Origin of the sequence: Streptomyces sp. NPDC005898, assembly GCF_040629635.1 — a bacterium.
GTDB lineage: Bacteria > Actinomycetota > Actinomycetes > Streptomycetales > Streptomycetaceae > Streptomyces.
Genome location: NZ_JBEXWC010000024.1, coordinates 1 through 56,696 on the forward strand (window position 1 = coordinate 1; position 56,696 = coordinate 56,696).

Annotated in this window: 45 protein-coding genes, 5 tRNA genes, 1 other RNA gene and 3 pseudogenes (1 of these 54 running past the window's edge); 27 read left to right on the top strand and 27 right to left on the bottom strand. The window is 73.0% G+C overall.

The features are described from left to right. Positions 1-90 precede the first annotated feature (90 nt). Positions 91-1,047: pseudogene (locus tag ABZ385_RS26400) on the top strand (AMP-binding protein); the annotation flags it as partial. Positions 1,048-1,119: 72 nt separating this feature from the next. Here the strand turns inward: ABZ385_RS26400 and ABZ385_RS26405 are convergent. Both ABZ385_RS26405 and ABZ385_RS26410 read right to left on the bottom strand, forming a co-directional pair. Further along, entirely contained in the window at positions 1,120-6,288 is a 5,169-nt protein-coding gene (locus ABZ385_RS26405; RefSeq protein WP_358913541.1) for a PAS domain-containing protein, read from the bottom strand. Positions 6,289-6,551: 263 nt separating this feature from the next. Then, the gene (locus tag ABZ385_RS26410) at positions 6,552-6,971 is read right to left on the bottom strand and encodes an SSI family serine proteinase inhibitor (protein WP_358589916.1); all 420 of its coding nucleotides are present in this window, start codon (positions 6,969-6,971) and stop codon (positions 6,552-6,554) included. 235 nt (positions 6,972-7,206) lie between these two features. Between ABZ385_RS26410 and ABZ385_RS26415 the strand changes: the two genes are divergently transcribed. From ABZ385_RS26415 to ABZ385_RS26455, 9 genes and pseudogenes are all read left to right on the top strand, one after another. Next, positions 7,207-7,297: transfer RNA gene (locus ABZ385_RS26415), tRNA-Ser, on the top strand. A 243-nt stretch (positions 7,298-7,540) separates the two neighbouring features. Next, positions 7,541-7,613, top strand: a tRNA-Arg gene (locus tag ABZ385_RS26420). A gap of 78 nt (positions 7,614-7,691) precedes the next feature. After that, the gene (locus ABZ385_RS26425) at positions 7,692-8,582 is read left to right on the top strand and encodes a DUF2797 domain-containing protein (protein ID WP_358913543.1); all 891 of its coding nucleotides are present in this window, start codon (positions 7,692-7,694) and stop codon (positions 8,580-8,582) included. A 158-nt stretch (positions 8,583-8,740) separates the two neighbouring features. Continuing rightward, a pseudogene (locus ABZ385_RS26430) lies at positions 8,741-9,478 on the top strand (response regulator transcription factor); the annotation flags it as partial. A 65-nt stretch (positions 9,479-9,543) separates the two neighbouring features. Then, entirely contained in the window at positions 9,544-11,175 is a 1,632-nt protein-coding gene (locus tag ABZ385_RS26435; RefSeq protein ID WP_358913544.1) for a HAMP domain-containing sensor histidine kinase, read from the top strand. 107 nt (positions 11,176-11,282) lie between these two features. Next, positions 11,283-12,593, top strand: coding sequence for a bifunctional glycosyltransferase family 2/GtrA family protein (locus ABZ385_RS26440; RefSeq protein WP_358913545.1), 1,311 nt, complete (start codon positions 11,283-11,285; stop codon positions 12,591-12,593). Then, on the top strand, positions 12,590-14,788 hold the full coding sequence (locus tag ABZ385_RS26445; RefSeq protein WP_358913546.1) for a glycosyltransferase family 39 protein: 2,199 nt from the start codon (positions 12,590-12,592) through the stop codon (positions 14,786-14,788). Before ABZ385_RS26440 ends, ABZ385_RS26445 begins: the two co-directional genes overlap by 4 nt. A gap of 109 nt (positions 14,789-14,897) precedes the next feature. Next, positions 14,898-16,400 (top strand): DHA2 family efflux MFS transporter permease subunit, encoded by a 1,503-nt coding sequence (locus ABZ385_RS26450; protein ID WP_358913547.1) that lies wholly within the window; start codon positions 14,898-14,900, stop codon positions 16,398-16,400. A gap of 112 nt (positions 16,401-16,512) precedes the next feature. Continuing rightward, a complete protein-coding gene (locus ABZ385_RS26455) occupies positions 16,513-17,364 on the top strand; it encodes a TetR/AcrR family transcriptional regulator (protein WP_358913548.1) in 852 nt (283 codons plus the stop codon). 54 nt (positions 17,365-17,418) lie between these two features. Here ABZ385_RS26455 and ABZ385_RS26460 read toward each other — a convergent pair whose 3' ends face one another. From ABZ385_RS26460 to ABZ385_RS26470, 3 genes are all read right to left on the bottom strand, one after another. Continuing rightward, a complete protein-coding gene (locus ABZ385_RS26460; protein ID WP_358913549.1) occupies positions 17,419-18,234 on the bottom strand; it encodes a YceI family protein in 816 nt (271 codons plus the stop codon). Between the two features lie 106 nt (positions 18,235-18,340). Then, positions 18,341-20,896, bottom strand: a complete 2,556-nt coding sequence (locus tag ABZ385_RS26465) for an MFS transporter (RefSeq protein ID WP_358913550.1) — start codon at positions 20,894-20,896, stop codon at positions 18,341-18,343. A 13-nt stretch (positions 20,897-20,909) separates the two neighbouring features. Further along, positions 20,910-21,380 (bottom strand): MarR family transcriptional regulator, encoded by a 471-nt coding sequence (locus ABZ385_RS26470; RefSeq protein ID WP_358582411.1) that lies wholly within the window; start codon positions 21,378-21,380, stop codon positions 20,910-20,912. A 184-nt stretch (positions 21,381-21,564) separates the two neighbouring features. Here ABZ385_RS26470 and ABZ385_RS26475 point away from each other — a divergent pair, with 184 nt between their 5' ends. Next, entirely contained in the window at positions 21,565-21,774 is a 210-nt protein-coding gene (locus ABZ385_RS26475) for a hypothetical protein (RefSeq protein ID WP_358582413.1), read from the top strand. Between the two features lie 208 nt (positions 21,775-21,982). On the opposite strand, the gene ABZ385_RS26480 is transcribed toward ABZ385_RS26475, so the two are convergent. From ABZ385_RS26480 to ABZ385_RS26495, 4 genes are all read right to left on the bottom strand, one after another. After that, a complete protein-coding gene (locus ABZ385_RS26480; RefSeq protein ID WP_358582415.1) occupies positions 21,983-22,867 on the bottom strand; it encodes an RNA polymerase sigma factor SigF in 885 nt (294 codons plus the stop codon). Positions 22,868-23,111: 244 nt separating this feature from the next. Continuing rightward, positions 23,112-24,041, bottom strand: a complete 930-nt coding sequence (locus ABZ385_RS26485) for an RNA polymerase sigma factor SigF (protein ID WP_358582417.1) — start codon at positions 24,039-24,041, stop codon at positions 23,112-23,114. A 258-nt stretch (positions 24,042-24,299) separates the two neighbouring features. Then, a complete protein-coding gene (locus ABZ385_RS26490; protein WP_358582420.1) occupies positions 24,300-24,593 on the bottom strand; it encodes a Dabb family protein in 294 nt (97 codons plus the stop codon). Between the two features lie 43 nt (positions 24,594-24,636). After that, positions 24,637-24,816 (bottom strand): hypothetical protein, encoded by a 180-nt coding sequence (locus tag ABZ385_RS26495; protein ID WP_358582426.1) that lies wholly within the window; start codon positions 24,814-24,816, stop codon positions 24,637-24,639. 590 nt (positions 24,817-25,406) lie between these two features. Between ABZ385_RS26495 and ABZ385_RS26500 the strand changes: the two genes are divergently transcribed. From ABZ385_RS26500 to ABZ385_RS26510, 3 genes are read left to right on the top strand one after another with little or no spacing between them, the layout of a single operon-like run. Then, positions 25,407-25,544: a hypothetical protein gene (locus ABZ385_RS26500; protein ID WP_358582429.1), complete on the top strand. Its 138-nt coding sequence runs from the start codon at positions 25,407-25,409 to the stop codon at positions 25,542-25,544. Between the two features lie 17 nt (positions 25,545-25,561). After that, on the top strand, positions 25,562-26,995 hold the full coding sequence (locus tag ABZ385_RS26505; RefSeq protein ID WP_358582432.1) for an N-6 DNA methylase: 1,434 nt from the start codon (positions 25,562-25,564) through the stop codon (positions 26,993-26,995). Further along, a complete protein-coding gene (locus ABZ385_RS26510) occupies positions 26,992-28,134 on the top strand; it encodes a hypothetical protein (RefSeq protein WP_358582433.1) in 1,143 nt (380 codons plus the stop codon). Before ABZ385_RS26505 ends, ABZ385_RS26510 begins: the two co-directional genes overlap by 4 nt. A gap of 99 nt (positions 28,135-28,233) precedes the next feature. Here the strand turns inward: ABZ385_RS26510 and ABZ385_RS26515 are convergent. From ABZ385_RS26515 to ABZ385_RS26530, 4 genes are all read right to left on the bottom strand, one after another. Beyond that, positions 28,234-28,318, bottom strand: a tRNA-Ser gene (locus ABZ385_RS26515). Between the two features lie 60 nt (positions 28,319-28,378). After that, a complete protein-coding gene (tadA, locus tag ABZ385_RS26520) occupies positions 28,379-28,810 on the bottom strand; it encodes a tRNA adenosine(34) deaminase TadA (RefSeq protein ID WP_358582517.1) in 432 nt (143 codons plus the stop codon). A gap of 102 nt (positions 28,811-28,912) precedes the next feature. Then, on the bottom strand, positions 28,913-29,467 hold the full coding sequence (locus ABZ385_RS26525) for a hypothetical protein (RefSeq protein ID WP_358582436.1): 555 nt from the start codon (positions 29,465-29,467) through the stop codon (positions 28,913-28,915). A 203-nt stretch (positions 29,468-29,670) separates the two neighbouring features. Then, a complete protein-coding gene (locus ABZ385_RS26530; protein ID WP_358582439.1) occupies positions 29,671-29,841 on the bottom strand; it encodes a hypothetical protein in 171 nt (56 codons plus the stop codon). A gap of 96 nt (positions 29,842-29,937) precedes the next feature. Here ABZ385_RS26530 and upp point away from each other — a divergent pair, with 96 nt between their 5' ends. Next, positions 29,938-30,573, top strand: a complete 636-nt coding sequence (upp, locus tag ABZ385_RS26535) for a uracil phosphoribosyltransferase (RefSeq protein ID WP_358582442.1) — start codon at positions 29,938-29,940, stop codon at positions 30,571-30,573. Between the two features lie 36 nt (positions 30,574-30,609). Here upp and ABZ385_RS26540 read toward each other — a convergent pair whose 3' ends face one another. Next, on the bottom strand, positions 30,610-31,311 hold the full coding sequence (locus tag ABZ385_RS26540) for a LytR C-terminal domain-containing protein (protein ID WP_358913551.1): 702 nt from the start codon (positions 31,309-31,311) through the stop codon (positions 30,610-30,612). 111 nt (positions 31,312-31,422) lie between these two features. After that, positions 31,423-31,719, bottom strand: coding sequence for a type II toxin-antitoxin system VapB family antitoxin (locus tag ABZ385_RS26545; RefSeq protein WP_003955420.1), 297 nt, complete (start codon positions 31,717-31,719; stop codon positions 31,423-31,425). A 414-nt stretch (positions 31,720-32,133) separates the two neighbouring features. Between ABZ385_RS26545 and ABZ385_RS26550 the strand changes: the two genes are divergently transcribed. Next, positions 32,134-33,735, top strand: a complete 1,602-nt coding sequence (locus tag ABZ385_RS26550; protein ID WP_358913552.1) for an ABC-F family ATP-binding cassette domain-containing protein — start codon at positions 32,134-32,136, stop codon at positions 33,733-33,735. 341 nt (positions 33,736-34,076) lie between these two features. Then, positions 34,077-34,535 (top strand): annotated as a pseudogene (locus ABZ385_RS26555) (GNAT family N-acetyltransferase); the annotation flags it as partial. Here ABZ385_RS26555 and ABZ385_RS26560 read toward each other — a convergent pair. Beyond that, on the bottom strand, positions 34,520-35,533 hold the full coding sequence (locus ABZ385_RS26560) for a LysR family transcriptional regulator (RefSeq protein ID WP_358913553.1): 1,014 nt from the start codon (positions 35,531-35,533) through the stop codon (positions 34,520-34,522). The pseudogene ABZ385_RS26555 and the gene ABZ385_RS26560 overlap by 16 nt on opposite strands. Before the next feature lie 449 nt (positions 35,534-35,982). Here ABZ385_RS26560 and ABZ385_RS26565 point away from each other — a divergent pair, with 449 nt between their 5' ends. Further along, entirely contained in the window at positions 35,983-36,960 is a 978-nt protein-coding gene (locus tag ABZ385_RS26565; protein WP_358913554.1) for a DMT family transporter, read from the top strand. A 150-nt stretch (positions 36,961-37,110) separates the two neighbouring features. Here the strand turns inward: ABZ385_RS26565 and ABZ385_RS26570 are convergent, their stop codons facing one another. Together ABZ385_RS26570 and ABZ385_RS26575 are read right to left on the bottom strand one after the other, a co-directional pair. Beyond that, positions 37,111-37,839 carry an ankyrin repeat domain-containing protein gene (locus ABZ385_RS26570; RefSeq protein ID WP_358913555.1) on the bottom strand — a complete coding sequence of 243 codons (729 nt, stop codon included), beginning with the start codon at positions 37,837-37,839 and terminating at the stop codon, positions 37,111-37,113. A gap of 56 nt (positions 37,840-37,895) precedes the next feature. Continuing rightward, entirely contained in the window at positions 37,896-38,609 is a 714-nt protein-coding gene (locus ABZ385_RS26575) for a hypothetical protein (protein ID WP_358913556.1), read from the bottom strand. Between the two features lie 209 nt (positions 38,610-38,818). On the opposite strand from ABZ385_RS26575, the gene ABZ385_RS26580 reads away from it, so the two are divergent. Then, positions 38,819-39,328 carry a DUF5949 family protein gene (locus tag ABZ385_RS26580; RefSeq protein WP_358582462.1) on the top strand — a complete coding sequence of 170 codons (510 nt, stop codon included), beginning with the start codon at positions 38,819-38,821 and terminating at the stop codon, positions 39,326-39,328. A gap of 336 nt (positions 39,329-39,664) precedes the next feature. Here ABZ385_RS26580 and ABZ385_RS26585 read toward each other — a convergent pair whose 3' ends face one another. After that, complete coding sequence (locus ABZ385_RS26585) at positions 39,665-39,949, bottom strand: hypothetical protein (RefSeq protein WP_358582463.1); 285 nt, start codon at positions 39,947-39,949, stop codon at positions 39,665-39,667. A gap of 281 nt (positions 39,950-40,230) precedes the next feature. Here ABZ385_RS26585 and ABZ385_RS26590 point away from each other — a divergent pair, with 281 nt between their 5' ends. Together ABZ385_RS26590 and ABZ385_RS26595 are read left to right on the top strand one after the other, a co-directional pair. After that, complete coding sequence (locus ABZ385_RS26590; protein ID WP_358582466.1) at positions 40,231-40,515, top strand: hypothetical protein; 285 nt, start codon at positions 40,231-40,233, stop codon at positions 40,513-40,515. Between the two features lie 265 nt (positions 40,516-40,780). Beyond that, the gene (locus ABZ385_RS26595) at positions 40,781-41,062 is read left to right on the top strand and encodes a hypothetical protein (protein WP_358582469.1); all 282 of its coding nucleotides are present in this window, start codon (positions 40,781-40,783) and stop codon (positions 41,060-41,062) included. A 161-nt stretch (positions 41,063-41,223) separates the two neighbouring features. Here the strand turns inward: ABZ385_RS26595 and ABZ385_RS26600 are convergent, their stop codons facing one another. The 3 genes from ABZ385_RS26600 to ABZ385_RS26610 all read right to left on the bottom strand — a co-directional run bounded on the left by ABZ385_RS26600 (position 41,224) and on the right by ABZ385_RS26610 (position 43,860). Beyond that, entirely contained in the window at positions 41,224-41,442 is a 219-nt protein-coding gene (locus ABZ385_RS26600; protein ID WP_358582471.1) for a hypothetical protein, read from the bottom strand. Between the two features lie 424 nt (positions 41,443-41,866). Beyond that, positions 41,867-43,342: a hypothetical protein gene (locus tag ABZ385_RS26605; protein WP_358913557.1), complete on the bottom strand. Its 1,476-nt coding sequence runs from the start codon at positions 43,340-43,342 to the stop codon at positions 41,867-41,869. Between the two features lie 433 nt (positions 43,343-43,775). Beyond that, positions 43,776-43,860 (bottom strand) — tRNA-Ser (locus tag ABZ385_RS26610). A 142-nt stretch (positions 43,861-44,002) separates the two neighbouring features. Between ABZ385_RS26610 and ffs the strand changes: the two genes are divergently transcribed. The 6 genes from ffs to ABZ385_RS26640 all read left to right on the top strand — a co-directional run bounded on the left by ffs (position 44,003) and on the right by ABZ385_RS26640 (position 53,603). Next, positions 44,003-44,101, top strand: an RNA gene (ffs, locus tag ABZ385_RS26615) — signal recognition particle sRNA small type. 44 nt (positions 44,102-44,145) lie between these two features. Then, positions 44,146-46,422 carry a DNA polymerase III subunit gamma and tau gene (locus tag ABZ385_RS26620; protein ID WP_358913558.1) on the top strand — a complete coding sequence of 759 codons (2,277 nt, stop codon included), beginning with the start codon at positions 44,146-44,148 and terminating at the stop codon, positions 46,420-46,422. 694 nt (positions 46,423-47,116) lie between these two features. After that, positions 47,117-48,370: a phosphoribosylamine--glycine ligase gene (purD, locus tag ABZ385_RS26625; RefSeq protein ID WP_358700398.1), complete on the top strand. Its 1,254-nt coding sequence runs from the start codon at positions 47,117-47,119 to the stop codon at positions 48,368-48,370. A gap of 315 nt (positions 48,371-48,685) precedes the next feature. Continuing rightward, positions 48,686-50,755: a hypothetical protein gene (locus ABZ385_RS26630; protein WP_358913559.1), complete on the top strand. Its 2,070-nt coding sequence runs from the start codon at positions 48,686-48,688 to the stop codon at positions 50,753-50,755. A 287-nt stretch (positions 50,756-51,042) separates the two neighbouring features. Continuing rightward, on the top strand, positions 51,043-52,527 hold the full coding sequence (locus ABZ385_RS26635; protein ID WP_358699924.1) for a N,N-dimethylformamidase beta subunit family domain-containing protein: 1,485 nt from the start codon (positions 51,043-51,045) through the stop codon (positions 52,525-52,527). Between the two features lie 179 nt (positions 52,528-52,706). Continuing rightward, positions 52,707-53,603, top strand: coding sequence for a phosphoribosylaminoimidazolesuccinocarboxamide synthase (locus ABZ385_RS26640; RefSeq protein WP_358699923.1), 897 nt, complete (start codon positions 52,707-52,709; stop codon positions 53,601-53,603). A gap of 62 nt (positions 53,604-53,665) precedes the next feature. Here the strand turns inward: ABZ385_RS26640 and ABZ385_RS26645 are convergent. The 5 genes from ABZ385_RS26645 to ABZ385_RS26665 form a co-directional block, all read right to left on the bottom strand. Then, positions 53,666-53,738: transfer RNA gene (locus ABZ385_RS26645), tRNA-Gly, on the bottom strand. Between the two features lie 23 nt (positions 53,739-53,761). Then, positions 53,762-54,373 carry a response regulator transcription factor gene (locus tag ABZ385_RS26650; protein ID WP_358913560.1) on the bottom strand — a complete coding sequence of 204 codons (612 nt, stop codon included), beginning with the start codon at positions 54,371-54,373 and terminating at the stop codon, positions 53,762-53,764. Continuing rightward, on the bottom strand, positions 54,370-55,638 hold the full coding sequence (locus ABZ385_RS26655) for a histidine kinase (RefSeq protein ID WP_358913585.1): 1,269 nt from the start codon (positions 55,636-55,638) through the stop codon (positions 54,370-54,372). The genes ABZ385_RS26650 and ABZ385_RS26655 overlap by 4 nt, the downstream gene beginning before the upstream one ends. A 16-nt stretch (positions 55,639-55,654) precedes the next feature. Continuing rightward, entirely contained in the window at positions 55,655-56,428 is a 774-nt protein-coding gene (locus ABZ385_RS26660; RefSeq protein WP_358582491.1) for an ABC transporter permease, read from the bottom strand. After that, positions 56,425-56,696, bottom strand: partial view of an ABC transporter ATP-binding protein gene (locus ABZ385_RS26665; protein WP_358913561.1) — the 3' end only. The gene runs 709 nt beyond the window's last position; 272 of the gene's 981 nt are visible here — the last part of the coding sequence; its start codon lies beyond the right edge, outside the window — the gene reads right to left on this strand; the stop codon is at positions 56,425-56,427. Before ABZ385_RS26665 ends, ABZ385_RS26660 begins: the two co-directional genes overlap by 4 nt.

Below are 56,696 nucleotides of genomic sequence, written 5' to 3' on the forward strand. Positions count from 1 at the left end.
CAAGGACGAGCCGACCGAGGTCAACGACCGCGCCGACGCCGTAACCCTGTTCTGACCAGCAGTTTTTTATTTGCCCCTTTAGGCGCACTGTTCCATGTGAACGCGTGGGGCCTCCCGCACGCCACCCTCATGACCGGCGTCAACATGCTGATGCCGGACCGCTTCCTGCAGCCCGCACCGCTCGCCGAGATGATCGAGACGGTGCGGCCCACCCACGCCGCCGCCGTCCCCACCATCTGGCAGGGGCTGCTCGCCGAGCTGACCGCGAAGCCGCGCGACGTCAGCTCCCTCACGCAGGTCACCATCGGCGGCGCGGCCTGTCCGCCGTCCCTGATGAAGGCGTTCGACGCCCTCGGCATGCGCGTGTGCCACGCCTGGGGCATGACGGAGACGTCCCCGCTCGGCACGATCGCCCGGCCGCCGGCGCACGCGGTCGGCACCGACGAGGAGTTCGGCTACCGGCTGACGCAGGGCCGCTTCCCCGCCTCCGTCGAGGCCCGCCTGGTCGGCCCCGGGGGCGAACACCTGCCCTGGGACGGCGAGTCGGCCGGTGAACTGGAGGTGCGCGGTCCGTGGATCGCGGGCGCCTACTACGGCGGGGTGGGCGGCGAGAGCCACCGGCCCGCGGACAAGTTCAGCGAGGACGGCTGGCTGAAGACCGGTGACGTCGGCGTGATCAGCTCCGACGGCTTCCTGACCCTCACCGACCGGGCGAAGGACGTCATCAAGTCGGGCGGCGAGTGGATCTCCTCGGTCGAGCTGGAGAACGCGCTGATGGCCCACCCCGACGTCGCCGAGGCCGCGGTGGTGGCCGTGCCCGACGAGAAGTGGGGCGAACGCCCGCTCGCCACCGTCGTCTTGAAGGAGGGCGCCACCGCCGACTACGCGGGCCTGCGCGCCTTCCTCGCGGACAGCGTCGCCAAATGGCAGCTCCCCGAGCGCTGGGCGGTCATCCCCGCCGTCCCGAAGACCAGCGTCGGCAAGTTCGACAAGAAGGTCCTGCGCAGGCAGTACGCCGCCGGGGAACTGGACGTCACACGGCTCTGACGCCCCGGGTCCCGCGCGCCAGGGGCCCCGGGGCGCGCCACCGACCGACGTGCGTCGCCTGCGCGGCGTACGTCAGTTGGTGCCGATCTTCGCCAGCAGGTCCACGATGCGGCTCTGCACCTCGGTGCTCGTGGAGCGCTCCGCGAGGAAGAGCACCGTCTCGCCGGCCGCGAGGCGCGGCAGCTCCGTCTTGTCGACGGCGGCGGTGTAGACGACGAGCGGAGTGCGGTTCAGCTGCCCGTTCGCGCGCAGCCAGTCGATGATCCCGGCCCTGCGGCGGCGCACCTGGAGCAGGTCCATCACCACGAGGTTGGGACGCATCCGCGCCGCGAGCGCCACGGCGTCCGCGTCGCTCGCGGCCCGCCCGACCTGCATGCCCCGCCGCTCCAGCGTGGCGGTCAGGGCCAGCGCGATCTCCTCGTGCTCCTCGATGAGCAGGACCCGCGGCGGGTGCTGCTCGCTGTCGCGCGGCGCGAGGGCCTTCAGGAGTACGGCGGGGTCGGCGCCGTACGCCGCCTCGCGCGTCGCCTGTCCGAGTCCCGCCGTGACCAGCACGGGCACCTCGGCGGCCACCGCGGCCTGGCGCAGCGACTGCAACGCCGTGCGCGTGATCGGCCCGGTCAGCGGATCGACGAACAGCGCGGCGGGGAACGCCGCGATCTGGGCGTCGACCTCCTCGCGCGAGTGGACGATCACCGGACGGTATCCGCGGTCGCTGAGCGCCTGCTGCGTGGTGACGTCGGGCGCGGGCCACACCAGGAGGCGGCGCGGGTTGTCCAGCGGCTCGGGCGGCAGTTCGTCGTCCATCGGCCGGGGCTGGGGCCGGTTCGCGACCTCGACCGCGCCGCCGGGGCCGTCCAGCGGCTCCGGACCCTCGTCCGCGTTCCGGTCCGGAGCGCCTATCGCGTACGAGCGTCCGGCGCCCTCCGTCGGCGGGGCGAGCCGGGACTGGGGGTGCCCGGGGGGCGGGGTGTGCGGCTGCGGGTGCGGCCGGGCAGCGTTCTCGGGGCGGTCCTCGCCCGCCGGCTCCGGGGGCGTGGCCAGCCGGCGCCGACGCCCGGAGCCGCCGAGGGTCTGCGACTGCGACGGGGCGGCGGGGCCTTCTTGGGCGGCCAGGGGGCCCGGCGCCTGCGGCATGGCACCTGCGGCGGCCTGATCCGGCTGCGGCGGCTGGGGGTTGCCCGTCGGACGGCCCTGCTGCTGCTCGGGGAGCTGCCGGCCGAACGGCACGCCCTGTCCGAGCGTCCGCACGCTGAAGGCACGCCCCTGCGTCGAGTTGGGGTCGCCGGGTGCGGCCTCGGCGGGCAGCGGCTGGGCCGCCCTCGGCTGCGCGCCGTGCTCGGGCGGCAGCGCGGTGTCCGTGGGGGGTGTCCCAGCGCCCTGGGCGGGGGTGCCGGGGGAGGGCGCGTTGCCCTGCGCGGGCACGCCGGTGGGCGGCGTCGTGCCGTCGGGCCAGGGCTGCGGCGCGGGCAGCGGCCCCGACTCGGCGGCCCGGCGACCGCGCTGGGCGCCGGGGGCGGCGGGGGTGCCGTGGGCGGGCGTGCCGGGGGTGCCCGGAGCGGGGCGGGGCGGGGCGGCCGGGGCCTGCGGTGCCTGCGGGGTCTGTGGTGTTTGGGGTGTCTGTGGTGTTTGGGGTGTCTGGGGTGTTTGCGGGGCCGCCGCGCCGGTGGGGGCCGCGAGGCCCTCCGCAGTCGGCGGCTGCGGGGCGACCGGCCGGCGGGAGCGGCGGCCCGCCGGGGCCTGGAGGGGGTGCGGCTGCGCCGGGGTCTGGTCCTCGCCCGCGCCGACGGGCGCCGCACCGGGCGTGGCGCCGGGCGCGACGGGTGCCTGCGGGGCCGTGCCGTGAGCGGGAGTGCCGTGCGCGAAAGTGCCCTGCGCGGGAGTGCCTTGCGGAACCCGGCCGTGCTGGGCTGCTCCGTGCGGGGCCGCTACGTGCGGAGCCGCACCTCGCGCGTCCGTGCCGTGCGCGGGAGTGCTGTGCGGAAGGGGGCCCTGCGGAACGGGGCCGCCGTGCGGGGCAGGGCTCTGCGGTACGGGGCCGCCGTGCGGGGCAGAACCCTGCGGAACGGGGCCGCCATGAGGTGCCGGACCCTGCGGAGCCGTGCCGCCGTGCTGCCCGGTGCCCGGGACACCCGGAGGAGCCGGAGCAGCCGGGTGCGTCGGTCCCACGGCGCCGCCCGCATCGACGTGGCCCTGAGGCGCGCCCTGGGCCCCGGACGCCTGGCGCGCGGGAGCCTGATTCACCACGGCGTGGCCGACGCCACCGCGCCCCTGAGACTGCCCCGGAACCTGCCCCTGGCCCGGAACGGGGACCCGCCCTGGGCCCTGACCCTGTCCCGGAACGGGAACCTGCCCCTGCCCCGGAACGGGAACCTGCCCCTGTCCCGGAACGGGAACCTGACCCTGCCCCTGACCCGGAACCGAAACCTGTCCCGGAACCGGGGCCGGAACCTGCCCCTCGCCCAGACCCGTGCCCGGGCGGAGCCCGATGAGGTCCTGGTCCACCACACCCTGGGCCGCGGCGACCGCGCCCTGGTTCAGCACGGCGTGGCCCAACGGGCTCACCGCCTCGTGAGCGGCGCGCACCTGCGCGGCATGCTCCTGCACGGCGTGTGCCTGAACGGCATGCTCCTGCACGGCGTGCACCTGCGCGGCATGCTCCTGGGCGGCACTCTCCGCGCCGGAGGGGACGCGATCGGCCGCGGCCGGAGGCAGCGCGAAGACACGCCCGCTGGTCGTCTCCTCGGCGGCGGCCCGCTCCTTGGCGGCGGCCAGCGCGCGACGAGCCCGCCGCCCCGTGGGCCGCGCGGCCTCACCGGGACCGGACTCCACGGCGGCGAGTTCCGCGCCGGGGGCGGCGCCGTACGTCTCGGACGGACCCGAGGCCAGCGCGGGCAGCGCGTGCTGCTCCCCCGCCCGCCGTGCCCGGCGCCCCGTCCCGGCCGCCGGGACCGGAACGCCCTGCGGCGGGACGGTCTGCCCCAACGCCGCCGACCCGGCCGCGTGTTCGGCCGCCGTCATCACGGAGCCCTCGGCGGCACTCGGCCGCCCGCGCCGCCGCCCCGTACCGCCCGAAGGTCCCGCGTCGCCGTCGCGGCCCTCGGGGGCGGAACCCTCGGCAGAACCGGCAGCGGAACCCGAGGCAGGCCCGGGAGCAGGGGCGGAGGCAGCGTCAGAAGTCAGGTCGGAGGCCGCCCCCGGGACAGGAGCCGGACCGGCGGCCGCCTCCGCCGCACGCCGTCCCCTGCGCCGCCCCGTACCGGACGTCGCGGCGGGCATCCCGCTCTCCGTACCGCCGGATCCACCGGAGCCGTCGGTGACCTCGGCGGCACCGGGGGCCGCCGGAACCGGAACACCGCTCTCCAGGAACGAGTCCACCGAGGGACGCCGAGCCCGCCGGCGCCCGCCCCCGGCGCCGGGCGCCGCCTGCTGGGGCACCGCGACCGCCCCGGAACCGGCCCTCTCCGTAGGGCTCGCCCCGGAACCGGCGCTCTCCGTGGAGCCGCCGCTGACCGGTACTTCGAGGACGTACGCGCTGCCGCTCGTGCCCGGCACCTCGTGCGTCTGGAGTACGCCTCCGTGGGCGCGCACGATGCCGCGCACGATCGGCTCGTGCACCGGGTCCCCGCCGGCGTAGGGTCCCCGCACCTCGATGCGGACGACCTCGCCGCGCTGGGCGGCGGCCACCACGATGGTCGAGTCGACGTAACCGCCCGCCGTGACGGCACCGACGTCCGCGCGCGTGTTGCCCGTCGCGTCGATGCCCGCCACGTCCGCGACGAGGTGGGCCAGCGCCGTGGCGAGCCGCTCGGCGTCGACCACGATCTCCATCGGCGGCGCGTGCACGGCGAACTGCGCCCGCCCCGGCCCGATCAGCTCGACCGCGCCCTCCACGCCGGCGGCGACGACCGCGTCGAGCATGGCCGTCGTCAGGGAGAGCCGCTCCTCGCCCGCGTCCAGCCGCTGGAAGCCGAGGACGTTGTCGACGAGCGTCGTCATCCGCGCGTACCCGGCGGACAGGTGGTGCAGGACCTGGTTGGCCTCGGGCCACAGCTGGCCCGCGTCGTCCGAGGCGAGCGCGGCGAGTTCGCGGCGCAGCTCGTCCAAGGGGCCGCGCAGGGAGGAGCCGAGGACGGAGAGCAGCTGCTCGTGCCGGGCGGACAGCGCCTCGTACCGCGCCGTCTCGCGCTCGGCCAGTGCCTCGTACCGCGCCGTCTCCCGCTCGGCCAGCTCCTCGAAGCGGTCCTTCTCGCGCTCGGCGAGCGAGGCGTACCGCTCCTTCTCGGCGGCGAGTTCCTCGGCCCGCTGCTCCTCGGCGGCCTTGATCTCCTCGGCGCGCCGCTCCTGCGCCGCCTTGATCTCCTCGGCGTGCCGTTCGGTGAGCGCGCGCAGTTCCTCCGCGTGCCGGCTGAGGGCGGCCTCGTGCTTCTCGGCCAGCTCGTCGTAGGGCCTGCGGTCGGTGAACGTCATCACCGCGCCGACCAGTTGGTCCCCGTCGCGCACCGGTGACGTCGTCAGGTCGACCGGGACCTTGGCGCCGCTCTTGGACCACAGGACCTGCCCGCGCACGCGGTGCTTGCGGCCGGAGCGGAGGGTGTCGGCGAGCGGGGACTCCTCGTAGGGGAAGGGTTCGCCGTCGGCGCGCGAGTGCAGGACCAGCGGATGCAGTTCCCGCCCGCCGAGGTCGCTCGCCCGGAAGCCCAGTATCTGGGCGGCGGCCGGATTGACGAGGACGACCCGGCCGTCGGTGTCCGTGCCGACGACGCCCTCGGCGGCGGCCCGCAGGATCATCTCCGTCTGCCGCTGGGAGCGCGCGAGTTCGGCCTCGGTGTCCACGGTGCCCGAAAGGTCCCGTACGACGAGCATGAGCAGTTCGTCGCCCGTGTACCCGTGGGCGTCGTACGCGTGCCTGCCGTCCTCCAGCGGGGAGCTGGTCACCTCGACGGGGAACTCGGTGCCGTCCGTGCGCCGGGCGGTCATCCGGGTGGGCTTGGTGCGCCCGCGCTCGTCGATGGTGTCCGGGCGCCGCATGGATCCGGGGATGAGCCGGGAGTCGAACTCCGGGAGCAGATCGAGCAGACCGCGTCCCACGAGGGCGGTGCCCGGCGTCTCGAAGGCCTCCAGCGCGATGGCGTTGGCGTTCACGACGGTGCCGTTGGCGTTGACGAGCACCAGGGCGTCCGGGAGCGCGTCGAGTATGGCTGCGAGGCGAGCAGCGCCTCGGGATGGCCTGCTGCTCACGACGACGCTTCCTCCCTGGTTACCGCTGCTTGCCGACCCGCTCAGGCCATCTTGCCCCTCGGCCCGTGGCGTGTCACGGGAGGGAGTCTACGGGGCGCGGTCGCCGGCGCGGCGCCGGATGAGAGGGAGGTCGCACGCAGACCTTGTGAGTTTTCGGTACCGCCCAGGTCACGGGAGGACGCGTCGCTCCCCCTCTTCTCATGTCCTCGCTCCCCTTGTTCCCGCGCGGTGGGGCGGCGTTCGTCCTCGCGCGGCGGGGGTGTTCAGGAGGTGCGGGGCAGCACGGGGGCCATGCGGTCCCAGCGCGAGATCTCGCAGCCGTCGGCACGGGAGTACGTCGCGTCGACGGGGCGGCCCTGCCACGTGCCCTTGATGTGCGCGGTGGCGGGACCGCCGTACTGCATGGTGCACATCGCGTCGGGCGCCACCGGCGCGAACGGGTCGGTGCCGTAGACGGTGACCTCGTCCAGCCGGGCGCACGCCTGGGCGGCGGCCGGATGCGTGCCGCCCGTGGGGTGGCACTTCAGTTCGTACGTTCCCTCGCCGTCGCCCCCCGAGTCGGAGACGGTGATCGTCAGCCGGTCCACCGGCGTCTCGGCGTGGTCGGTGGCGTGCGCGGTGACGGGCGTGACGGAGAGCGCGGCGGCGGAGGCGGCGGCGGTGAGAACGAGGCGGCGCAGCATGAGGGCTCCACGGGTTCGTCGGTCGGCGGTACGGCGGGCCGAGGGGTCGGTCCACCGCCTTTAACGCCGCTCGCCGCCTTACGTTGCGGGGTGGCGCCGCCGGGCCGCCGGGCCGGGCGGCGGCTTTGCCCTGCGGGCCGCGCGGCTAGTACCGTGGAGGACGCGATTGGTGACACGCCGCCTGGCTGTGTCATCATCTGCACGCACCCCCGCGCTCGCGCAGGACGTGCAAGCTGGAGGCGTCGCCTAGTCCGGTCTATGGCGCCGCACTGCTAATGCGGTTTGGGCCTTAAAGCCCATCGAGGGTTCAAATCCCTCCGCCTCCGCGCTGTGAACCCGAAGCCCCGGTCGTCCGCGACCGGGGCTTCGGTCGTTTCCGACGGGACTTCGATCGTTTCCGGACGCGGCCCGGCCGCGTCCGGACGGCCCACGGCGGGCCGGCCCCGGCGCCCGGAAGGCTGTTTCCCCAGCTCAGAGGCGGTTTGGGAAACGGATTTCGCCTCACGGCGCAGGTCATGTAATGTTGTTCTCGCAACGCCGACGGGGCAGAAAAAACCCCGGAAGCACAAGCACTCGTAGCTTAACGGATAGAGCATCTGACTACGGATCAGAAGGTTGCAGGTTCGAATCCTGCCGAGTGCACAGCAGGCCAGAGGCCCCGACGGGAAACCGTCGGGGCCTCTGGTCGTTTCTGCGTGGTCGGGACCGAGGAGTACGGCGATGGAGTGGCGTTGCGCGGGGCTCGGGTGGTCGGGGGGCGGGCCCGTGCTGCGGTGGGCGGGTGGGCGGAGCAGTGCGCTCGCGTACGGGCGGGCCATCGGGTTCCGGGCCGTGGGGGAGCGGTGGTGCGTGGGGGCGCGGGGGAATCCATGTCCTGTGCGGGCCGTCGTGCCGGCGCGGGCCACGCAGGCGCGGTGCCCCGAGTGCGCGCGGCTCGACCGGGCGTTCTCCGTGGCGGCGGATGGGGTGCCGGACGATCCGCGCACGTACCGGGTGTATCTCGCGTGGTTCGGGCCCGGGCTGGTCAAGGTCGGGATCACCGCGCAGGAGCGGGGCGCGGTGCGGCTCCTCGAACAGGGGGCCGTGGCGTTCTGCTGGCTGGGGCGCGGCCCGTTGATGGCGGCCCGCCGCACGGAGGAGTTGCTGCGGTCCGCGCTCGGGGTGCCGGACCGGGTGCCGTACGCGCGTAAACGGGAGGTCCGGGGGGCGCTGCCCGGGTGGGCCGAACGGGTGGGGGAGTTGGCGGGGCTGTACGAGCGGGCCGCCGCGCTCGCGGGGTGGGCCGAGACGTTGGAGCGGGTGGCGTTCGAGGCCGTCGATCACGCGGAGGCCTTCGGGCTCGGGGCGCCGGGGAGCGGGGCCGCCGAGGGCGTCGTGGGGGAGGTGGCCGACGGCGGGATCGTCGCCGGGCGGCTGGTCGCGGCGGCCGGGCCCGATCTGCATCTGGAGGTCGCGGGCGGGGGCGTACTCGTCCTCGACACGCGGGTGCTCGTGGGGTGGCAGCTGACGGGGGCCGACGCGGGGGCGTCCGTGACGGTGCCGGTCCAGCCGCTGGGCGGCCGGGGGCCGGGGCCGACGGACGGCACCGCCGAGCAGGAGGGGCTCTTCTGAGACGCCTCGCCTCGCTGTTTCGCGCCGCGCCGCGCCTCGCCGGGTCGTGTCGTGTGTCGCCATGCCTCGCTGTGCCGGGCCGAGCGCCCGTGCCGTTTCTCAGGTGATTCACAGGTTCGCGCAAGAGTGCTCTCAGGGGCGTGGCCCACCCTCGGGGCATGACCACGACCTCGCCCCAGGCGCGCACCGAACTGCTCCGGCCGGACGGGAGCCCCGTCCGCGTACTCGTGGTGGACGACGAGGCGTCTCTCACCGAGCTGATGTCCATGGCCCTGCGCTACGAGGGCTGGCAGATCCGCAGCGCGGCGGACGGCGCCGGCGCGGTGCGGGCCGCGCGCGCGTTCCGGCCCGACGCCGTGGTGCTGGACATGATGCTGCCCGACATGGACGGCCTCTCCCTGCTCGGCAGGCTGCGCCGGGAACTGCCGGACGTGCCGGTGCTGTTCCTCACCGCGAAGGACGCGGTGGAGGACCGCATCGCCGGGCTCACCGCCGGCGGCGACGACTACGTCACCAAGCCCTTCAGCCTGGAGGAGGTGGTGGCGCGGCTGCGCGGGCTCATCCGGCGGGCCGGGGCCGCGGACAAGCGCGGCGCGTCCGTGCTCGCGGTGGGGGACCTCACCCTGGACGAGGACAGCCACGAGGTGACGCGCGGCGGGGAGTCCATCCATCTGACCGCCACCGAGTTCGAGCTGCTGCGCTATCTCATGCGCAATCCGCGGCGCGTGCTGAGCAAGGCGCAGATCCTCGACCGCGTGTGGAACTACGACTTCGGCGGCCAGGCCAACGTCGTCGAGCTCTACATCTCGTATCTCCGCAGGAAGATCGACGCCGGGCGGGAGCCGATGATCCATACGCGGCGCGGGGCCGGGTACCTGATCAAACCGGCCGCGTCCGCCCCCGCCCCCGCGACCCCGGTGTCGACCGCGCCCACGAGGCCCGCGCCCTCGCCCCTGCCTTCGTGAGAGGCGGGCCCTGGCGCCGGCGGCCCCGGGCGCGCACGCTGCGCACCCGGCTCGTCCTCTCCGCCGTCGCGCTCATCGCCGTCGTCTGCGCGGTGATCGGGACCGTCACCACCATCGCCCTGCGCTCCCACCTGTACGAGCAGCTGGACGGCGCGCTCGGCGCGGTCGCGAAGCGGGCGGCCGGGCCGCCGGGCGGGCCCGGGGCCGAGCGGCCCGCGGGGTTCGGCGGCGGGCCGCGGAGCGATCCGCTGGAGTTCGTCACGCGCGGCCCGCAGGAGATCGGCACCATCGGCGCCGAGGTGGCCGGCGGTTCGGTGGGACGCGCCCTGGTCAGTACCGAGGCGGACAGCGCCGGCGACAGTACGCTGCCGGTCGCGACGGGCCTGGACGCGGGCCAGAAGGAGGCGCTCGCCGCCGTGCCCCGGGACCAGCGACCGCACTCCGTCGACGTCCCGGGCCTCGGCGAGTACCGCGTGACGTACACGACTGGGGGCAACGGCTCCTTCCTGGTCGGCATCCCCACCGCCAAGGTGCGCACCACCCTGAACACCCTGGTCGTCGTCGAGGTCAGCGTCACCGCGGCGGGCCTGGCCGCCGCCTCGCTCGCCGGCGCCGCCCTGGTCGGCGTCGCGCTGCGCCCGTTGCGCCGCATCGCGGGCACCGCGACCCGGGTCGCCCAACTCCCTCTCCACAGCGGCGAGGTGGCCCTCCACGAACGTGTCCCCGACGCCGACCCGCACACCGAGGTGGGCCAGGTGGGCGCCGCGCTCAACCGCCTGCTGGACCACGTGCACTCCGCGCTCGACGCCCGCCAGCGCAGCGAGACACGCGTACGGCAGTTCGTCGCGGACGCCGGCCACGAGCTGCGGACACCGCTCGCCTCCATCCGCGGGTACGCCGAACTGACGCGCCGGGGGCCGGAGTCCACCGGGCCCGACACGCGGCACGCGCTCGGCCGCATCGAGTCCGAGGCCGAGCGGATGACCGGGCTCGTCGAGGACCTGCTGCTCCTCGCGCGGCTCGACGCCGAGCAGCAGGAGAGCGCGGGGCTCGCGGGCGGCGGGGGCGTGCGCCCGCTGTCGTGCCGCACCGGCGACCTGGCGGCGCTCGTCGTCGACGCCGTCGGTGACGCCCGTGCCGCCGGGCCCGGCCACCACTGGCGCCTCGAACTGCCCGGCCCCGAGGCACCCGCCCTGGTCCGCGCCGACACCGACCGGCTCCACCAGGTCGTCGTCAACCTCCTGGCCAACGCCCGCGTCCACACCCCGCCCGGTACGACGGTCACCGCCCGGGTGCGCCGGGAGGGGCCGCGCGTGCGCCTGGAGGTCCAGGACGACGGGCCCGGCATCCCGCCCACCCTCGTGCCCCGCGTCTTCGAACGCTTCTCCCGGGGCGACGCCTCGCGCTCGCGCCGGGCGGGCTCGACGGGCCTCGGCCTGGCCCTCGTACGCGCCCTCGTGAACGCGCACGGCGGTGAGGTCGGCGTGGAGAGCGCGCCGGGGCGCACGGTGTTCACCGTCTCCCTGCCCGCCGCACCCGCACCGGAGGCGGTCTCCGCGCCGGCTTCCCCGCCGGTCACCCGCTCGGCCTCCCCGCCGGTCACACGCTCGGTCGCCCCGCCGGCCTGATCGTCGGCCCCCGGCCGCCTCACCCGGCCGCCTCACCCGCCCGTCTCACAGTCGGGCCACAGCCTCGCCACACAGCCCTGACAGGACGGCTCGCGAGGGTCGTCCGTATGCGAACCGACTCTCTCCCGGGGGCCCTGCCGGCGCGGGAGCACCTTCCCGCCGGCCTGCGCGACACGCCGGTCCTGGACGTCGTGATCCCCGTCCACAACGAGGAGAAGGACCTGCGGCGGTGCGTGCTGCGGCTGCGCGAGCACCTCGTCCGCACCTTCCCCTACCCCTTCCGCGTCACCATCGCCGACAACGCCTCCACGGACGCCACCCCGCGCATCGCCGCCGAACTGAGCGCCGAGGTGCGCCAGGTGCGGCACGTCCGGCTCGAGCGCAAGGGGCGCGGCCGGGCGCTGCGCGCCGTCTGGTCCGCCTCCGACGCGCCGGTCCTCGCGTACATGGACGTGGACCTCTCCACCGACCTCAACGCGCTGCTGCCGCTGGTCGCCCCGCTGATCTCCGGTCACTCGGACCTGGCGATCGGCTCGCGGCTCGCGGGCGGTTCGCGGGTGGTGCGCGGGCCCAAGCGGGAGTTCATCTCCCGGGCGTACAACCTCATCCTGCGCGGCTCCCTGCACGCCCGCTTCTCCGACGCCCAGTGCGGGTTCAAGGCGATCCGCGGCGAGGTGGCCCGGGTGCTGCTGCCGCTGGTGGAGGACACCGGGTGGTTCTTCGACACCGAGCTGCTGGTGCTGGCCGAGCGGGCCGGGCTGCGCATCCACGAGGTGCCGGTCGACTGGGTCGACGATCCCCGCTCGACCGTGCGCCTGGTGCGGACGGCCGTGGACGACCTCAAGGGGGTGTGGCGGGTCGGCCGGGCGCTCGCGGTCGGCGCGCTGCCGCTCGACCGGCTCGCGCGCCCCTTCGGGGACGACCCCCGGGACCGGCGGCTGAGCGGCGTGCCCGGCGGCCTCGCCCGTCAGCTGGTCGGTTTCTGCGTGGTCGGCGCGCTGTCGACCCTCTTCTACCTGCTGCTCTACAGCGGCTTCCGTACGTTCACGGGGGCGCAGGCCGCCAACGCGCTCGCCCTGCTGGTGTCGGCGGTCGCCAACACGGCGGCGAACCGGAGGCTCACCTTCGGGGTGCGCGGCCGGGCGCGGGCGGTCCGCCACCAGGCGCAGGGCCTCGTCGTGCTCGGCATCGGCCTCGCCCTGACCAGCGGCTCCCTGGCGGCGCTCGGCGCGGCCACGGGCGACCCGGCGCACTCCACGGAACTGGCGGTCCTGATCGCGGCGAACCTCGCGGCGACCGTCCTGCGGTTCCTCCTGCTGCGCGCCTGGGTGTTCCCGGCCTCGTACGACACCCACACCGCCGCCCCCAGGGACGACATGAACCCCGCCTCCGCGGACGAATCGAGGAACGGCCGATGAGCGCGACCACGCCCCTGTCCACGACCACGGCTACCGGCGTGCGGCCGTCCCGCCGGGCCGCGCTGTGGCGGGGGCGGCCCGACGATCCCCGCTGGGCGCGTCCGGCGCTGCTCGCTCTGCTGCTCGCGACGGCACTCCTCTACCTCTGGAACCTCAGCGCGTCCGGCTACGCCAACTCCTTCTACTCCGCCGCCGTCCAGGCCGGCAGCCAGAGCGGGAAGGCCCTCTTCTTCGGCTCGCTCGACGCGGGCAACGCCATCACCGTCGACAAGCCCCCGGCCGCGCTGTGGCCGATGGCGCTCTCCGTGCGCCTCTTCGGCCTCGGCCCGTGGGCCGTCCTGGTGCCGCAGGTCCTGATGGGGGTCGCGACGGTCGGCGTGCTGTACGCGGCCGTGCGGCGGCGGTTCGGTCCGGCGGCCGGGCTGATCGCGGGCGCGGTGCTCGCGCTGACGCCGGTCGCCGCGCTGATGTTCCGCTTCAACAACCCGGACGCGCTGCTCGCCCTGCTCATGACCGTCACGGTGTACTGCGTCCTGCGCGCGCTGGCGCGGGGACGTACGAAGTGGCTGGTGTGGGCGGGTGTCGCGGTGGGCCTCGGCTTCCTGACGAAGACGCTCCAGGCGTTCGTGATCCTGCCGCCGCTTGCCCTCGTGTACGCGGTGTGCGCGCCGGTGCGGCTGCGCAGGCGCCTCGGACAACTCGCCCTGGCGGCGCTGGCGGTGGTCGTCACGGGCGGCTGGTGGGTCGCCGTCGTCGAGCTGTGGCCGGCGGACTCGCGGCCCTACATCGGCGGCTCGCAGCACAACTCCTTCCTGGAACTGACCTTCGGCTACAACGGCCTCGGCCGGCTCAACGGCGAGGAGACCGGCAGCGTCGGCGGCGGCGGGGGCAGCGGCCGGTGGGGCGAGACCGGCATCGGTCGGATGTTCGCCACCGAGACCGGCGGGCAGATCGCGTGGCTGCTGCCCGCCGCGCTCGTCCTGCTCGTGGCGGGGCTCGTCCTCACGCGGGGGGCGCGCCGCACGGACACCGCGCGGGCCGCGTTCGCCGTGTGGGGCGGCGCGCTGCTCGTGACCGCCGGGGTCTTCAGCTTCATGGCCGGGATCTTCCACCAGTACTACACGGTGGCGCTCGCGCCGTACCTCGCGGCGCTCGTCGGCATGGGGGCGACGGTCCTGTGGGAGGAGCGGGGCTCATGGTGGGCGCGCGGGGTGCTCGGCGCGACGGTCGCCGGGACCGCCGGCTGGGCGTACGTCCTGCTGGGCCGGACCCCGGAGTACGTGCCGTGGCTGCGGTGGGCGGTGTCGGCGGCCGGGATCGCCGGGGCGGTGGGTCTGCTGTGCGCCGCACGGCTCGACCGCCGGCTCACCCTCGCAACGTCGGGCCTCGCCCTCGCGGCGTCCCTGGCGGGCCCGGTCGCGTACACGCTGTCCACCGTGGGCCGCGCGCACACGGGCTCGATCGTGACGGCGGGCCCGGCATCGGCGGGCCGGGGCGGTCCGGGCGGCGGGCCCGGCGGAGGCCGGGGCGGCGAGGGCCTCGCGGGCGGCGCGATGCCCCGGCCGGGACAGGTCGGGAACGGCCCGGGGGGTGACGGCAAGGCCGGCCGGGGTGCCCTGCGCCACCCCGACGGCGGGGCGCAGGCCCCCGGAGGGGTGGGCGGTGGCGCCGCGCCGGGACAGACCGGCCCGCCGACCGGCTTTCCCGGAGCGGGAGCCGGAGCCGGAGCCGGGGCCGCTTTCGGCGCGGGCCGGGGCGGTGGCGGGGCCGGTGCCATGGGCGGTCTGCTGAACGGCGCCCACGTCTCCGCCCGGGCGAAGAAGCTCCTGGCAGTGGACGCGGACGCCTACACCTGGGTCGCCGCGGCCGTCGGCTCCCAGAACGCGGCCGGCCACCAACTGGCCACGGGCGACCCGGTGATGGCGATCGGCGGATTCAACGGCAGCGACCCGTCCCCGACCCTCGCGCGGTTCAAGCGGTACGTGGCGGACGGCGAGATCCACTACTTCATCGCAAGCGGCACGGGCGGCACAGGCGGTACGGGCGGCACAGGCGGTACGGGCGGCACCGGCCGCACGGGAGGCCCCGGCGGCGCCGGCACCTCCGCCGCGATCACCTCGTGGGTCAAGGCGACCTTCACGAAGGTGACGGCGGGCGACGCGACCTTCTACGACCTGACGCGGCCGAGGAAATAGCGCCGGGCGCGGCAGGTCCCGCCTATTGCCTTGTACGACGTATGGGAACTGCTCTACGGTGTACGGGAACGACGTCCCGTACACCGTAGAGCCCACCCAGGAGCCCCGCATGACGGCGACGACCGCCGAGTCCTCGGCCGCCCCACCCCGGCACCCGCAGCGCTGGCTGATCCTCGGCGTCGTCTGCCTCGCCCAGCTGGTGGTGCTGCTCGACAACACCGTCCTGAGCGTCGCGATCCCCTCCCTCACCCGGGAGCTGGACGCGTCCACCTCCGACATCCAGTGGATGATCAACGCGTACTCGCTCGTGCAGTCCGGGCTGCTGCTCACCGCGGGCAGCTCCGCCGACCGCTACGGCCGCAAGAAGTTGCTCCTGGCGGGCCTCGCGCTCTTCGGCGCCGGCTCCTTCGTCGCCGCCTTCGCGCAGTCCTCCGGGCAGCTCATCGCCGCCCGCGCGGGCATGGGCGTCGGCGGTGCGCTCCTGATGACCACCACGCTCGCGGTCGTCGTACAGATATTCGACGACACCGAGCGCGTCAAGGCGATCGGCGTCTGGTCGACCATCAGCTCCCTCGGCTTCGCGGTCGGACCGCTGCTCGGCGGCTTCATGCTGAACCACTTCTGGTGGGGCTCGATCTTCCTGATCAACGTCCCCGTGGCGGTGCTCGGCCTGCTCGCGGTCGCCAAGATGGTGCCCGAGTCCAAGAACCCCCGGGGCGACCGGCCCGACCTGCTCGGCGCGCTGCTGTCGACGATCGGCATGGCCTCGGTGGTCTACGCGATCATCTCCGGGCCCGAGCACGGCTGGACGTCGTCGCACGTGCTGGTCGCCGCGGCCGTCGGCGTGCTGGTCCTCGGCGCGTTCGTGCTCTGGGAGCTGCGCATCCCGTACCCGATGCTGGACATGCACTTCTTCCAGAACCAGCGGTTCATCGGCGCGGTGGCGGGCTCGGTCCTCGTCGCGTTCGGGCTCAGCGGATCGCTCTTCCTCCTCACCCAGCACCTCCAGTTCGTCCTCGGGTACGAGCCGTTGGAGGCGGGCGTGCGGACGGCGCCGCTCGCGGTGACCATCGTGGCCCTGAACCTGTCCGGCCTCGGCGCGAAACTGCACACCAAGCTGGGCACGCCCACCACGATCCTGGCCGGCATGAGCGCCATCGCCGCCGGTCTCCTGGCGATAGCGCTGCTCGGCGGCGACAACTACGGAGGCATGCTGGCCGGGCTCATCCTCATGGGCGCGGGCATCGGCTTCGCCATGCCCGCCATGGCCAACGCCATCATGAGCGCCATCCCGCTGGAGAAGGCGGGCGTGGGCGCGGGCGTCAACGGCACGCTCGCGGAGTTCGGCAACGGCCTCGGCGTCGCCGTCCTCGGCGCGGTCCTCAACTCCCGTTTCGCCTCGCTGGTGGCGGTCTCCGCGGCGTCCTTCCCCGCGGCGATGGCGGCGGCGAAGTCGGCGGGCGAGCGGGAGCGGATCGCCGACGCGTTCGCCTCGGGGCTGGAGACGAGCCAGCTGGTGGGCGCCGCCGCGGTGTTCCTCGGCGGGGTCGTGGCCGCCGCGTTGCTGCGCAGGGTGGAGCGGGCGGACTCGCGGGGGACGGCGTCGGCATAGCATCGGGGGGAGGGGCGGACCACTGGGTTCCGGTTCGTGCCCTCCCCGGCCCCGCCCCCGGAGAACACCGGTCCGGGCCACAGATTCCAGGACCCGACGAGGAAGGTGCGCCATGGCCAAGGCTGCCGCCCGCACGAAGAACCCGGCGCGGACGAGTGTCTGGCTGCAGGGCAAGGCCGCTCGCGGCGGCGCCCGCAAGGGCGACCAGCCCAGCGGCCTGGACCGGGAGCGCGTCACCGAGGCCTCGGTCCGGCTCCTGGACGCGGAGGGCCTCGCCAAGTTCTCCATGCGCAGGCTCGCCGCGGAGCTGAACGTCACGGCGATGTCCGTCTACTGGTACGTGGACACCAAGGACGACCTCCTGGAGCTCGCCCTCGACGCGGTCTGCGGCGAGATGCGGCTGCCCCAATGGGAGACGCCCGAGGGGCCCGAGACGCCCGAGGGGCCCCAGGGGCCCGAGGGGAAGGCATCCGCAGCGGCGGCGACCGGGGAGGCCTGGCGCGACCATCTGCGCGCCCTGGCCCACGAGTACCGCTCGCTGCTGATCCGCCACCCCTGGATCTCGCCGCTGGTCGGCCGGTACCTCAACATCGGCCCGAACTGGCTTGCGTTCGCCGTCGCGATCCAGCAGACGGTACGGCGCACCGGGCTCCCCGCGCACACGCAGAACGGCGCGATCTCGGCGGTCTTCCAGTTCGTGTACGGCTTCGGGACCATCGAGGGCCACTACATGGCGCGGTGCGCGGAGGCCGGGATGACGCAGGAGGAGTACTACCGGGAGTCGGTCGGCACGGTCGAGGACGAACTGTCCGCGCCCGGGGTGCCCGACAGCGCCAAGGAGCTGCTGGCGGCGCGGGACGGGACCACGGTCGAGGAGATGTGGGAACGGGACTTCACCATCGCCCTCGACCTGATGATCGCGGGCATCGAGGCGCTCCTCACCCGCCCGGCGCCGCCGGGTTAGCCGGCCGGGCGCCGCGCGGAAGGAGCCGCCCGGCGCCGGACCGGTGACGTCCGCTCAGCCCGGCAGTGACTCCCCCTGCACGGCCTGGATGTCCAGCTCCACCCGCAGGGTCGTGCCGATCGCCGAGATCCCCGCCTGCACCACCTGGTTGTAGTTCATGGCGAAGTCCTCGCGCCGCAGCTCGGTCGTGGCGCGGAAGGCCGCGCGGGTCCCGCCCCAGGGGTCGGCGCCGGTGCCGAGGTAGCTCAGCTCCAGGTCGACGGGGCGTACGACGCCGTGCATCCCCAGCTCGCCGTGGACCGTCCAGCGGTCGGTGCCCGCGGGCGTCAGGCCGCTCGACCGGTAGGTGATCTCCGGGTACTGCTCGACGTCCAGGAAGTCCGGCGACTTCAGGTGCCCGTCGCGCATGCCGTTGCCCGTGTCGATCGACGCCGACCGGATGACCGCCTCGACCCGCGACTTCTCGACGTCCTCGGCGATCTCCACCCGCCCGCCGAACTCCAGGAACCGCCCGTGCACGCTGGTGATCCCCAGGTGCTGGGCGACGGCGCCCACGGTGGAGTGCGCGGGGTCGATGGTCCACGGCCCCGGCGGCGGCAGCTCGGTGCCGCCCTGGCGGGCCAGGACGACGTTGCCGACCTCGGCCCGGCCGCTGGCCGTGACGAGCGCGGTGGAGGCGACGGGCGCGTAGCCGACCGCGGTGACGATGACGGTGTACGGCCCGGCCGCGAGCACCGACGCGTCCCGCACGACGCCTTCCTGGTCCGCGGCGGCGCGCAGCACCTGCGTACCGGTCATGTCCGTCACCGTGACGACGGCGTGGGGCACGGCCCACCCGTCACGCGTGCGGATCCGAGCGTTGAGTCCCATCCCGTTTTACTCCTTGCCAAGCCTCGGAAGCGCGCAAGAGAAGCGCGTGAAAAGCGTCGGCCGGTGGCCGCGCCCCGTCAGGGTGCGCGGCCACCGGCCGGGGTCGTCACTCGCCGGGGTGGGCGAGTTCGATGTCGTGGCCGTCGACGCCGTCGCCGGTCACCGTCAGACCGGTGGCCACCGGCGGGTAGCCGGTCGCGATCACCGTGTACTCGCCGCTGTCCAGGTCGGTGAAGGCGTACGCCCCGTCGGCCCCGGTGGTCGCGGTGGCGACGACGTTGCCGGCGGCGTCCACCAGCGTGACGCGGGCGTCGTTCAGGGCCGAGCCGCCCGCGCGGACGGTGCCGAGCACCTGCGCGCCGGAGTTCAGCTCGACCTCGACCCGGGTGACCCCGGCGCCGCCGACCTCGACCGGCAGGGCGACGGGCCGGTGGCCGGCCGCGTTGACCGCGATGGTCACGGTGCCGGGGACCAGCTCGGCGAAGGTGAACTCGCCCTGCTCACCGGAGAGCCCGGTGGCCAGGACGTCGCCGCGCACGTCGGTCACGATGACCATCGCGCCGCCGACGGGCAGCTTGCTGTCGGCGTCCCGCACCAGACCGCTCAGCCCGCTGGTGCCGCTGAGCAGGATGTCGTACGCCAGGGCGTCCTCGCCCACCACGACGGTGGAGGCCTGCGGCTGGAAGCCGTCGGCGGAGGCGATGAGCACGTACGAACCGGCGCCGGGGGCGTCCAGGGCGTAGGCCCCGTCCCCCTGGGCGACCGCGCGGCCCAGCTGGCGTCCCGCGAGGGAGATCAGCGTGACGGCGGCCTGCGGGACGGGCGCGCCCTCGGCACCGCGGACGTGGCCGTGGACCGGGATGCCGTCGGTGACCGGCGGCAGACCACCGGAGGCGGCCTCGGCGGCGGACGCCGACGCGGCGAGGCGCTGGGTGCCCTCGGGGCCGGTCTCGGTGCGCGAGGCGACGGAGGCGAGGACGGCCTCGTCGGCGGCGGGGGCGCCGGCGACGGCCGGGGCGGCGGCGGTGGCCGGAGCGGTGGCGTCGGCCGTCTCACCGGCGGCCTGCGCGAGACCGCCCGAGGTCCGCAGCGGGACCTCCTTGATGAACAGCGTGATCAGGAAGGCGATCAGCGCCATCGGCGCGGCGATCAGGAAGACGTCGGCGATGCCGTGCCCGTACGCGCTCTCCATCACCGTGCGGAACGGCTCGGGGATCTTGTCCAGGTCGGGGATGCCGCCGCCACCGGTGCCGCCGTGGCCGAACTGCGCGGCGGCCTTCGGGCCGAGGTCGGTGATGCCGTCCTTGACGTAGTCGGTGATGCGCGTGGCCATGATGGCGCCGAGCGCCGAGACACCCATCGCACCGCCCAGGGAGCGGAAGAACGTGACGGTGGAGCTGGCGGCGCCCAGGTCCTCGGGGGCGACCTGGTTCTGCGTGCACAGGACCAGGTTCTGCATCATCATGCCGATGCCGAGACCCATCAGGGCCATGAAGATCGCGATGTGCCAGTACTCGGTGTCGTAGCGGATGGTGCCCAGCAGACCGAGGCCCGCCGTCACCAGCACGCCACCGCTGACCAGCCACGCCTTCCACTTGCCGGTCTTGGTGATGACCTGGCCCGAGACGGTCGAGGAGACGAACAGGCCGCCGATCATCGGGATCGTCATGACACCGGACATCGTCGGGGACTCGCCCCGCGCCAGCTGGAAGTACTGGCTGAAGAAGACCGTGCCCGCGAACATCGCGACACCCACGAAGAGCGAGGCGAGCGAGGCGAGCGTGATGGTGTGGTTGCGGAAGAGCCGCAGCGGGATGATCGGCTCGCTGGCCTTCGACTCGACGAGTACGAAGAGCAGGCCGAGGACGATCGAGCCGCCGACCATGGCGCCGGTCTGCCAGGACATCCAGTCGTACTTGTCACCGGCGAAGGTGACCCAGACGAGCAGCAGGCAGACGGCGGCGCTGATGAAGAAGGCGCCGGCCCAGTCGACCTTCACGTCGCGCTTGACGACGGGGAGCTTCAGGGTCTTCTGCAGGACGATCAGCGCGATGATCGCGAAGGGCACGCCGACGTAGAAGCACCAGCGCCAGCCGAGCCACGAGGTGTCGGTGATGACACCGCCGAGCAGCGGTCCGCCGACGGTGGCGACGGCGAAGGTGGCGCCGAGGTAGCCGGAGTAACGCCCGCGCTCACGCGGGGAGATCATCGCGGCCATGACGATCTGGGCGAGGGCGGACAGGCCGCCCACGCCGACGCCCTGCACGACGCGGCAGGCGATCAGCATCCCGGCGCTCTGCGAGAGACCGGCGACGACCGAACCGCCGACGTAGATGATCAGGGCTATCTGGACCAGGGCCTTCTTGCTGAAGAGGTCCGAGAGCTTGCCCCACAGCGGGGTGGTCGCCGTCATCGCGAGCAGCGAGGCGGTGACGACCCAGGTGTAGGCGGACTGGCCGCCGCCGAGGTCGCCGATGATTTCGGGCAGGGCGTTGGAGACGATCGTCGACGACAGGATCGCCACGAACATGCCGAGCAGCAGACCCGACAGCGCTTCCATGATCTGCCGGTGCGTCATCGGAGCGTTCTCGCCGGGGTGACCGTGGTGCGCTCCGTGCTTGGCATGGCTGCCCCGCACACCGGCTGGTGTGGTTGTTGCCATGGACTTCCTCTTCTTACGCGGGTGTACGGGTGGTCTCGGGTCGGGCCGCCGCGGCGCGGCAGTCCCCGAAGCTGTCGCGCAGGCGCGCGAGCAGTGTGCTGAGCCGGACGACCTCTTCGTCGGTCCAGTCGTGCAAGTAGTGGGTGAGCGTCCGGATGGAGAGGTCGGACAGCTCCTCGACCTTGGCCTTGCCCTCGGGCGTCAGGCGCAGGATCCGGGAGCGCTTGTCGGCGGGATCGGGATCACGGACGATCCACTCCTTCTCCACCACATGGGCGACGTGCCGGCTGGTCACCGACATGTCGACGGCGAGCAGCTCGGCCAGCCTGCTCATCCGCATCGCGCCGTGGCGCTCCAGCAGGACGAGTACGGCGGCGGAGCCGGCCGGGCAGTCCGGGGGCAGGGCCCGTCCGAGACCGCGTTTCACGGCGCCGATGGCGCTGAGCTGTCGGGCCAGCTCCTCGTACTGACGCTGCGCGGCCACGGCACCTCCGTTTTTGTTGCTTAGGGCAACCATAGAAGCAGTTGGTTGCTGCAGGCAAACTAAAATCGGACCTACGCCCTAAAGAGTCGGCAAAGCTCCGGGGCGCCGCGCGTAAAGTCCCTGGGCGGGCAGGGGGTGGGCGGGGGTTGGGCGGGGGGCGAGGGATTCGCTAGTGTCCTGCTCCATGGCACACAACCCCCAGGGTCCCCAGGGCAACCCCGACCCCGCCGGCAGCACGCAGATGTTCCGCGCCTTCGTCGACGAGGCACCGCAGGGCGGCGGCGGTCGCCGGCAGGCGGCGCCTTCCTCCTCCGGCCCACGGGTCGGCCTGATCCTCGGCGTGGTCCTCGCGGTCGTGATCGTGGCGGCCGTGGCGTGGCTCGCGCTCAAGTAGTCAGGGACGCCGCGAAGTAGCGCCCCGTCAGGGGCGCGGGCAACTGCGCGCCCAGCCACCACGCACCCGCGCACAGCGAACGGGTCCCGGCGGTCCGGAGGTCTCCTCACCGAACCCGGCCGGGCCTGAACGGTGAGGGGCGTGAAACCGTCGAGGCAGAGGTGGCCTCCCCTCCGTGCCACCCTCCCCGCGAAGCGCAACGCGTACGTCAGTCCGAGATGAGCCCGTCCCGCAGCTGCGCCAGCGTGCGCGTGAGCAGCCGCGAGACGTGCATCTGGGAGATGCCGACCTCCTCGCCGATCTGTGACTGCGTCATGTTGGCGAAGAAGCGCAGCATGATGATGCGGCGCTCGCGCGGCGGCAGCTTGGCCAGGAGCGGCTTGAGGGACTCGCGGTACTCGACGCCCTCCAGGGCCGTGTCCTCGTACCCGAGCCGGTCCGCGAGGGAGCCCTCGCCGCCGTCGTCCTCGGGGGCCGGCGAGTCCAGCGAGGAGGCGGTGTAGGCGTTGCCCACCGCGAGGCCGTCGACCACGTCCTCCTCGGACACCCCGAGCGCGGCGGCGAGTTCGGGCACGGTGGGCGAGCGGTCCAGGCGCTGGGCCAGCTCGTCGCTGGTCTTCGTCAGCGCGAGGCGCAGCTCCTGGAGGCGGCGCGGGACGCGCACCGACCAACTGGTGTCGCGGAAGAAGCGCTTGATCTCACCGACGACCGTCGGCATCGCGAACGTCGGGAATTCCACGCCCCGTTCGCAGTCGAAGCGGTCGATCGCCTTGATCAGGCCGATGGTCCCGACCTGGACGATGTCCTCCATCGGTTCGTTGCGGCTGCGGAAGCGGGCGGCCGCGTAGCGCACGAGGGGGAGGTTGAGCTCGATGAGCGTGTCGCGCACGTAGACACGCTCGGGGCTGTCCTGGTCGAGCGCGGCGAGCCGCAGGAACAGGGAGCGGGACAGGGTCCTGGTGTCGATGGCTTCCGGGGCCGTGGAGCTCTGGAGAGCTTCGGGTGTGCTCGGAAGCGCGTCGGGCGCGGATTCGCTCGGGCTCTTGACGAGCGTGAGCGTGAGCACCTTCGAGCTGCCCTGGTCTGCGGACATGCCACCCCCTTGAGGTCGCGGACGGTCGCGGCGGGCGCTCCCGTCGAAGGAACGCAGCCTCCACCTGAATACCGGAGGTGGGGCTACGGCAAACGCGGTTCCAGCAGAATGTCACATGTCGGCAACGCGCTGTAGTTACTTGTCGACAAACAAGGGTGACATCCGTGCAGGAAAGAGGGGGTCTGAGGCTTTTGTGCGGGCGGTGGCGTCGGCAAGAGCCGGGACGGCACTCCACTCGATCCGGTTACGCCTCGATCCGATTTGCGGATCGGAGCCGGGCGAAGCTTCTGGCGAGCAATCGCGACACATGCATCTGGGATACGCCCAGTTCGGCGCTGATCTGTGACTGCGTCAGGTTGCTGTAGTAGCGGAGCAGCAGGATCCGCTGTTCGCGCTCGGGCAGTTGGACCAGGAGGTGGCGCACGAGATCGCGGTGCTCGACGCCGTCGAGCGCGGGGTCCTCGTAGCCGAGCCGGTCGAGCAGGCCGGGCAGCCCGTCGCCCTCCTGGGCGGCCTCGAGCGAGGTCGCGTGGTACGAGCGTCCCGCCTCGATGCACGCGAGTACTTCCTCCTCGGTGATGCGCAGCCGCTCGGCGATCTCGGCGGTGGTCGGGGAGCGCCCGAAGGCGGTGGTGAGGTCCTCGGTCGCCCCGGTCACCTGCACCCACAGCTCGTGCAGCCGCCGCGGTACGTGGACCGTGCGGACGTTGTCGCGGAAGTACCGCTTGATCTCGCCGACGACGGTCGGCATCGCGAAGGTCGGGAACTGCACCCCGCGGTCCGGGTCGAACCGGTCGATGGCGTTGATGAGCCCGATGGTCCCGACCTGGACGACGTCCTCCATCGGCTCGTTGCGGCTGCGGAAGCGGGCGGCCGCGTACCGCACGAGCGGCAGATTGGCCTCGATGAGCGCGCCGCGCACCCGGCCGTGCTCGGGGCTGCCCGGCTCCAGCTCCTTGAGCTGGCCGAAGAGGACCTGGGTGAGGGCCCGGGTGTCGGCGCCGCGGGTGCTGCCGGTGCTCGGGGTGGTCGCGGGGGGCGCGGTCGTGGCGGGCGGCGTCGTGAGGGAGGGGGCGCCGGGGGTGAGGGTGCCGGGGGAGGGGGTCGTGGTGGGCGGGGTCGGATTCGCGGGTGGAGCCTCAGGCGCAGTACTGGCCGGCACGGTCAACGCCACCCCTTCTCAGTCAAGCCCAATCAAATCCGGTCAAGCTCGATCGACCTCGGCCCTAGTGTCGATCGACCTCGGTCAACTCATCCGTCAAAAGCGGTCATAGCATCACAAGACATGTGCACTGTGTGCAAGCACCTGATCACTACGTGTTGAGGGCACGTTGGGCCCGGGGACGCCGAACGGCCCCGCACCGTCGTGGTGCGGGGCCGTTCGGGAAGCGGTCGTCCGGCGGGCGACGGCGCCCGGGGCCTTCGGGCCGGCTCAGAACTCGTAGTCGGCGATCACCCAAGTGGCGAACTCCCGCCACAGGGCGACGCCGGCCTGGTGGGCCGGGTGTTCGAGGTACCGCTTGAGGGCGTCGGTGTCCTCGACCGCCGAGTTGATCGCGAAGTCGTACGCGATGGGGCGGTCGGTGATGTTCCAGTCGCACTCCCAGAACGTCAGCTCCGGGATCTGCCCGCCGAGCGCGCGGAAGGCCTCGACGCCCTCGATCACGCGCGGCTCGTCGCGCCGTACACCGTCGTTGAGCTTGAAGAGGACCAGATGGCGGATCACGGGCACTCCTTGGGGAGGGTGGGGACGAGGGCTCGGCGGCCGCTCAGTCCTTGCCTCCGTTGGCGACCCACGTCATGAAGTCGCCGATGCTCCGAGCGGCGCTCGAAATGCCTTCGAACCCTATCTGGACGTAGTCGGCGGCCTTGGCGGGGTCAGTGATGATCACGTAGAGCGCGAAGACGACCACCACGAAGAGGCCGACCCTCTTCCACTGCACTGCCACGATCTGGCCTCCCCTTGCCGCGCCCCGTGTGACCCCTGTGACGGCGGTGAGTCTAACCCGGTCCACGCGCACCGGGTCTTTCCCGCCCGCGCCCCGCCCCGACCGCCCTCACCGGACTTTTAGGGACCAACGGCCCGGCGGCGGAGGCCCTTTGCCTGTCCGCTCCGGGGGGCGCGGGGCGCAGGATGGACGGTGAGCCCGAGGGGTCTGGCAGGAATCCACGGGCGAGGGACCGGCTCCACTGCGGGGTCCGCGCCGCCTGCTTCCCCCCGACGGCGGCGTCGACTTGAGAGCCGGTCCGCACCGGGGGAAGCGGCTTGTCCCCCCCGACGCCGCTTCCCCCGACACCGCTTCCCCCCACGCCACTTCCCCCGCCCCGCCGAACCCCGACGCCCTGACGGCGCCGGGGCTTTTCGTATGTCCACGACCCTTATGTCCCCACCCAAAGACAGCGACTCCCGCAATGTCTGCTGCAAAAACCCAAAACGCATGCTGCTCCTGCTACGGTGGCGAGGAGACGCAATCGAAGGACTGGAGGGGTGGGCGAAGTGAGCAGGTCGTGGCCGTGGTGGCTTGCGGCGTCAATGACAATGAACGTCGCTCTGGCGGCGGGCATCATCGAGTACGCGCGCCACAAAGATGTGCTCGGCTCGGTGCAGCAGGGGGGAAGCGCGTTCGCGGGGGTCGCCGCGATCGCCGTCGTGATCGTCATCGCCTTCCGGCGTTGACCGGCAAGGTGGGTGCGGTGAAAGAGACCAAGGCGCAGGCCGATTGGCTGTGGCGGGCCATGGACGCCCTCCGCGGCGTCATGCCCCTGGAGGCCATGCAGCAGTTCATCCTGAACATGATCTTCCTGCGCCGGGTCTCGGACGTGCCGCCGGAGGACGCCCAGGGGCGTCCGACCTGGGCCGAACTGGTCGGCCGCGCCCCCGAGCCGGACGGCCTCGACCAGGCTGTCCGGCAGGCCCTGCACGCCTGGAGCGGACGCTACGGGGAACTGCACCTGGACCTCGACGAGGAGGGGACCTGGGCGCGGCCGCACTCCGGCGATCGGCGGGGCCTGGACCGGGCCCTGCGGGAACTGCTCCTCGTCCTGGACCGGGCGGGTCGGGCGAGCGCGCCGGGGGAGCTGTACGAGCAGTGCCTCGCGTGGCTCTCGGAGGACCGGGTGGGCGGCGAGTACTACACGCCGCGCGATGTCGTACGGACGATGGTCCGGCTCATGACGCCGGAGCCGGGGGACGAGGTCTACGACCCGGCGTGCGGTTCGGCTGGGATGCTCGTCGAGGCCGCGCATTACGTGCGGGCCCACGAGGGGCGGTCCGCGGATCAGGCCGGGTCCGGGCTCCGGCTGGCCGGCCGGGACGTCAACAGCCGTACGCGGTCGATCGCGGCGATGAACCTGGTTCTCCACGGGCTGGAGGGAGACATGCTCGCTGATCTCGGCTCCGACAACAGTCTCCTGCGGGGGTCGGAGTCCGAGGAGAAGTACGGCATCGTGCTCGCCAACCCGCCGTTCGGCATGCGGCTGGCGCGGTGGGAGGACCAGCACCACGGGTTCACGCACTGGCGCTATGGCCCGCCGCCCAAGAGCAACGCCGACTTCGCCTGGGTCCAGCATGTGCTCGGATCGCTGAGGCCCGGCGGCCGCGCCGCCATCCTGCTGGCGAACGGGGCCGCGTTCCGCGGGGGGGCCGAGCGGCGCATCCGTGCTCACCTGGTGCAGGACGACGTCTTGTCCGCGGTCGTTCAGTTGCCTCCGGGGCTCTTCCCGCACACGCGCATTCCCGCGTGCCTCTGGCTCTTCGACACGGCCAAGCGCCCGCACGCGCAGAACCGCGTCCTCTTCATCGACGCGCAGTCCTCGGGCGTCCAGGTGAGCCGCGGCCGCCGCCACCTGACCGACGCGGACGTGTCGCGGATCGCCGGCTCGTTCAGCGCCTGGTCGCGGGCGGGCACGGAGGACGAGCCGGGGTGGTGCCGAGTTCTCACGCGGGAGGAGATCGAGGCAGCGGACCACGACCTCCAGCCGACGCGCCATGTGACGCCGCCGGCGACGGAGGCCGACCCCGGCGACCCCGAGCGAAGGGTGCGTGAACTGACCGAAGAACTCTCCGGGTACTTCGCGGAAGCCGCGCGCATCGAGCAGGAACTCCGCGACGTGTTGGGGATGCGATGACCGCGTGTCCGCAGTGGATGGCGCTCGACGACCTGCCCGGCGTCGAAGTGGTCGGGTACGGCGTCAACCGCCCCGGTCCCGTCGATGCCGAGGGCGTCCCGATGCTCCGGGCGGGAGACATCGTCGACGGTCGCGTCCAGGCGTCGGAAGCGGTCCGCGTGGGGCACGCGGTGGCCGATGCCCATCCGAGGACACGGCTGCGCACCGGTGATCTGCTCGTCGTGCTCGTGGGAAGGATCGGCGAGGCCGCCATCACCGGGCCGGCGCAGGAGGGTTGGCAGGTCGCCCGCTCGGTCGCCCTGGTGCGCTGCGACGACCTCGACCTCGCTCGCTGGCTGCGGGCCTGGCTCGCCGTGCCGGCCGCCCGCGCATGGTGCGAGGCACGGGCCGCGGGCAGCGTGCAGCGCACCCTCGGGCTGAAGTGGCTGCGCCAGCTCCCCGTCGCGCTGCCGTCCGTGGCCGAACGCGATCGGGCCCTGCGTGTGATCACCGCTGTCGAGAGCCGTATCGATGTCAACGACCGGATCGCCCGGACGTCGGTCGAGTTGGCGGACGCGCACTTCGATGTCCTCACCCGGGACAGGTCGAGCTGGCCGGTCAGGACTTTCGGCGACATCGTCCGCAAGTCCTGGACGTCCACGGCGGCACGGTCGCCCGTGCCCCGCGAGGAGGAGACGTGGGTCGCCGCCGCGGACGTACTGCACAACTCCCTGCCCCACGTGTGCCTCGATGCCGAGGAGCAGTCGTGCGAGGCGGCCGGCTCGGTGCTCCTGGTCCCCAAGGACGGGCAGGTGCACGCCGCGGTCGGCCCGGGCTCCGTGGCGGTGAGCCGTGGCGTGCTCGTGCTGCAACCGGAGCAGGCGGCCGACACGTGGTGGCTGCTGCACGAGATCCGTTCCAGAAGCAGTGAGCTGGCCCGGCTCGCACAGGGCACCGCGGGCCGCGAGCTGAGTGTGCGGGCCATCGGGAACACCGAGGTGGCCAAGCCGCCCCAGGAGGAGTTGGCGCACTTCGTGGAACGCGCGAGCACCCTGCACGCGCGTGCGCTCACCGCCACCCGGGAGAGCCACACCTTGCGTGCTCTGCTCACCGGTTTCCTGCGCACCCTGGAGCCGGCCGACTCCTCGGCTCTCGGCTGACCGGTCCACGAGAGGACGGGCCGGCCGCCCCACCGCGCACCGGTCGCGACAGAAGCAAGAACGCCCCCTGACCGGCACGGTCAGGGGGCGTTCTGAGAGCGGTAGCGGAGGGATTTGAACCCTCGGTGACTTGCGCCACACTCGCTTTCGAGGCGAGCTCCTTCGGCCGCTCGGACACGCTACCGAGAGGAACTCTAGCCCAAGGTGGCCCGTGTTCTGAAATCGATTGGCCGGGCCCCCTGTATCACCGTTTCCGGAAGAAGTCCGTCAGCCGGGCGGCGCACTCGTCGGCGAGGACGCCCTCGATGACCTCGGGGCGGTGGTTGAGCCTGCGGTCGCGGACGACGTCCCAGAGGGAGCCCGCGGCGCCGGCCTTCTCGTCGCGCGCCCCGTAGACGACCCGGTCGACGCGTGACTGCACGAGGGCGCCCGCGCACATCGTGCACGGCTCCAGCGTCACGACGAGCGTGCAGCCGGTCAGCCGCCACTGACCGAGCCCGGCGGCCGCCCTGCGGAGGGCGAGCACCTCCGCGTGCGCGGTGGGATCGCCGGTCAGCTCCCGTTCGTTGTGCCCGGCCGCGAGCACCGTCGTGCCGTCCGGGGACAGCACGACGGCGCCGACGGGCACGTCGCCGCCCCGGCCGGCCAGCTCGGCCTCGGCCAGGGCGAGCCGCATGGGCGCCCGCCAGCGGTCGCGTACGGGGTCGTGTAGTTGGGGGTCGTGGGGTTCAGGGCCGTGGTCGGGGCCCTGTTCGGTGAGGTGGTCCACACGGGGAACCTAACGGACGGTCTCCAGCACCTCCGCCGCGCCGAGGATGTCGGCGATCTCGTTGAGGGCGTCGCCGGCCTCCAGACCGAGCAGGTCCTTCTGGGGCACGCCGAGGTCGGTGAGCAGCTGCGCGTCGCCGAGCGGCCCCGCGGGCACCGCCTCGCCGGTCGCGACCGGCACGTCCTCCTCCTCGTCGGCCATCTCCTGCGGTTCTCCGTCCTCCGTACCGTCGAGGTCGAGCGCGTCCAGGTCGGCGACGGTGTCGCCGGCTCCCGGATCGCGGCCGAGCATTTCGTCGGTGAGGAGGATCTCCCCGTACGCGCTCTTGGCGGCCGCGGCCGCGTCCGAGACGAAGATACGAGGGTCCTCCTCGCCGTCCACACGGACGACGCCGAACCACGCGTCGTCCTGTTCGATGAAGACGAGGACTGTGTCGTCGGCGTGGTCGGCGGTGGCTTCACGGGCCAGGTCGGCCAGATCCGCCAGGGTCTCCACGTCGTCGAGGTCCGTGTCGCTCGCTTCCCACCCGTCTTCGGTGCGCGCGAGCAGTGCGGCGAAGTACACCGTGACTCTCCCACTGGTGATAGGCAGTGCCGGTTGGCGGTTTGGGGTCCCCCCGGCGAGGTCGGGGGGCGGGGAGTGCTGTGCCGAGCCCCGCCCATTCGGAATCGTGGCAGAAACCGCGCCGTCTGGAGAGGTCTTCGGGCCGCTGTGTCCGCGTCGCGTTCCTCACGGCCCCCCGCCGGGCCCGCCGCGCGCCGGGGCGGTCACCAGCGGAACGTGCGCATGCGCATCTGCTGACGCATCCGTGCCGCCCGGGCGCGGCGCGGCTTGACCCGGTCGCGGAGCTCGATGGCCTCGGCGCGTTCCCGCAGGAACTGTGCGCGCCGTCGGCGTCGCTCGGCGTCGGTCTCGTCTTCCCGTTTGCGATCCGCCATGGGCCACCACCTCAGTTCGTACGTCCCCACCTTCCCCCGGTCGGCGGTGTTGATGCCAGCACGGAGCGGGGTCGGGGCCCGGTTACTGTTGATGCCATGCGGATCCACGTCGTCGACCACCCGCTGGTGGCGCACAAACTCACCACGCTGCGCGACAAGCGCACCGACTCACCGACCTTCCGGCGCCTCGCCGACGAGCTGGTCACCCTGCTCGCGTACGAGGCCACCCGGGACGTGCGCACCGAGCAGGTCGACATCCAGACCCCCGTGACGCGGACGACGGGCGTCAAGCTGTCGCACCCGCGGCCGCTGGTCGTGCCGATCCTGCGCGCGGGTCTCGGCATGCTCGACGGCATGGTGCGGCTGCTCCCGACCGCCGAGGTCGGCTTCCTGGGCATGATCCGCAACGAGGAGACCCTGGAGGCCTCCACGTACGCGACGCGCATGCCGGAGGACCTCTCGGGCCGCCAGGTCTACGTCCTGGACCCGATGCTCGCCACGGGCGGCACGCTGGTCGCGGCGATCCAGGAGCTGATCCGGCGCGGCGCCGACGACGTGACCGCCGTGGTGCTGCTCGCCGCCCCCGAGGGCGTCGAGGTCATGGAGCGCGAGCTGGCCGGCACGCCGGTGACGGTCGTGACGGCCTCCGTCGACGAGCGGCTCAACGAGCAGGGGTACATCGTCCCCGGCCTCGGTGACGCGGGCGACCGGATGTACGGGACGGCGGAGTAGCCGCGGTCAGCGTTTCTGACCGCGGGGTGGCCGCGGTCAGCAGTTCTTTTCGCCGTTGGACGGCTGGGGCGTCGGCTCGGGCCTGGTGAGTGTCGCCAGGGCCTTGTCGGCGTCCTCCTTTTTGACCAGGTCCTTGAACTTCTCCCCGATGATCAGGTCGACCTCGTCGCCGTCGCGGCCGTCGGTCCTCAGCTCGGCGCCCGCGAGCTGGGTGCCGAGCACGGGCAGCGCGGCGGTGGCGGCCGTTTTGGCGCCGAGCAGTATCCCGGTGCCCTTGACCTTCTTGTCGAACTCCTTCGTCGCGTTGCCGACCTCGCCGATGGCGAAGCCGCGCTTCTTCAGCTCGTCCGCGGTGCCCTTGGCGAGGCCGCCGCGGGGCGTGGCGTTGAAGACGTTGACGGTGATCTGGCCCGGCTTCGGCAGCGGCGCCGGCCTGCCCTCACGGCCCGCCTCGCGCGCGGCGCCGGGGTCCGTGCCCCGGGCGGGCCGGTGGGGGCCGCCCGGCTCGCGGTCGCAGTCCGAGGCGGCCCGGCCGGCCACCGCCGACGACGTATCGCCGCCGCCGGAGAAGACGTGGATGAGCTGCAGCGTGCCCCAGCCGATCAGGCCCAGGGCCGCGGCGGACGCGATGACCGCGAGCACGATCCTGCGGCGGCCGCCGGTGCGGCGCATTCGCGGATATTTGTCCCCCGTGATGCGGTATTTGCCGCCCATGCCGGGGGGAGTGAGCATGCTCATGGGCGCAGCGTAGTGCGGCGTGGCGGCGATGCCTACTAAATGATCATTGGCCGGGGGGCAGTCCAACCCGAAAGGGCCAACGAGGGGCCGAAAGGGCCCGTGCCCCGGGGGTCAGCCCAGTTCGAGGACGCGCGCGTGGAGCACCTGGCGCTGCTGGAGCGCGGCGCGGACGGCGCGGTGCAGGCCGTCTTCCAGGTAGAGGTCGCCCTGCCACTTCACGACGTGCGCGAAGAGGTCGCCGTAGAACGTGGAGTCCTCGGCGAGGAGCGTCTCCAGGTCGAGCTGGCCCTTGGTCGTCACGAGCTGATCGAGGCGGACCGGGCGCGGCGCGACGTCCGCCCACTGCCGGGTGCTTTCCCGGCCGTGGTCGGGGTACGGCCGGCCGTTTCCGATGCGCTTGAAGATCACACGGAAAGCCTACCGGTCAAGACTCTCCGGGCGCAGCCATGCCGACGGGGTGCGCCCCTGGGAAATGCCGCCGCATATGCGGTCATACCGGAAATGGGCGGGCCGGGAGCGGGGGCCCAGAGGGACGGGAGTCGACCATCGCCGTCCACATCGGGCGCCGAGAATCGCTCGGACGGGCTACGGGTGCGGCGCCGGGGCCGGCGGGTGTGCCTCGCGGGGGCGGGCGGGGGCGCCGAAGTGTGGCGGGCGGACCTCACGGAGATGGGGGCGGGGGCAAGGGCGCCGGAAAAGGGTGTGCGGGGGTGGCGGCGGGGTCGGTAGCCTCGGGGGTATGTCTACGCCCCGCATCTCCTAGCCAGGACACACGCTTCCACGCCACCCGTGTGTCCATTCGCTATTGCGGAGCGTTACCCCATGATCACCGTACGAGGCATCGACGTACGCGTCGGCGCCCGGCTTCTGCTGTCCGGCGTCGACTTCCACATCGCCCCCGGCGACCGCATCGGCCTGGTCGGCCGCAACGGCGCCGGCAAGACCACCCTGCTGAAGATCCTCGCGGGCGCCGCGGCCCCCGCCGCCGGCACCGTCACCCGTACCGGCTCCGTCGGCCACCTCGCCCAGGACCCGCGTGCCGCCGACCCCGCGGCCACCGTCATCGCCCGCGTCCTGTCCGCCCGCGGCCTGGACGAGGCCGTCGCCGCACTGCGTACCGCCGAGGCCGCCATGGCCGCCGCCACGAACCCCGCCGCCCAGGAACGGGCCATGGCCGCGTACGCCCGCGCCGACGACCGTTTCCAGGCGCGCGGCGGTTACGCCGCCGAGGCGGAGGCCGCCCGCGTCGCCGCCGGGCTCGGGCTGCCCGAACGGGCGCTGCACCGGCCCGTCGGCGAACTGTCGGGCGGCCAGCGGCGCCGCGTGGAGCTGGCCAGGATCCTGTTCTCGCGGCACGACACGCTGCTCCTCGACGAGCCGACCAACCACCTCGACGCCGACTCGGTCGGCTGGCTGCGCGGCTACCTGGCGTCGTATCCCGGCGGCCTCGTGCTCATCAGCCATGACACCGGGCTGCTCGCCGACACCGTCAACCGCGTCTTCCACCTCGACCCGGCGCGCGCCGCCCTCGACGTGCACAACACCGGCTGGCACACCTACCTCGCCCAGCGCGCGGCCGACGACCGGCGCCGCGCCCGCGAACGCGCGAACGCCGAGCGGAAGGCGGCCTCGCTGCGCGCCCAGGCCGACAAGATGCGCTCCCACGTCGCCACCGCCACCGCCGCGAAGAACATGGAACGGCGCGCCGAGCGCATGCTCGCCGGGACGGAGCGGGCGCGGCGCGGCGAGAAGGTCGCACGGATCAGGCTCCCCGAACCCGCGCCGTGCGGCCGCATGCCGCTCGGCGCGATCAGCCTCACCAAGGCGTACGGCACCCACCGGGTGCTCACGGGGGTCGACCTGGCCGTCGACCGGGGCAGCCGCTTGGTCGTCCTCGGGCTCAACGGCGCCGGGAAGACCACGCTGCTGCGGCTGCTCGCCGGCCGCGAACGCCCCGACGAGGGCCGGGTCGTGGCGGGCCCGGGCCTGCGCCTCGGCTACTTCGCGCAGGAGCACGACACCCTGGAGGACGCGAAGACCGTACGGGAGAACCTCGCGGTCGCGGCTCCGCAGCTGACGGATGGTGAGGTGCGCCGCGTACTGGGGTCGTTCCTGTTCGGCGGGGACGACGCGGACAAGCCCGCCGCCGTGCTCTCCGGGGGCGAGAAGACGCGGCTGGCGCTGGCCGGACTCGTCCACTCCGGTGCGAACGTCCTGCTGCTCGACGAGCCCACGAACAACCTCGACCCGGCCTCCCGGGACGAGGTCCTCGCCGCCGTCGGCACGTACCCCGGGGCGATCGTCATGGTCACGCACGACGAGGACGCGATCGACGCGCTACGGCCGGACCGCGTCCTGCTGCTCCCCGACGGGGCGGAGGACCTGTGGAGCCCCGAGTACCGGGGGTTGGTCGCCCTGGCCTGAACGACCGCCGGGCGAAGGCGGTCTCGGGGCGGTCTCGGGGGTCGGGGAGGTCGGTCTCGGGGGTGGTCCCGGGGGTCGGGGAGGTCGGTCTCGGGGGTGGTCCCGGGGGTCGGGGAGGTCGGCCCCGGGGGCGGTCTCGGGGGTCGGGGAGGTCGGTCTCGGGGTCGGTCCCGGGGGTCGGGGAGGTCGGCCTCGGGGTCGGGTGGGGGGAGAAGGCGGCTCCGACCCCTCGGCTGTGCTTCCATGCTCCGATGAGACGAGTCCGTGCCGCCGACGCGGCCGAAGGCCATCCTGTCCTGCGGGTGCGCGAGCGCGCCGGCGCGCCCGATCTGGCGGCGTGCGTGGAGGTGCTCGCGCAGGTGCACAAGAGGGACGGCTACCCCGTCAACTGGCCCGACCGGCCCGCCGACTGGCTGTCCGGCACCGCCGCCCTCGGCGCCTGGGTGGCCGAGCTGGACGGGCGGGTCGTCGGGCACGTGGGCCTGTTCCGGAGCGGCGAGGGCGACGCGGCGCCCGCCCTGTGGAGCGAGCGCTCCGGCGGGGACGTCGGGGCGACGGCGGTGGTCGGCCGCCTCTTCGTCGCGCCGGACGCGCGCGGCCACGGCATCGGCGCGCTGCTGATGGGGCGGGCCGCGCGGGAGGCGCGGGCGCGCGGCCTGCACCCGGTCCTGGACGTGGTCTCCTCCGACGCGTCGGCGGCCGCCCTGTACGAACGGCTGGGCTGGGAGCTGCTGGCCGTCGTCGAACAGGAGTGGGAGCCGGGGCAGCGGGTCGCCCTGCGTTGTTACGCGGCGCCTTCCGAGGGCGGGGCGTCCGCTTCGGGGGCCGTGCCGGGCACCCCCATCGCCCCTTCCGGTGCCGCCACCTCTTCCGGGGCCACCGCTCCTTCCGAGGCCGCCGCTCCTTCCGAGGCCGTCGCCCGGAGCGCCGTCAGCAAGCCCTTCAGCGCCGGCTGAACAGGTGCCCCGGCCCGCACGGCGGCGTGGATCGACCTGACCGGCTCGGGGCTCCTGAGTTCTCGTACGACCACGTCGGGACGGTGTCCGGCGGCCAGGCCCAGTTCCGGCACCAGGCTGACGCCGAGCCCGGCGGCGACGAGCCCCTGCGCGGTAACGTAGTCCCCGCTCTCCACCGTGAAGTCGGGGGTGAAGCCGGCCGCCGCGCAGGCGTCGAGCACCGGGTCCAGGCAAGGGCCCGGCGTCTCACCCGCGATCCAGGGGTCCTCGGCGAGGTCGGCGAGATCGAGTACCGGCCGATCGGCGAGCCGGTGGCCGCGGGGGAGCACCGCGCGATAACGATCGTCCAGCAGATGCACGAACCGGACCCCGTCCACCGGCGCCTGCTCGCGCGGGCCGACCACCAGCGCCAGGTCGGCCCGCCGCTCCTTCACCTCCAGAGCCGGGTCGCCCGGCTCGAAGAGCTTCAACTCGACTTGTACGCCGGGCTGGTCGCGGCGCAGCGCGGCGAGCGCGGGAGCGACGAGGGGTGCCCCGGCCGTGGCGAAGTACCGCATCGAGACACGGCCCGTCCGGCCCGCCCGCAACTCGGCCAGCGCGGTCTCGGCCTCGGCGGCGTGCCGTCCGATGACCGTCGCGTACTCGGCTACCAGGCGACCCGCGTCGGTGGGCCGCACCCCGCGACCGGTCCGCTCCAGGAGCGCGATGCCGGCCTCCTTCTCCAGGGCCGCCATCTGCTGGCTGACCGCCGAGGGTGTGTACCCCAGGTTCCGGGCCGCCGCGGTGACCGACCCACTGGCGACCACCGCCCGCAAAATCTGCATGCGCCGCATGTCGAGCATGGCTCCAGTGTGCGGCAGGACCTGCGGCCTGCGTGCAGCAGGGCTTAACTCTGGGTCCAGATCTTTTCGCTTGTCTTATGGGTGGGGGGGAGGGACGGTAGGGGGGCAGGTACGGGGGCTCCGGCGGGGCCTCCGACGGGGGCCTCCGACGGGGGTGCGTACGGGAGTTGCACGTACGCGGTCCGGCGTACGTACGGAGGTCTGGCCAACCGGCGTACGTATGCGCCCGGAGCCCGTAGGGGAGCCGGGGCGAACCGGCGTACGTACGCGGGGGGTGTGGGCGCGTACGCGGAGGGGGTGGGCGGACCACCTGGCCCGCACTGTGGCCCCTCTGGCACACCCGCACATCCCCCCATCCCCCCCTCCCCCCCATCCGCACATCCCGCCGCCCCGGGCCACGCCCGTCGGCGTGCCCGCCCGCAGGACACTCGCCCCTACAGGAGGCCCCGATGCTCAGCGGCACCCGTGCCACCCCCGTCCGCATGGGGCTGCTCGCCCTGCTCTGGGGTTCCGGATTCCTCTGGATCAAGATCGCCCTCGGCGGCGGCCTCACGCCGCTGCACATCACGATCATCCGATGCGCGCTCGGCGCCACCGTGCTGCTCGTCCTGGCCCGCACGGCCGGGCAGCGGATGCCGCGCGACCGCCGAGTGTGGGGCCACCTCCTCGTGGCCGCCTTCTTCTGCAACGCACTGCCGTTCTTCCTCTTCAGCCTCGGCGAGCAGACCGTCGACTCGGGCGTGGCCGGCGTGCTGAACGCCACGACCCCCCTGTGGTCCCTCGCCCTCGGCCTGATGCTGCGCACCGAACGCCGGCTCGGCCCGCTCCGCCTCGCCGGCCTGCTGCTCGGCTTCGCGGGCACGCTGCTGATCTTCGCGCCCTGGCAACAGACGGGGCTGGCCAGTTGGGGCGCGCTCGCCCTGCTCGCCGCGGCGGCCAGTTACGCCGTCGCCTTCGCCTACATGGCCCGCCACCTCATCACCCGTGACGCCGCCCCGCTCGCCCTCTCCGCCGCCCAACTGCTGACCGCCACGGGGCTGACGACGCTCGCCCTGCCCGCCGCGCCCACCGGCCCGTCCTTCCCGACGTTCACCGCGATCACCGCGGTCGTCGTCCTGGGCACGCTCGGCACGGGCGTCACCTTCCACCTCAACTCCCGCCTGATCGCGGCCGAGGGCCCCACCGCTGCCGCGACCGTCGGCTATCTGCTGCCGGTGGTCTCGGTCGCGCTGGGCGCGCTCGTACTCGGCGAGGAGATCGGCCCGCGAGTCGTGGCGGGGATGGCGGTGGTACTCGTGGGGGTGGGGCTCACGCGTCACCAGAGCCGCAGCGACAGGCTCCCGCTCCTTGGGAGCGCCCCCGACACACTCCGCAGCGATAACCCCAGCGCGGCCCTCAGCGGCAGCCGGCCCGGTCCTCGCCAGTAACGCCGTACCGGCGACGCGATCCCCTGACAGCAGGCCGCAGCCGGCTCCTCGCCAGAAATTCCAGCCTGGCCCTAGGCGAGGAGCGAGCCGAGCGGCATCCCGGCAGCAGCCGCCACCCATCGAAGCACCTCACAAGTCACACCTCACACCTCACAACTCACCCCTCGATCTCGCGCCCCGCTCCCGCAGCCACGCGACGAGGTCGCTCGCTCCCGCCGAGACCGCGATGTCGAGAGGGGTCATCTCGTCGTACCCGACCCTGTCGAGCGCGGCGCCCTGCTCCAGCAGATAGGTGGCTGACGCCAGTTGGCCCCCGTGGCAGGCACCCCAGAAGGCGCTGTCGAGATCGTCGGCGTCCAGCGGACCCGCCGCGACACGGGCCCGGAGCCGGCCGAGAAGCCCCAGCGTCGCCTCGTCCCGCAAGGTCGTCCGCGCCCCGTGCTCCAGCAGCCGCCGCGCGGCCCGCCACTGCCCGAACCCACACGCGTCGGCCAACGGCGTGCCGCCCCCTATGACCGCACCCCTCGCCTCGATGTCCGCCCCGGCGGCGACCAGGGCGTCCAAGGCCGCCACGTCGTCACTGCTGGCCGCCCAGTGCAGAGGCGTCTCGGAGTGCCCTCCGACGAAACGGGCGTCGGGGTCGGCGCCTGCCGCGACCAGGACCCCGATGACTTCGGGCGCCGCGGGGAAATGCCCCGGCCAGTCCGTGGCGATGTGCAGCAGAGTGCGCGTCCCGGCGGCGTCACCGTCCTGCCGGATCGAAGAAGCGGCAAGGCCGGCATGCGTACCGAGCAACGCGCGGAGCGCGGCCACGTCACCCGCGCGAATCACCCCGGTCGCCGCGACGGCCAACGGATCCCGCCAGTCAAGAACTGCCACGCCCCACCCCCAAATCCAACCGGTGACCAGCCCCCCAACCAACTCCTCCGATGCTCTCAGCGACCACTGACAACGGAAGGCGCCACTACCCGCCGGACGGCCCACTCGCGGTACGGCACGACACCGAGAAGCGCGGCGACAACGACGGCGACCAGATGCTCGCGGCCGGCGAGACCGGGGTCGGCGAAGGAACCCATCACCGTGGGAATGACGGCGACGACGAAGAGAACAGGGGCCCGCAGCACCACCGCCGTCCAGGCGAACAGTCCCACGATGGCGGCAGAGGCCCCGGTGTCCACGGCGTGCGCCGCACTGCCGGGTAGGCCGAGACGATCGGGACCGAGCGCGATCATCACCCGCGCCCCGAGCGTCCCGGCGAGCGTCACGGCGTACGCCACCACGAGCGTGCGGGCCCGCCCGAAGAGCAGCTCGGCGAGCGCGAAGGCGAGGAACAACCGGGGCAGCCCGCCCCACACAGACAGATCCACGGCGGGCACGAACAGCGATACGGGCGTACGCAGCAGGGTCAGCCAGAGCGGCTGGTCGGCCCGCACCTCACTGACCACCCGCAGTACGTCGGCACCCACCGCCGTCTGCTGGAACGCGTGCAGGCCGGTCACGGCGAGCACGGCGCACAGGGCCAGTGACACCCCGAGGGGCCCGCGCGAGCGAAGCCCGCGCCACGGCACGACGACGACGTCCCGCACCTCGCGGACCAGGGCTTCCCGCCCCCGGCCCAGCAGGGACAAGACCACCGATATCCGCGACACCCTCTGTCCATCCTCTTCAGGCCGCCACTCGGACGGGCGAATGGGGAGAATACGTGACACGGGGCTGCGGAACCACACCCGCCCGGCTGTCGAGGAAACCGACGCGCGGGAGCCGGTTACCCGGCCGGGGGAATCCACCCCGCGGCAATGGGCCGAACGGGTGTAAACGCACCCGAAGGGCCGGGAGGGCGCCACTAGCATCCGCGGGCATGACCCCTTCCACTGCCGTGACCCCGGAAAAGCAGCGCTCCCTCCTGGGCACCCTCATCATCATCCCGTGGGCCAACGAACCCGCGCCCGACTCCGAGGGCCCCGTGAGGCCCTTCCTGCTGGTGTGCTCCCGCGGGGACGGCCGCGAGGGCCCCGAGGCCGGCACGAAGGCGTTGCGTGCCGAGCTGGAGAAGGCCGGCCTCCCGATCGGTGGGAACGTGACGGACCTGACGCGGGAGACGCGGAGTTCGGTCTCACTGCTGGTGGAGGCCGAGCAGGTGGTGCTCAGCCTGCCCTTCCTGCACGTTCAGTGCCCGGTCTCTTCGCAGTGGCAGCAGGCGGCCTATGAGAACGGCTCGGCCTACCTGCTGTGCGCGCTGCGGCCGTGGCCCGAAGCCGTGCAGGGAAAGCCGGTCGGCGCGGAGCAACTGCGCGCGTTCGTCTCGGACGAGCAGATGGTGCCGACCAGCGCCCGCTGCCTCGTGCCGGTACGCAGGATCCGCCCCTGACCGAGGTGGGTCACCGGCGCACGACCACGACGTACTCAGCCGAAACTGCCATGCCCCCGGAGACTCTCTCCGGGGGCACGGCATTTGTCCTTCTCACAGACGCGTTTCGTTTCGTTTCGTTCGGGCCCGGCTCCGGGCACAGCTTTGCCCCGGGAGACGACGGATATCCGTCACCTGCCGGGGCAATCGCTGTCCCGCCGCTCAGAGATCCGTACCGGCTCACCGGGCAGTGGTCACCCTCACAGTGCCGCTGGCATACATGTGTGACCCGGTGAATTCCGGTGCTTCACCTCGCGGAGCGCGGGGCGGAAACCGAGACGTGGAGGAGAGTCCCAGTTAGTGGACGGTGCCCAGGATCGGCAGCGCGGGCGCGGCCGAGTCGTCGACGTAGTGCGACTTCTGGCGGATCTCGTTGCACTGGAAGGTGCGAGCCTGGTCGAGCACCTCGATGGTCAGGACGTCGATGTCCTGGACCGTCGGGCAGATGTCCCGGATGACCTCGATGCTCTGCGAGTAGTTGCCGTGGACTTCCTCGTCGGCCGAGGCCGGCGTAACCGCCATGCCCGTGGCCGCCAGGGTCAGCATCGTCCCCGCCAGAACCTTCTTGTTCTTCGCGTTCATATTTCGAGCGCTCCTTCCCGGATGACATAGCACCCGGTCCGGGTGCCGACGCGGGACATAACGGGAAACGGCGCCAGAGGTTGCGCACCTGGGGCCTCGTTCACCCAATTGCCTGCTCATGCTGCCTATAAGTGTGATGAGGCTATGTTCATTAGGCGTATGGATGCGGTAACCGGGTGATTGTGGGCCGCCCGGAGAAACGTGAGGGCGGTGACCGGCGTTATCGGTGGTGCTGGCGCACTCACTGGGAGACGCCCACTAAAGCTAGGAAGGTACACACCATGAGTGTGAAGAAGATTGTCGCCGGCTCGATGCTGACGCTGACCGCCACCGGTATGGCTGTTTCTCCGGCCATGGCCGACGAGGAGGTTCACGGGCACTACTCGCAGAACATCGAGATCATCCGCGACATCTGCCCGACCATCCAGGACATCGACGTTCTCACCATCGAGGTGCTGGACGAGGCCCGTGCCTTCCAGTGCAACGAGGTCCGTCAGGGCTCCGCGGTCCACGACAGCTCGTCCGCTCCCGCGCTGCCGCTCCTCGGCCAGGTGGTCAACAAATAGCTTGGGCTCCCCTGTGGCGCTCCTGTAGTAACCCTTTTCGAAGGGAAATGGGCCCCGGGCCCGCGGTCATACCGCGAGCCCGGGGCCCATTGTTCGTGAGCGGGCGGTCGTGCTGTCGAAACCATCAACCGCCGATTTTCCATTGCTGCAAAAGAGTGAATGAGTTTAAAGGTACGGAACCCCGGCTGCTGCGGGACAGTTAGTGGATCTGTCGGCGCCTACCAAAGGCGCCGCAGCTACCCGGACGCAAGGAAGGCACATCACAATGAATGCCAAGAAGATTCTCGCCGGCTCGATGCTGACGCTGACCGCCACCGGTATGGCCGTCTCCCCGGCCATGGCCGACGAGGAGGTTCACGGGCACTACTCGCAGAACATCGAGATCATCCGCGACGTCTGCCCGACGATCCAGGACATCGACATCCTGACCATCGAGCTGCTGGACGAGGCCCGCGCCTTCCAGTGCAACGAGATCCGTCAGCACTCGAAGGTCGTGGATGACTCGTCCGCTCCCGCGCTGCCCATCCTTGGTGCCGTCATCGACTGACGCCCGCACAGTCCGGCGGTAGGCGAGACCCTACTACGGACCCCGGGGCCGCTGTTTTTCAACAGCGGCCCCGGCGTTTGTTTTTGTGCTATTTATTTGTCCGCCGGCTCTTCACAGTTGATGCAAACGTCCTGCGAAGAGCCGACGGGTACGGCGACTGCTCAGCGGTGGTTGCCGTGGACTTCGCCGTGGTAGCCCGAGCCGCTGAAGATTCCGGTGTCGGACGAGGTCTTCAGGAACTCGAAGTTACCGCCACCCCACTCGACGGTGTACGGGTGGTTGCGGTGGTCACCGTCACGGTCGCAAGCAGCGGCCGTGCTCGTGCCGACTGCCATGGCGGCTGCGACAATGGTTGCGCAGGTAATAGCCTTCTTGATCATGTCTACCTTCGGGTCGAATGTCCGTGCCTCCCCAAATATGGGGAAGCATTTGTGGCGATTCTTTCCCCCGTTTCCGCCTGCGCAGACCCGAAGACGCTCGGGCCACTCTTTCGGACATGGGCATTGCGCTATTCGGTCGCAGCAGAAGAGCTATCCCCCGCCGGATGGTGCAATCGCTCACCGAGCCGCCCACGGCACCGCCCCCGGGACTTGTGCGGGCATGACGCCCTGGATGCCGTGGGCTGCGGGGTCGAGGCCTTGGCCAGAGACGTGCCGTCGGGCAGGGGTCCGACCGGAACTGCAACCAAGGAAACGCGGCTGATCGGGGCATCCAAGCTTCGCGCTGAGAGAGTCGTTCGAGTCGATGGCCAGTCCGCGCCGGACCACTGCTGGAGGTCGGCCCAGCAACGCTGGCCGGCCATCGCTACTCGACGTCGGTATCCAGGTCGAGTGCCTCCTCCTCGACCGCGAGGTAGGTGTCCGAGGTCGCTGCCTCCAGGAAACCCTCCTCGCTGGGGAGCGCGAGACGCGGAGCCAGATCGATGAGGTGCATCCAGGAGCCGCTGGCTCCCCTCGTGAAACCTTCACGTACGGAGCGGAGCTGATCGTCTCGCTGTTCCACTCGAACTCTGCGCGCGTACTCCTGAGCAGCAGCGGCTCTTTCCTCGCGCGCGCGATCGCTCATCTGCCCTTCGAGCCGCCGCGCTACCGCGTTCTCCGGGCGCTGAACCGCACGGGGCAGCTCGTCCATGTACATGGGTCGTTCTTCCCGGACCCGCGCGATGACGCGACGCTCTGCGTGGGCCAGTTCGCGGCACGCGCCGTACAGACGTCGGGACATCCCCAGCATCAGATCGGTGCCCGGAATCCGTCCCGTCAGCATGTCCAGGCCGTGCTGTTGCCTGATGTCGGCGTCCCCGGAATCCGGTGCGACGTGACGACGCAGCTCGGCTGTGGGCTCGTCGTTCTCCAACAGTCGGATCGGGGCCCTTCGCGTTGCTGCTGCCTCCGCCTCGGGCCTGCCAACTGCCGTGACGCGCAACCCGCCCCGGGGCAACGACGAAAGTGCCAGATACGTCAGCATGCGCGACCGAGCGAGTTCCAGGAGGGCCTCGTCGTCCTGCTGCAGCGTTTCCTCGTCGGAGGTGTTGCTGGGGTCCCCGGCCGGTGGGTCACCCTCGACGTCGATCATCATGAACAGGCGCCGCTCCAGGCTGGTCCCGCACAGCACCTTCTGATGTGCAACGGGGATGAGAGCGCCGACGTCCAATTGCTGCGCCCCCTTGGTCCTGGGCCCCATGCCGAGCCGACGGCTCCCCTTTGCCTCGATCAGCCACAGCTCGGACGTGGCCGGGTGCGTGCCGAACAGGTCCGGCAGACTGCGCGTCTTGTCCCAGCCGGGCGCCGCGCCTTGTGGAATCGCGCTCTCAGCGTGTGTGGTGGGGCCGAGCCCCATCGTCTGACAGGCCCACTGGGCCATCGTCATGCCCACGTGGTAGCCGAAGGCGGTACGGGTCGAGCTCTCCGTTCCGTGGGTGTAGACGACGCTGGGTACGACCTCGCGCCCGGCCCGTACCAGGTAGGCGGAGAGGGGGTACCGGCGTGCCTTGATCTCGTGGCGTGCGAGACGGGGCGTAGCGGTGATCCAGGAGCTGATGTCCCGTCCCACCGCGATCGTGGCATCCAGGAGCGCACGCCACGTCGTGCCGACCAGATACGCGCCGTCCGCAGGTATGCCGGCGCCCTGGGGCAATGGTTGGTGGGCCAAGGCCACCATCACAGGAGTGGGCCGCGGCGCGGGGGCCAGCGGTGAGCTACGGCGGAGGAACACGGGGACGTCGAAGGCGTCGGGCGCGGACAGCGGGGTATCCACGTTCCCCGCCCAAGCAGGCGGCTGCATGCGCTCACTGTGCCACTGGCGCCCTCGGCCAAGGGCGGTGGGGAGGGTGTGACTCCATTGGCCTCCGCACGGTGTGAACCACCGACGACGCGCCCATGGGCGGGGCATGGAGGCTGACTTGGAGATCTCGCTGTCCGCAAGGCCTGCTTGTCCTGCAGCGCCCTACCGAAGGACCACCCCCGAACCCACGGAGGCGCCCCTGCACCCGGACCACCCCATCGAGCCCCCCTGCCCCGACGCAGCTGACCGCCCGTTCACATGCCGACTCCGTGATCATGGAGTGGAACGGGTACTTCACCGCTGGCGTCCCGTACGAGGCGACGGTGGGGGACCCGGCCGCTGACCCAGCGGCTGGCCAAAACTGCAACCACGGAACGACGAAGGACCCGACCGCTGAACGGTCGGGTCCTTCGGCTGCCCTGGCGGGCGAGTGCGGAGGATACGAGATTCGAACTCGTGAGGGGTTGCCCCCAACACGCTTTCCAAGCGTGCGCCCTAGGCCACTAGGCGAATCCTCCGCCGCAAACAATACAAGACGTTGGGGAGTGCTCGCGAACACGGTCCGGGGGCGGGCCCGGGATCGGTCTCGTCGTGATCGTTCTGGGGTGGTCCGGTCCGGGGGCGCGTCGCTTCCGGGGGTGGGGATCCGCTACTGTGGGGGGCAGCCCCTCACGTGGCGCTATCTGACTGAACTCCCCCAGGGCCGGAAGGCAGCAAGGGTAGGTCGGCTCTGGCGGGTGCGTGGGGGGCGCTTTGCGTTGGGGCGGTCCGGGTTGTCAGTGGGCGCCTATAACCTCGTATGCGTGTCGTCTCTCGCGTTGTACCGCCGTTATCGCCCGGAGTCGTTCGCCGAGGTCATCGGGCAGGAGCATGTGACCGACCCGCTGCAGCAGGCGCTGCGGAACAACCGGGTCAATCACGCGTACCTGTTCAGTGGCCCGCGCGGCTGCGGCAAGACGACGAGCGCGCGCATCCTGGCCCGCTGCCTCAACTGTGAGCAAGGTCCCACTCCCACGCCCTGCGGCGAGTGCCAGTCCTGCCGCGACCTCGCGAGGAACGGCCCGGGTTCGATCGACGTCATCGAGATCGACGCCGCGTCCCACGGTGGCGTGGACGACGCCCGTGACCTGCGCGAGAAGGCCTTCTTCGGCCCGGCGTCGAGCCGGTACAAGATCTACATCATCGACGAGGCCCACATGGTCACCTCCGCGGGGTTCAACGCCCTGCTGAAGGTGGTCGAGGAGCCCCCGGAGCACCTGAAGTTCATCTTCGCGACGACCGAGCCCGAGAAGGTCATCGGCACGATCCGCTCGCGTACGCACCACTATCCGTTCCGGCTCGTGCCGCCCGGCACGCTCCGGGAGTACCTCGCCCAGGTCTGCGGCCAGGAGGACATGGCCGTCGAGGAGGGCGTGTTCCCGCTCGTCGTGCGGGCCGGCGCCGGGTCCGTGCGTGACTCGATGTCCGTCATGGACCAGCTCCTCGCCGGCGCGGGCGACGACGGTGTGACGTACGCCATGGCCACCTCGCTCCTCGGGTACACCGACGGCTCGCTGCTCGACTCCGTGGTCGAGGCCTTCGCCTCCGGGGACGGCGCGGCCGCCTTCGAGGTCGTGGACCGCATCATCGAGGGCGGCAACGACCCGCGCCGCTTCGTCGCCGACCTCCTGGAGCGGCTGCGGGACCTGGTGATCCTCGCCGCCGTGCCGGACGCCGCCGAGAAGGGGCTCATCGACGCCCCCTCCGACGTCGTGGAGCGGATGCAGGCCCAGGCCGGCGTCTTCGGGGGCGCCGAGCTGAGCCGCGCCGCCGACATCGTCAACGAGGGCCTGACCGAAATGCGCGGCGCCACCTCGCCGCGCCTCCAGCTCGAGCTGATCTGCGCGCGCGTGCTGCTCCCCGCCGCGTACGACGACGAGCGCTCCGTCATGGCCCGCCTCGACCGCCTGGAGCGCGGGGGGAACTTCGTCCCGGGCGGGCAGGGCCCCGGCCCCGCCATGGCGTACGTCCCCGGGCCGGAGGCCCACGCGGGCGCCCACCCGGGCGGCCCCGCGCCCGTCCCGCAGGGCCCGCCGGTGCCTCCGGTGCCTCCGGGGGGCGGCCCGGCCGCCGCGCGTGCGGCTGTACGAGGTTCAGGGGCGCCGCAGGGCGGCCCGGCCCCGGAAGCGACCGCCCCGCAGACCCCGGCGCCCCCCTCCCCGGCCCCGACACCGGCGCCCCAGGCGCCGACGCCGCCGCCCGCCGCGCCGGCTCCCGCACCGCAGGCCGCGCCCCCCGCCGCCCCGTCCGGCGAGCGGCGACCGGGCGGTTGGCCCACGGCCTCGGCCCCGGGCGGCGGCCCCGCGGCTGCCGCCCCCGCCGCTCCCGGCGCCTCCGCGGCCCCCTCGGCCCCGCGTCCGGGTGGCTGGCCCACCGCCGCCTCCACCGGAGGGAGCGGGCCCGCCACGGCACCGCCCCCGGCCCAGCAGGCCCCCTCCCCGGCCGCCGCCCCCGCCCCCATGGCTGCCCAGGCGGCCCCTGCGGGCGGCCCCGACCCGCGTTCCCTGTGGCCGAACATCCTGGAGGCGGTGAAGAACCGCCGCCGCTTCACCTGGATCCTGCTCAGCCAGAACGCCCAGGTGGCGGGCTTCGACGGCACGACGCTCCAGCTCGGTTTCGTCAACGCCGGGGCCCGGGACAACTTCGCCAGCAGCGGCAGCGAGGACGTGCTGCGCCAGGCGTTGTCCGAGCAGTTCGGCGTGCAGTGGAAGGTCGAGGCGATCGTCGACCCGTCGGGCGGCTCCGCGCCGCCGCCGGCCGCGGGCAACTTCGGTGGCGGTGCTCCCGCCCCGTCCCGCCCGGCGGCCCCGCCGCAACACCGCACGCCGTCCTCGGCCGCTCCGTCCGCCCCGGCCGCGCCGTCACCCGCCCCGGAGCCCACACCGCCGCCCCGGCCCAACCCCGCCCGGGAACACGTGTCCCCCGAGGACGACATCCCGGCGGACGACGACCCCGACCTCGTCGAATCGGCCCTGTCCGGCCACGACCTGATCGTCCGCGAGCTGGGCGCCACGGTGGTGGACGAGTACCCGAACGAATAGCTCCGGTCCGGGTCACCCGCCCCCGGGGGAGGCGGCCGCCACGGGTGGCCTGGTCCCGGTGGTCAGGATCAGGCGTGGCCAAGGGGGGGCCTGGTCCCGGTGCTCAGGCTTAGGCGTACGCCTGGCCAGGCCCGGGATGCCGCTGCGGGTGATCCCAGTCCCGGTGGTCGGGCCCGGGCGGCCGCCAGGAGTGGCCTGGTCCCGGTGCTCAGGCCCCGGTGCGCGCCAGGGTGGCCCAGTCCCGGTGGCCGGGCCCTGGTGCTCGCCAGAGGTGGCCTGGCCTCGATGGCCAGGCTCAGGCGTAGGCCGAGTGGGCCCGGCCCCGGTGGTCCCCCCCCAGGCATACGCCACGGGGGCCCGGTCTCGGTGCTCGGGTCCAGACGTACGCCAGGGGGGCCCAGTTCCGGTGCTCAGGCCCAGGCGCCCGCCAGAGGGCCCGGTGCCCCGGTGGTCAGGCTCCGGAACCGGCCGCCCCGCCCCGCCCGGTCCCGGTGGTCAGGCTCCGGAACCGGCCGCCCCGCCCCGCCCGGTCCCGGTGGTCTGGACCAGGCGGCCGCCCCGCCCCGTTCCGGCGGTCAGTCCGGCGGACGCCAACGGGGACGCGCCGGGAACTGTAGGAACGTACGACAGGCTCCGGAGCCAGAGCTGGCAGGCCGTACAAAGCCGTCCCGGGTCGCGGGCTAGGCTGACCACCGTGAAGGTCCTCGTCATCGGCAGTGGTGCCCGCGAACACGCCCTGTGCCGCTCTCTGTCCCTCGACTCCGCCGTCTCCGAGCTGCACTGCGCCCCCGGCAACGCCGGCATCGCAGAGGTGGCCGAGACCCATCAGGTCGACGCCCTCGACGGCGCCGCCGTGACCGCTCTCGCCCGGCGACTGGACGCCGGCCTGGTGATCGTGGGCCCGGAGGCCCCGCTCGTCGCCGGTGTCGCCGACGCCGTGCGCGCCGCCGGCATCCCCTGCTTCGGCCCCTCCAAGGAGGCGGCACGCCTGGAGGGCTCCAAGGCGTTCGCCAAGGACGTGATGGCGGGCGCGAGCGTGCCGACCGCCCGGTCGTACGTATGTACGAACGCGGAGGAGATCGACCGGGCCCTGGACGCCTTCGGGGCCCCGTACGTCGTCAAGGACGACGGGCTCGCCGCGGGCAAGGGAGTCGTCGTCACCGACGACATCGAGGCGGCCCGCGCGCACGCCCTCGCGTGCGACCGGGTGGTCATCGAGGAGTTCCTCGACGGCCCCGAGGTCTCCCTCTTCGCGGTCACCGACGGCGAGACGGTCGTCCCCCTCCAGCCCGCCCAGGACTTCAAGCGCGCCCTGGACGGCGACGAGGGGCCGAACACCGGCGGCATGGGCGCGTACTCGCCCCTCCCGTGGGCCGACCCGAAGCTGGTCGACGAGGTCATGGACAGCGTGCTCCAGCCGACCGTCGACGAGTTGCGCCGCCGCGGCACCCCGTTCGCGGGCCTGCTCTACGCGGGCCTGGCGATCACGAGCCGCGGGGTGCGGGTCATCGAGTTCAACGCCCGGTTCGGCGACCCCGAGACCCAGGTCGTGCTGGCCCGTCTGAAGACCCCGCTCGCCGGACTCCTGCTGGCCGCGGCGACCGGCAACCTCGCGGACCTGCCCCCGCTGCGCTGGAGCGACGAGGCCGCGGTGACCGTGGTCGTCGCCTCGCACAACTACCCCGGCACGCCTCGCACGGGTGACCCCATCGAGGGGCTCGACGAGGTGGCGGCCCAGGATGCCCCGCACGCGTACGTCCTGCACGCCGGAACCAGGCGGGACGGCGACGCCGTCGTCAGCGCGGGCGGCCGCGTGCTCTCCGTGACCGCGACCGGCGACGGCCTCGACCAGGCCCGCGAGCGGGCGTACGCCGCGCTGTCCCGTATCCGCCTCGACGGCTCGCAGCACCGCACGGACATCGCGGCGAAGGCGGCGGCCGAGGCGTGACCGGCCTCGCCCACGGGTGACTCCCCGCTGACCCCAGGCCCCGGATCCGACACGGATCCGGGGCCTGTTCGGCATCCACCTTTACCCAAAGCCATTCCATCGAGTGACCGCTGGCCCATCCGGCTGACGACGACCGGGACCCCAACTAGGGTGCGGCGCAAGCGTTCAGGGCGCCCAGAGCCAAACAGACCACCGGCATTGCGATGTCAGTGGCGGGTGCCACAGTGGGGGAATGAGCAGAAGGAACGCCAGCCATGTGCGCCACCGGCTTGTGCCGGTGGCCGAGCAGTAGGCAAGCAGGGGGTGCCATCGGTCGTGTCGGTTACGGGTGTGGAGGTCGGCGCGCAGGCCGCGCGCTCCCGGGCGCTCGCCGTGCTGCGGTTGCGCAGCAGGGCGCTGGCCGTCGCCCTGCTGCCCGCGGCCGCCGCCGTCGTGCTGCTCGCGGGCAGGGCCACGGGGCATGTCGGCGGCGGGAATTGGGACGTCGTGGGCTGGGTCGTGACGGTGCTCGCCGTGCTGGTGCTGCTCGCCGCCGCGGGCGTCTCGCTGGTCGTCGCCCGGGCCAGACCCGCGCTGAGCCCGACGGTCCCCATCGCCGAGAAGTCCGCCCCGGACCTGTACCGCCTGGTCCGGGATCTCGCGGACCGGCTGGACGTGCCCGCGCCCTCGGCGATAGCGCTCACCCCCGACTGCGACAGTTGGCTGGAGGACCGCACGCACCCGGCGCACGGCTCGGCCGCGAAGGACCGGGACGGCTCCCGCGCCACGGACGGCGCGCCCGCCGGCGGCGTGCGCGGCGCGCACCACCGGGCCCTTGACGCGCCGGTGCTCGTCATCGGCTCCCCCTTCCTGTGGTGGATGCGGGTCGGTGAGCTGCGGGCGGTGCTCGCCCCCGTCGTGGCGGGTACGGGGCCCTCCGCGCACCCCGACATAGCCGCCGCCCGGCGCTTCGTGCGGGGGCTCGACGCCGCGGTCGCGGTCGCCTCGGCCCCGGGGCGCAACCCCGTGACCCGGGTGGTGCTCGGTGGCGTCGGCTGGGTTGCCCGGCTGCTCCTGCGCAACTGCCGGGTCCATGCCGCCGAGATGGAGCGGGGTGTCGCCGCGGCCGCCGCGGAGCGGGCCCAGACCGTGGACTACGGCGTGCGGATCGTCGCCCAGGAGCAGGTCGGGCTCGCGTACGCGGGCTGGGACCGGCTGCTCACCCGGGTGGCGCTGCCCGCCTGGCGCATGGGGCGCTGGCCCTCCCGGCTGGACGCCGGGGTGGTCTCCGCGCTCACCGAGCTGTCCCGCAGGGACCGGCTTGCGGAGGGCTTCGCCTCGCGGCTGGGGGAGCGCCCCGCCTGTGACCTGCTGGAGGAGCCCGGATGCGTGGACGAGGCGGCCTCGCTGCTCGCCGCCCGGCTCTTCCACGGCGGCCCCGCCGAGCAGGGGCCGGACTGGGCGCCGGTGGCGTGGCAGGAGTATCCGGACGAGGTCGTCGACCGCAAGTGGCGCATGGACGCGGCGCGGCTGCATCGCGTCCTCGACTCCCTGGGCGTCGGCCACCACGCCGCCGACCCGACCACCCCCGGCCCGGAGGGCCCGACCCTGGCCCGCGTACTGGACCACCTGACGGCCACCGGGGTCCCTGGCGCGCTTGCCTCTGACGTCTCTGACGCCTCTGGTCTTGCTGGCCTGGCTGACGGTCCTGACCTCTCTGACGCCTCTGGCCTTACTGGCCTCGCTGGCGTCTCTGGCATCTCTGACGCCTCCGGCGCCCCTGCCGTCTCCGACGTCTCTGACGCCCTCGCCTCCGGGGCCCAGGGTTCTGGTGGCTCCGGTCGTGCTGCCCTCGGTTCTGACGGCCATGAACCTGACGCCCGCTCCCTGGGCGGTCCCGGTGACGACGCCCGCTCCCTGGGCGGTCCCGGTGACGACGCCCTCGCCCTGGGCGGTCCCGGTGGCGACGCTCACGCCCCCGACGACTCCGACCCCCTCGCCCGGGACGAAGGCCCCGGCGGAGTCCTCGCGGCCGGGCTCAGCGCCGAGTTGGCGCGGGAGGAGGCCGCCGCGCCGGTTCGCTCCGCGCCGGTGGGCCAGGGGCCCGACGAGGCGCTCTGGGACCATGGCGCGCTGCCCCTCTTCCCGCTCCAGCCGCCCCGGACGGGGCGCGAGCTGCTGGCCGACCACGTCACGGCGATGGTGTGCTGCGCGGCCGTGGACACGGCGGGAGCCACCCCGGGCCTCGACTGGCTCGACGGCCCCGCCCTGATGGTCGACGGAGAGCGCGCGGCGGATCTCGCGCCGCGCGTGCTGCGGCTCGTCGAGCACGGCGATCCGTCCGCCCTGCGCGACTGGCTCACCCGCCTCGGCGTCCGCCAGGAGAAGCCGGTCCGCCTCGTCTGACCCCGCCCGACCCGACCCGGCCCGGCCCGACCCGACCCGTCCCGACCCGGCCCGACCCGTCCCGACCCCGCCCGACCCGGCCCGACTCGACCCGTCCCGTCCCGGCCCGGCCGGGGGCCCGGGGCCCGGGGGCCCGGAGAACGTGGGGACCCCGGATCCCCTCCCGCCGCCGCCAATTAACGACGAACGGTGACGGCGCGCGTGCTTAATGTGATGTGCTGGGAGCAGGCGCCGAACCGCGGGAGTCCGTCGGTGGCGCGGGCTCGGGGGAGCGAGGAGGGGAAGACATGGGGCAGGAGCCGATCCGCCGCTGGGAATCGGGCGCGCTGGCGCACGCCGTGTCGGACCCCTTCGGGCAGGGCCCCCTGCCCTGGCTGCGCGGATCCGAGCACTACTTCGACGACACGGGCCACGTGGTGCCCTGGTACGTCGACCCCGCCCAGGCCCCCGGCGCCGGCCTGCCGGCCCCCCGCACCGGCCCGCTGAACGCCGACGACGTGCGCTGCCAGATCAAGGGGTTCACCTCCACCGGCGCCGCCGCCCCCGGCGAGGCGATCGACTTCCACGTCACGGTCGACCCGCCCCAGCAGTTCAGCGTCGACATCTACCGCATCGGGCACTACGGCGGCGACGGCGCCCGGAAGATCACGACCAGCCCGCGCCTGTCCGGCATCGTCCAGCCGGCCCCGCTCACCGCCGACCGCACGGTCTCCTGCCACCACTGGTGGCTCTCCTGGCGGCTGCAGATCCCGAGTTACTGGAGCGTCGGGGCGTACGTGGCGGTGCTCACCACCGACGACGGCTACCGCTCCCACGTGCCCTTCACGGTCCGCGACACGCACCCCGCCGACCTCCTGCTGCTCCTGCCGGACGTGACGTGGCAGGCGTACAACCTCTACCCGGAGGACGGGTGCACGGGCGCCAGCCTCTACCACGCGTGGGACGAGCAGGGCCGCCTCCTGGGCGAGAGCGAGGCCGCCGTGACGGTCTCCTTCGACCGGCCGTTCGCGGGCGCGGGCCTGCCCCTGCACGTGGGCCACGCCTACGACTTCATCCGCTGGGCCGAGCGCTACGGCTACGACCTGGCGTACGCCGACGCCCGCGACCTGCACGCGGGCCGCGTCGACCCCTCCCGCTACCGGGGCCTGGTCTTCCCCGGCCACGACGAGTACTGGTCACCGGCCATGCGCCGCACCGCGGAGCTGGCCCGCGACGGCGGCACCTCGCTGGTCTTCCTCTCGGCCAACACCATGTACTGGCAAGTGGAATTGAGCCCCTCCCCGTCCGGCGTCCCGGACCGGCTGCTGACCTGCCGCAAGCGCCGCGGCCCCGGCCGTCCCGCCCTCTGGCGCGAGCGGGACGGCGGCAAGGCGGCCGAACAGCAACTGCTCGGCATCCAGTACGCGGGCCGCGTCCCCGAGCCGCGCCCCCTCGTCGTGCGCAACGCCGACCATTGGCTGTGGGAGGCGACGGGCGCGCACGAGGGCGACGAGATCGACGGGCTCGTCGCCGGTGAGGCCGACCGCTACTACCCGCGGACGGCGCTCCCCGAGCACCAGGGCCGCATCCTGCTCGCCCACTCGCCGTACGAGGACGCGGAGGGCGTCCGGCGCCACCAGGAGACCTCGCTCTACCGCGCCCCCTCGGGCGCCCTGGTCTTCGCCTCCGGCACCTTCGCCTGGTCCCCGGCGCTGGACCGCCCGGGACACGTGGACACCCGGGTCCAGCGCGCCACGGCCAACCTCCTGGACCGCATCTGCAAGCGGGACTGACCCCTCCCTCTGTACTCCCGCGGCCCCGTACCCCCGGCCCCCCCGGCCCCCCCCGGGACCCCGGACCCCGTACCCCTTGTGACCAGCCCTGATCGCCCGCCGCAGCCGACCCGTGGCCGGGACCGCGCCGTCGATACGGGAGAATCGACACGACTTGGCCTAAAGCACTGGAGGGAACCGTGTCCGGATTCGTAGAAAAGCCCGAGCCGCTGCAGATCCCGGGCCTGGCGCACCTTCACACCGGCAAGGTGCGCGAGCTGTACCGGAACGAGGCGGGCGAGCTGATCATGGTGGCCAGCGACCGCCTGTCCGCCTATGACTGGGTGCTGCCCTCGGAGATCCCGGACAAGGGCCGCGTCCTCACGCAGCTGTCCCTGTGGTGGTTCGACCAGCTCGCGGACATCGTGCCGAACCACGTCATCTCCACCGACCTGCCGCAGGGCGCGCCCGCCGACTGGGAGGGCCGCACGCTCGTCTGCAAGTCCCTGGAGATGATCCCGGTGGAGTGCGTGGCCCGCGGCTACCTCACCGGCTCGGGCCTCCTGGAGTACGGCGACACCCGCACCGTCTGCGGCCTCGCGCTGCCCGAGGGCCTGGTCGACGGCTCGGAGCTGCCCGCGCCGATCTTCACGCCCGCCGCGAAGGCCGCCGTCGGCGAGCACGACGAGAACGTGAGCTACGAAGAGGTCGCCCGCCAGGTCGGCGCCGAGACCGCCGCTCAGCTGCGGCAGGTCACGCTCGCCGTCTACAGCCGCGCCCGGGACATCGCGCGCGAGCGCGGCCTGATCCTCGCGGACACCAAGTTCGAGTTCGGCTTCGACGGCACCGCGCTGATCATCGGCGACGAGGTCCTGACCCCCGACTCGTCGCGTTTTTGGCCCGCGGACCAGTGGGAGCCGGGCCACGCCCAGCCGTCGTACGACAAGCAGTTCGTGCGGGACTGGCTGACGTCGCCGGCCTCGGGCTGGGACCGGAAGAGCGAGCAGCCGCCGCCGGCGCTGCCGCAGGATGTGGTGGACGCCACCCGCGCCAAGTACATCGAGGCGTACGAGCGGCTCACCGGCACCGCCTGGTAGCGCGGGCGGCCGTGAGGACGCACGGGAAAGGCCCCGCTCCGAGGAGCGGGGCCTTTCACTTGAGCGGACGACCAGGTTCGAACTGGCGACCTCAACCTTGGCAAGGTTGCGCTCTACCAACTGAGCTACGTCCGCGTTGCGCCGAAGCGCGAGGACAACTATACCCAACCTCGCTCGCGTGCGAGACGCACCGCCGCATGACGATTCTCCGCCCCGATCTTGGTGGCCGCCGAGGAGAGGTAGTTGCGGACGGTCCCGGGGGAGAGCGCGGCCCGCTCGGCGATCTCCGTGACGGGCGCCCCGTCGGCGGCGAGTTCGAGCAGCTCGGCCTCCCGGGCGGTCAGCGGCGAGTCCCCGGCGGAGATCGCGTCGGCGGCCAACTCCGGGTCCACGTAACGGTTTCCGGCGTGCACGGTACGGATGATCTCGGCGAGTCGCTGGGCGCTGACGGTCTTCGGAACGAAGCCGCGTACGCCCACCGCGAGGGCCCGCTTGAGATGTCCCGGTCTGCCATGACTCGTCACGATCATGGTCCGGCAGTGCGGGAGTTCGTCCCGCAGGGATGTGGCCACACTCACACCGTCGGCGCCCGGCATCTGGAGGTCGAGCACCGCGACGTCGGGCCGGTGGGCCCGCGCCATGGCGAGCGCCTCGGGGCCGGTCGCCGCCTCGGCGACGACGACGAGGTCGTCCTCGAGGCCGAGGAGCGCGGCGAGGGCGCCCCGGATGAGGTGTTCGTCGTCGGCGAGCAGCACGCGCACGGCGCTCACAGCAGGACCTCGCTCCGGGGGGACGCGGCCGCCGCCGGGCCGCTTTCGGTGGCGGGCCGCGGCGACGGCACGGTCGCCGTGAGCCGGAAGCGGCCCCGCCCGGCCGCGTGGTCCAGGGTGCCGTCGACCTCGGCCAGCCGTTCCCTGAGCCCGGCGAGGCCCGAGCCGCCGGCCGTGGGCGCGGCGTCCGGGGCGCCGTCGTTCTCGACGGTCAGCGTCGTACGTTCGTCCGTCACTGTCAGGGTGATGTCGCAGCGGGACGCGTCGCCGTGCCGCAGCACGTTGGTGGCCGCCTCCCGTACGACCCAGCCGAGCGCGGACTGCACGGGGGCCGGCAGCCCCGCCGCCGAGCCGGTGACCCGGCAGCTGATCCCGGCCGCCTCCAGGACGCCCCGCGCCCCGAGGAGTTCCGTCCCGAGATCGGCCTCGCGGTAGCCGCGTACCACTTCCCGCACCTCCCGCTGCGACTCCTGCGCGATCCGCTGGACCTCGACCATCTGGTCCACGGCCTCGGGCCGCCCGCGCCGCGCCAGCTGGACCGCCAGCTCGCTCTTGAGGGCGATGACGGCGAGGTTGCGGCCCATCACGTCGTGCAGGTCCCGCCCGAACCGCAGCCGCTCCTCGGCGACCGCGAGCCGTGCCTCGACCTCGCGGGCCCGGTCGGCCTCCCACATCACGGAGAGCGTCCAGGCGCCGCACCGCGCGGAGAGCAGCGTCAGCAGGGCCCCGAAGGCGATGAGCGCGGCGAACCCGGCGAGCCGCTCGTCGTGCACCCCGACGGCCGCGAATCCGGCCACGGCCACGGCGTCGATCACGGCCATGCGGACGAGGAAGTCCCGCACCGTCCCGGTGAAGGCGAGCGACTGGCCGAACGGCGCCATCAGGTACAGCGTCGTGAAGCCGATCATTCCCTCGGTGACGCCGTCCACCGCCTCCAGGCCGAGGACGAGGCCGAACGCGACGACGAGCAGGGCGCCTCCGACGGCGAGGTCCCGGCGCGGCAGCGGGCCCCGCTTCAGGTAGTGGTCGAGCGAGCGTCGGAGGCTGCGGTTGACGTGCGCGCTCTGCGCGGCGCCCACCGCGATCAGCGCCCAGCCGAGGATCTGCGCGGCGGGCCCGGCGCTCAGGCTCAGGGCGAGCGGCACGGAACCCCAGCTGAGGTAGAAGAGCCAGGGCATGGCGTGCCACATGGCCAGGCTCTGGAACTCGACCTTCTCTATCTGGCGCCGGCGCCGCCAGTCGCGCTGCCAGGCCCGGATCCCCATCACGCCGACCCCTCCCTCAGTGCCGGGGTTCCCAGCGGAACCACCGCCGTACAGCAAACACCGACAGCAGGGTCCAGACCACCGCCGTGGCGAGGGCGCCGAGGGTGTCGCCCGTCGAGAGGTGGCCGGCCCAGCCGCCGCGGACCAGCTCGACGACCGACGAGAGCGGCAGCAGCTCACAGATCCGGGCGACCTTGTCGGGCATGACCTCGAACGGGACGATGAGCCCGGAGCCGATCATCGACACGAAGATCAGCGGCATGCTCATGACCTGGGCGGACTCGGTGGTCCTGCTGAAGCTTCCGGTGACGGCCGCCAGCGCGGCGAACATCACGAGGCCCGCGGCGACCCCGAGCACCACGAGGTGGGGCGCGCTCGGCGCCCCGGCGTCCAGGAGCACCGCGCAGCCCACGCCGAGGACGAGGCACTGCACGATCCCGATCGCGAGCGACGGCAGCGCGGCGCCGGTGAGTATCTCGGCGTCCCGCAGCTCGCCGGTGCGCAGCCGCTTGAGCACCAGTTCCTCGCGCCGGGCGACGTAGACGCCGGTCAGGGTGGCGTACACGGCGAAGAGCAGCGAGAAGCCGAGGGCGCTCGGCAGCACGACGGTGCCGACGGACAGGCCGGTGCCCTTCAGGTCCATCCCCTCGGTGGCCTGCCGCATGCTGACCGGGAGGACGAACGGCACGAACAGCGCGGCGAACAGCGTCCCCTTGTTCCGCCCGAGCAGGGTCATCTCGGCGCGCGCCAGCGCCCGCATCCGCCCCACGGGAGTCGTCACCGTGCTCATGCCGCCATCTCCTTCTCGGCCGAGTCCCCCCGGGAATCCCCGTGTTCCGTGCCCCGCGTCCGCTCGGCGTCCCGCGCGATCCGCAGGAACGCCTCCTCCAGCGAGGCCGCCCGCACGTCGAGCCCCCGCAGCTCGACCCGGGCGTCCCTGGCCCACACCAGCAGCGCCGTGGCGGTCCGCTGGAGGTCCCGCGTCCGCAGCCGCACCCGGCGCCCCGTGCTCTCGTGCCCGCTGACGCCCAGCTCGACGAGGGGCGGCAGATCGCCGA

Excerpts from the sequence above, each read along its gene's own strand:
- upp (WP_358582442.1), top strand. The coding sequence starts at position 29,938 with ATGCGGATCCACGTCGTCGACCACCCGCTGGTGGCGCACAAACTCACC.
- tadA (WP_358582517.1), bottom strand. The coding sequence starts at position 28,810 with ATGCGGCTCGCCCTGGCCGAGGCCGAGCTGGCCGGCCGGGGCGGCGAC.
- ABZ385_RS26660 (WP_358582491.1), bottom strand. The coding sequence starts at position 56,428 with ATGAGCACGGTGACGACTCCCGTGGGGCGGATGCGGGCGCTGGCGCGC.
- ABZ385_RS26600 (WP_358582471.1), bottom strand. The coding sequence starts at position 41,442 with ATGATCAAGAAGGCTATTACCTGCGCAACCATTGTCGCAGCCGCCATG.
- ABZ385_RS26595 (WP_358582469.1), top strand. The coding sequence starts at position 40,781 with ATGAATGCCAAGAAGATTCTCGCCGGCTCGATGCTGACGCTGACCGCC.
- ABZ385_RS26480 (WP_358582415.1), bottom strand. The coding sequence starts at position 22,867 with ATGTCCGCAGACCAGGGCAGCTCGAAGGTGCTCACGCTCACGCTCGTC.
- ABZ385_RS26455 (WP_358913548.1), top strand. The coding sequence starts at position 16,513 with ATGGCCAAGGCTGCCGCCCGCACGAAGAACCCGGCGCGGACGAGTGTC.
- ABZ385_RS26410 (WP_358589916.1), bottom strand. The coding sequence starts at position 6,971 with ATGCTGCGCCGCCTCGTTCTCACCGCCGCCGCCTCCGCCGCCGCGCTC.
- ABZ385_RS26460 (WP_358913549.1), bottom strand. The coding sequence starts at position 18,234 with ATGGGACTCAACGCTCGGATCCGCACGCGTGACGGGTGGGCCGTGCCC.
- ABZ385_RS26605 (WP_358913557.1), bottom strand. The coding sequence starts at position 43,342 with ATGCAGCCGCCTGCTTGGGCGGGGAACGTGGATACCCCGCTGTCCGCG.
- ABZ385_RS26445 (WP_358913546.1), top strand. The coding sequence starts at position 12,590 with ATGAGCGCGACCACGCCCCTGTCCACGACCACGGCTACCGGCGTGCGG.
- ABZ385_RS26510 (WP_358582433.1), top strand. The coding sequence starts at position 26,992 with ATGACCGCGTGTCCGCAGTGGATGGCGCTCGACGACCTGCCCGGCGTC.
- ABZ385_RS26550 (WP_358913552.1), top strand. The coding sequence starts at position 32,134 with ATGATCACCGTACGAGGCATCGACGTACGCGTCGGCGCCCGGCTTCTG.
- ABZ385_RS26465 (WP_358913550.1), bottom strand. The coding sequence starts at position 20,896 with ATGGCAACAACCACACCAGCCGGTGTGCGGGGCAGCCATGCCAAGCAC.
- ABZ385_RS26580 (WP_358582462.1), top strand. The coding sequence starts at position 38,819 with ATGACCCCTTCCACTGCCGTGACCCCGGAAAAGCAGCGCTCCCTCCTG.
- ABZ385_RS26530 (WP_358582439.1), bottom strand. The coding sequence starts at position 29,841 with ATGGCGGATCGCAAACGGGAAGACGAGACCGACGCCGAGCGACGCCGA.
- ABZ385_RS26655 (WP_358913585.1), bottom strand. The coding sequence starts at position 55,638 with ATGGGGATCCGGGCCTGGCAGCGCGACTGGCGGCGCCGGCGCCAGATA.
- ABZ385_RS26475 (WP_358582413.1), top strand. The coding sequence starts at position 21,565 with ATGGCACACAACCCCCAGGGTCCCCAGGGCAACCCCGACCCCGCCGGC.
- ABZ385_RS26635 (WP_358699924.1), top strand. The coding sequence starts at position 51,043 with ATGGGGCAGGAGCCGATCCGCCGCTGGGAATCGGGCGCGCTGGCGCAC.
- ABZ385_RS26440 (WP_358913545.1), top strand. The coding sequence starts at position 11,283 with ATGCGAACCGACTCTCTCCCGGGGGCCCTGCCGGCGCGGGAGCACCTT.
- ABZ385_RS26585 (WP_358582463.1), bottom strand. The coding sequence starts at position 39,949 with ATGAACGCGAAGAACAAGAAGGTTCTGGCGGGGACGATGCTGACCCTG.
- ABZ385_RS26590 (WP_358582466.1), top strand. The coding sequence starts at position 40,231 with ATGAGTGTGAAGAAGATTGTCGCCGGCTCGATGCTGACGCTGACCGCC.
- ABZ385_RS26450 (WP_358913547.1), top strand. The coding sequence starts at position 14,898 with ATGACGGCGACGACCGCCGAGTCCTCGGCCGCCCCACCCCGGCACCCG.
- ABZ385_RS26560 (WP_358913553.1), bottom strand. The coding sequence starts at position 35,533 with ATGCTCGACATGCGGCGCATGCAGATTTTGCGGGCGGTGGTCGCCAGT.
- ABZ385_RS26540 (WP_358913551.1), bottom strand. The coding sequence starts at position 31,311 with ATGAGCATGCTCACTCCCCCCGGCATGGGCGGCAAATACCGCATCACG.
- ABZ385_RS26565 (WP_358913554.1), top strand. The coding sequence starts at position 35,983 with ATGCTCAGCGGCACCCGTGCCACCCCCGTCCGCATGGGGCTGCTCGCC.
- ABZ385_RS26500 (WP_358582429.1), top strand. The coding sequence starts at position 25,407 with ATGAACGTCGCTCTGGCGGCGGGCATCATCGAGTACGCGCGCCACAAA.
- ABZ385_RS26425 (WP_358913543.1), top strand. The coding sequence starts at position 7,692 with ATGGAGTGGCGTTGCGCGGGGCTCGGGTGGTCGGGGGGCGGGCCCGTG.